The sequence below is a fragment of the Pseudomonas sp. fls2-241-TYG-175 genome (assembly GCF_030209155.1).
Lineage (GTDB): Bacteria > Pseudomonadota > Gammaproteobacteria > Pseudomonadales > Pseudomonadaceae > Aquipseudomonas > Aquipseudomonas viridiflava.
This window is the reverse complement of sequence record NZ_JARVSO010000011.1, coordinates 1-57468: the sequence shown is the minus strand read 5'-3', so window position 1 is coordinate 57468 and position 57468 is coordinate 1. Positions and strand designations below refer to the sequence as shown.

General features: G+C 58.3%; 54 protein-coding genes and 2 pseudogenes (1 of these 56 only partly in view). 26 read left to right on the top strand and 30 right to left on the bottom strand.

Going from position 1 to position 57468, the window contains the following annotated elements:
- Window positions 1-588: the 5' portion of an alpha/beta hydrolase gene (locus QRN20_RS09490; protein WP_032650795.1), read on the bottom strand. The gene continues 42 nt to the left of window position 1, outside the view; only the first 588 of its 630 coding nucleotides appear in the window; the start codon lies at window positions 586-588; its stop codon lies off the left edge, out of view.
- 144 nt (window positions 589-732) lie between these two features.
- On the opposite strand from QRN20_RS09490, the gene QRN20_RS09485 reads away from it, so the two are divergent.
- Entirely contained in the window at window positions 733-1167 is a 435-nt protein-coding gene (locus QRN20_RS09485; protein WP_004881530.1) for a Z-ring associated ZapG family protein, read from the top strand.
- 670 nt (window positions 1168-1837) lie between these two features.
- On the opposite strand, the gene cysN is transcribed toward QRN20_RS09485, so the two are convergent.
- The 3 genes from cysN to QRN20_RS09470 form a co-directional block, all read right to left on the bottom strand.
- Window positions 1838-3736: a sulfate adenylyltransferase subunit CysN gene (gene cysN / locus QRN20_RS09480; RefSeq protein WP_029243310.1), complete on the bottom strand. Its 1899-nt coding sequence runs from the start codon at window positions 3734-3736 to the stop codon at window positions 1838-1840.
- Between the two features lie 11 nt (window positions 3737-3747).
- The gene (gene cysD / locus QRN20_RS09475) at window positions 3748-4665 is read right to left on the bottom strand and encodes a sulfate adenylyltransferase subunit CysD (protein WP_024687156.1); all 918 of its coding nucleotides are present in this window, start codon (window positions 4663-4665) and stop codon (window positions 3748-3750) included.
- A gap of 144 nt (window positions 4666-4809) precedes the next feature.
- Window positions 4810-5568: a Nif3-like dinuclear metal center hexameric protein gene (locus tag QRN20_RS09470; RefSeq protein WP_004881533.1), complete on the bottom strand. Its 759-nt coding sequence runs from the start codon at window positions 5566-5568 to the stop codon at window positions 4810-4812.
- Window positions 5569-5678: 110 nt separating this feature from the next.
- Here QRN20_RS09470 and algW point away from each other — a divergent pair, with 110 nt between their 5' ends.
- A complete protein-coding gene (gene algW, locus QRN20_RS09465; protein WP_004881534.1) occupies window positions 5679-6839 on the top strand; it encodes a Do family serine endopeptidase AlgW in 1161 nt (386 codons plus the stop codon).
- Window positions 6840-7032: 193 nt separating this feature from the next.
- Here algW and hisC read toward each other — a convergent pair whose 3' ends face one another.
- The 10 genes from hisC to QRN20_RS09415 form a co-directional block, all read right to left on the bottom strand.
- Complete coding sequence (gene hisC / locus QRN20_RS09460; protein WP_122413630.1) at window positions 7033-8085, bottom strand: histidinol-phosphate transaminase; 1053 nt, start codon at window positions 8083-8085, stop codon at window positions 7033-7035.
- Window positions 8085-9431, bottom strand: coding sequence for a histidinol dehydrogenase (gene hisD / locus QRN20_RS09455; RefSeq protein WP_029243312.1), 1347 nt, complete (start codon window positions 9429-9431; stop codon window positions 8085-8087). Before hisD ends, hisC begins: the two co-directional genes overlap by 1 nt.
- Before the next feature lie 124 nt (window positions 9432-9555).
- Window positions 9556-10191, bottom strand: a complete 636-nt coding sequence (gene hisG / locus QRN20_RS09450) for an ATP phosphoribosyltransferase (protein ID WP_004881537.1) — start codon at window positions 10189-10191, stop codon at window positions 9556-9558.
- 155 nt (window positions 10192-10346) lie between these two features.
- Window positions 10347-11612 (bottom strand): UDP-N-acetylglucosamine 1-carboxyvinyltransferase, encoded by a 1266-nt coding sequence (murA, locus tag QRN20_RS09445; protein ID WP_029243313.1) that lies wholly within the window; start codon window positions 11610-11612, stop codon window positions 10347-10349.
- A 22-nt stretch (window positions 11613-11634) separates the two neighbouring features.
- Window positions 11635-11874 carry a BolA family protein gene (locus QRN20_RS09440; protein ID WP_004881539.1) on the bottom strand — a complete coding sequence of 80 codons (240 nt, stop codon included), beginning with the start codon at window positions 11872-11874 and terminating at the stop codon, window positions 11635-11637.
- Window positions 11875-11987: 113 nt separating this feature from the next.
- Window positions 11988-12293, bottom strand: a complete 306-nt coding sequence (locus tag QRN20_RS09435; RefSeq protein ID WP_004881540.1) for an STAS domain-containing protein — start codon at window positions 12291-12293, stop codon at window positions 11988-11990.
- Window positions 12290-12943, bottom strand: coding sequence for an MlaC/ttg2D family ABC transporter substrate-binding protein (locus QRN20_RS09430; RefSeq protein WP_004881541.1), 654 nt, complete (start codon window positions 12941-12943; stop codon window positions 12290-12292). Before QRN20_RS09430 ends, QRN20_RS09435 begins: the two co-directional genes overlap by 4 nt.
- Window positions 12944-12953: 10 nt before the next feature.
- Complete coding sequence (gene mlaD, locus QRN20_RS09425; protein ID WP_004881542.1) at window positions 12954-13421, bottom strand: outer membrane lipid asymmetry maintenance protein MlaD; 468 nt, start codon at window positions 13419-13421, stop codon at window positions 12954-12956.
- Complete coding sequence (gene mlaE / locus QRN20_RS09420) at window positions 13421-14218, bottom strand: lipid asymmetry maintenance ABC transporter permease subunit MlaE (RefSeq protein WP_004881543.1); 798 nt, start codon at window positions 14216-14218, stop codon at window positions 13421-13423. Before mlaE ends, mlaD begins: the two co-directional genes overlap by 1 nt.
- A complete protein-coding gene (locus QRN20_RS09415; RefSeq protein ID WP_004881544.1) occupies window positions 14218-15027 on the bottom strand; it encodes an ATP-binding cassette domain-containing protein in 810 nt (269 codons plus the stop codon). The genes mlaE and QRN20_RS09415 overlap by 1 nt, the downstream gene beginning before the upstream one ends.
- A gap of 325 nt (window positions 15028-15352) precedes the next feature.
- On the opposite strand from QRN20_RS09415, the gene QRN20_RS09410 reads away from it, so the two are divergent.
- The 10 genes from QRN20_RS09410 (at window position 15353) to QRN20_RS09365 (ending at window position 22407) form a co-directional block, all read left to right on the top strand.
- Entirely contained in the window at window positions 15353-16327 is a 975-nt protein-coding gene (locus QRN20_RS09410; RefSeq protein WP_043304872.1) for a KpsF/GutQ family sugar-phosphate isomerase, read from the top strand.
- Window positions 16328-16867, top strand: coding sequence for a KdsC family phosphatase (locus tag QRN20_RS09405; protein ID WP_004881546.1), 540 nt, complete (start codon window positions 16328-16330; stop codon window positions 16865-16867).
- A gap of 9 nt (window positions 16868-16876) precedes the next feature.
- Entirely contained in the window at window positions 16877-17449 is a 573-nt protein-coding gene (gene lptC / locus QRN20_RS09400) for an LPS export ABC transporter periplasmic protein LptC (protein WP_004881547.1), read from the top strand.
- A complete protein-coding gene (gene lptA / locus QRN20_RS09395; RefSeq protein WP_004881548.1) occupies window positions 17436-17984 on the top strand; it encodes a lipopolysaccharide transport periplasmic protein LptA in 549 nt (182 codons plus the stop codon). The genes lptC and lptA overlap by 14 nt, the downstream gene beginning before the upstream one ends.
- A complete protein-coding gene (gene lptB / locus QRN20_RS09390) occupies window positions 17984-18709 on the top strand; it encodes an LPS export ABC transporter ATP-binding protein (RefSeq protein WP_004881549.1) in 726 nt (241 codons plus the stop codon). The genes lptA and lptB overlap by 1 nt, the downstream gene beginning before the upstream one ends.
- 195 nt (window positions 18710-18904) lie before the next feature.
- Window positions 18905-20398 carry an RNA polymerase factor sigma-54 gene (locus QRN20_RS09385; RefSeq protein ID WP_004881550.1) on the top strand — a complete coding sequence of 498 codons (1494 nt, stop codon included), beginning with the start codon at window positions 18905-18907 and terminating at the stop codon, window positions 20396-20398.
- A gap of 74 nt (window positions 20399-20472) precedes the next feature.
- Window positions 20473-20781 carry a ribosome hibernation-promoting factor, HPF/YfiA family gene (gene hpf / locus QRN20_RS09380; protein WP_004881551.1) on the top strand — a complete coding sequence of 103 codons (309 nt, stop codon included), beginning with the start codon at window positions 20473-20475 and terminating at the stop codon, window positions 20779-20781.
- Window positions 20782-20793: 12 nt separating this feature from the next.
- The gene (gene ptsN, locus QRN20_RS09375) at window positions 20794-21258 is read left to right on the top strand and encodes a PTS IIA-like nitrogen regulatory protein PtsN (RefSeq protein WP_004881552.1); all 465 of its coding nucleotides are present in this window, start codon (window positions 20794-20796) and stop codon (window positions 21256-21258) included.
- Window positions 21259-21260: 2 nt separating this feature from the next.
- The gene (gene rapZ, locus QRN20_RS09370; protein WP_004881553.1) at window positions 21261-22118 is read left to right on the top strand and encodes an RNase adapter RapZ; all 858 of its coding nucleotides are present in this window, start codon (window positions 21261-21263) and stop codon (window positions 22116-22118) included.
- A 16-nt stretch (window positions 22119-22134) separates the two neighbouring features.
- On the top strand, window positions 22135-22407 hold the full coding sequence (locus QRN20_RS09365; protein WP_122413628.1) for an HPr family phosphocarrier protein: 273 nt from the start codon (window positions 22135-22137) through the stop codon (window positions 22405-22407).
- A 469-nt stretch (window positions 22408-22876) separates the two neighbouring features.
- Here the strand turns inward: QRN20_RS09365 and QRN20_RS09360 are convergent, their stop codons facing one another.
- The 6 genes from QRN20_RS09360 to pmbA form a co-directional block, all read right to left on the bottom strand.
- The gene (locus QRN20_RS09360; RefSeq protein WP_122490871.1) at window positions 22877-23764 is read right to left on the bottom strand and encodes a ZIP family metal transporter; all 888 of its coding nucleotides are present in this window, start codon (window positions 23762-23764) and stop codon (window positions 22877-22879) included.
- A 28-nt stretch (window positions 23765-23792) separates the two neighbouring features.
- Entirely contained in the window at window positions 23793-24404 is a 612-nt protein-coding gene (locus tag QRN20_RS09355; protein ID WP_004881556.1) for a superoxide dismutase, read from the bottom strand.
- Between the two features lies 1 nt (window position 24405).
- Complete coding sequence (locus tag QRN20_RS09350; protein WP_004881557.1) at window positions 24406-24867, bottom strand: DUF2753 family protein; 462 nt, start codon at window positions 24865-24867, stop codon at window positions 24406-24408.
- Window positions 24868-24899: 32 nt separating this feature from the next.
- Entirely contained in the window at window positions 24900-26276 is a 1377-nt protein-coding gene (locus QRN20_RS09345; protein WP_122544943.1) for a class II fumarate hydratase, read from the bottom strand.
- Window positions 26269-26664, bottom strand: coding sequence for a hypothetical protein (locus QRN20_RS09340; RefSeq protein WP_025995378.1), 396 nt, complete (start codon window positions 26662-26664; stop codon window positions 26269-26271). The genes QRN20_RS09345 and QRN20_RS09340 overlap by 8 nt, the downstream gene beginning before the upstream one ends.
- Window positions 26665-26972: 308 nt before the next feature.
- The gene (gene pmbA, locus QRN20_RS09335) at window positions 26973-28319 is read right to left on the bottom strand and encodes a metalloprotease PmbA (RefSeq protein WP_025995379.1); all 1347 of its coding nucleotides are present in this window, start codon (window positions 28317-28319) and stop codon (window positions 26973-26975) included.
- Window positions 28320-28426: 107 nt separating this feature from the next.
- Here pmbA and yjgA point away from each other — a divergent pair, with 107 nt between their 5' ends.
- Window positions 28427-28948 carry a ribosome biogenesis factor YjgA gene (gene yjgA, locus QRN20_RS09330; protein WP_024687484.1) on the top strand — a complete coding sequence of 174 codons (522 nt, stop codon included), beginning with the start codon at window positions 28427-28429 and terminating at the stop codon, window positions 28946-28948.
- Window positions 28949-28993: 45 nt separating this feature from the next.
- Here the strand turns inward: yjgA and tldD are convergent, their stop codons facing one another.
- From tldD to mreB, 8 genes are all read right to left on the bottom strand, one after another.
- On the bottom strand, window positions 28994-30433 hold the full coding sequence (tldD, locus tag QRN20_RS09325; RefSeq protein ID WP_025995380.1) for a metalloprotease TldD: 1440 nt from the start codon (window positions 30431-30433) through the stop codon (window positions 28994-28996).
- 2 nt (window positions 30434-30435) lie between these two features.
- Window positions 30436-31281 (bottom strand): carbon-nitrogen hydrolase family protein, encoded by an 846-nt coding sequence (locus QRN20_RS09320; RefSeq protein WP_043304940.1) that lies wholly within the window; start codon window positions 31279-31281, stop codon window positions 30436-30438.
- A 48-nt stretch (window positions 31282-31329) separates the two neighbouring features.
- Window positions 31330-35145 (bottom strand): YhdP family protein, encoded by a 3816-nt coding sequence (locus QRN20_RS09315; RefSeq protein ID WP_285360228.1) that lies wholly within the window; start codon window positions 35143-35145, stop codon window positions 31330-31332.
- 180 nt (window positions 35146-35325) lie between these two features.
- Window positions 35326-36783 (bottom strand): ribonuclease G, encoded by a 1458-nt coding sequence (gene rng, locus QRN20_RS09310; RefSeq protein ID WP_004881565.1) that lies wholly within the window; start codon window positions 36781-36783, stop codon window positions 35326-35328.
- Window positions 36780-37382, bottom strand: a complete 603-nt coding sequence (locus tag QRN20_RS09305; RefSeq protein ID WP_122467061.1) for a Maf family protein — start codon at window positions 37380-37382, stop codon at window positions 36780-36782. Before QRN20_RS09305 ends, rng begins: the two co-directional genes overlap by 4 nt.
- Before the next feature lie 63 nt (window positions 37383-37445).
- On the bottom strand, window positions 37446-37937 hold the full coding sequence (gene mreD, locus QRN20_RS09300) for a rod shape-determining protein MreD (RefSeq protein ID WP_004881567.1): 492 nt from the start codon (window positions 37935-37937) through the stop codon (window positions 37446-37448).
- Window positions 37930-39048 (bottom strand): rod shape-determining protein MreC, encoded by a 1119-nt coding sequence (gene mreC, locus QRN20_RS09295; RefSeq protein ID WP_080663415.1) that lies wholly within the window; start codon window positions 39046-39048, stop codon window positions 37930-37932. Before mreC ends, mreD begins: the two co-directional genes overlap by 8 nt.
- Before the next feature lie 178 nt (window positions 39049-39226).
- On the bottom strand, window positions 39227-40264 hold the full coding sequence (gene mreB, locus QRN20_RS09290; RefSeq protein WP_002555108.1) for a rod shape-determining protein MreB: 1038 nt from the start codon (window positions 40262-40264) through the stop codon (window positions 39227-39229).
- A gap of 205 nt (window positions 40265-40469) precedes the next feature.
- Between mreB and gatC the strand changes: the two genes are divergently transcribed.
- From gatC to QRN20_RS09260, 6 genes are all read left to right on the top strand, one after another.
- The gene (gene gatC / locus QRN20_RS09285; protein ID WP_004881569.1) at window positions 40470-40757 is read left to right on the top strand and encodes an Asp-tRNA(Asn)/Glu-tRNA(Gln) amidotransferase subunit GatC; all 288 of its coding nucleotides are present in this window, start codon (window positions 40470-40472) and stop codon (window positions 40755-40757) included.
- Window positions 40758-40771: 14 nt separating this feature from the next.
- On the top strand, window positions 40772-42223 hold the full coding sequence (gatA, locus tag QRN20_RS09280; RefSeq protein WP_069144590.1) for an Asp-tRNA(Asn)/Glu-tRNA(Gln) amidotransferase subunit GatA: 1452 nt from the start codon (window positions 40772-40774) through the stop codon (window positions 42221-42223).
- A 10-nt stretch (window positions 42224-42233) separates the two neighbouring features.
- Window positions 42234-43679, top strand: coding sequence for an Asp-tRNA(Asn)/Glu-tRNA(Gln) amidotransferase subunit GatB (gene gatB, locus QRN20_RS09275; RefSeq protein ID WP_058432058.1), 1446 nt, complete (start codon window positions 42234-42236; stop codon window positions 43677-43679).
- A gap of 181 nt (window positions 43680-43860) precedes the next feature.
- On the top strand, window positions 43861-44232 hold the full coding sequence (locus QRN20_RS09270) for a septal ring lytic transglycosylase RlpA family protein (RefSeq protein WP_004881572.1): 372 nt from the start codon (window positions 43861-43863) through the stop codon (window positions 44230-44232).
- Between the two features lie 53 nt (window positions 44233-44285).
- A complete protein-coding gene (locus QRN20_RS09265; protein ID WP_122575051.1) occupies window positions 44286-45317 on the top strand; it encodes a calcium/sodium antiporter in 1032 nt (343 codons plus the stop codon).
- 39 nt (window positions 45318-45356) lie between these two features.
- Window positions 45357-45740, top strand: a complete 384-nt coding sequence (locus tag QRN20_RS09260; protein ID WP_029243325.1) for a carboxymuconolactone decarboxylase family protein — start codon at window positions 45357-45359, stop codon at window positions 45738-45740.
- Window positions 45741-45862: 122 nt separating this feature from the next.
- On the opposite strand, the pseudogene QRN20_RS09255 reads toward QRN20_RS09260, so the two are convergent.
- Window positions 45863-47425 (bottom strand): annotated as a pseudogene (locus tag QRN20_RS09255) (LTA synthase family protein); the annotation flags it as partial.
- 227 nt (window positions 47426-47652) lie between these two features.
- Here QRN20_RS09255 and QRN20_RS09250 point away from each other — a divergent pair.
- From QRN20_RS09250 to QRN20_RS26845, 3 genes and pseudogenes are all read left to right on the top strand, one after another.
- Window positions 47653-48411, top strand: coding sequence for a COG4705 family protein (locus QRN20_RS09250; RefSeq protein WP_058432056.1), 759 nt, complete (start codon window positions 47653-47655; stop codon window positions 48409-48411).
- A gap of 764 nt (window positions 48412-49175) precedes the next feature.
- A pseudogene (locus tag QRN20_RS26850) lies at window positions 49176-49943 on the top strand (MCP four helix bundle domain-containing protein); the annotation flags it as partial.
- Window positions 49920-50801: a methyl-accepting chemotaxis protein gene (locus QRN20_RS26845; protein WP_371306683.1), complete on the top strand. Its 882-nt coding sequence runs from the start codon at window positions 49920-49922 to the stop codon at window positions 50799-50801. The pseudogene QRN20_RS26850 and the gene QRN20_RS26845, both read left to right, overlap by 24 nt.
- 372 nt (window positions 50802-51173) lie before the next feature.
- Here QRN20_RS26845 and QRN20_RS09240 read toward each other — a convergent pair whose 3' ends face one another.
- Entirely contained in the window at window positions 51174-53135 is a 1962-nt protein-coding gene (locus tag QRN20_RS09240) for an LTA synthase family protein (RefSeq protein ID WP_088234593.1), read from the bottom strand.
- Window positions 53136-53709: 574 nt separating this feature from the next.
- Between QRN20_RS09240 and QRN20_RS09235 the strand changes: the two genes are divergently transcribed.
- From QRN20_RS09235 to QRN20_RS09220, 4 genes are all read left to right on the top strand, one after another.
- Window positions 53710-54996 carry a sensor histidine kinase gene (locus tag QRN20_RS09235; RefSeq protein WP_058432051.1) on the top strand — a complete coding sequence of 429 codons (1287 nt, stop codon included), beginning with the start codon at window positions 53710-53712 and terminating at the stop codon, window positions 54994-54996.
- On the top strand, window positions 54996-55670 hold the full coding sequence (locus tag QRN20_RS09230) for a response regulator transcription factor (RefSeq protein WP_046463710.1): 675 nt from the start codon (window positions 54996-54998) through the stop codon (window positions 55668-55670). Before QRN20_RS09235 ends, QRN20_RS09230 begins: the two co-directional genes overlap by 1 nt.
- 92 nt (window positions 55671-55762) lie before the next feature.
- Entirely contained in the window at window positions 55763-56443 is a 681-nt protein-coding gene (locus tag QRN20_RS09225) for a class I SAM-dependent methyltransferase (RefSeq protein WP_058432049.1), read from the top strand.
- 210 nt (window positions 56444-56653) lie between these two features.
- Entirely contained in the window at window positions 56654-56827 is a 174-nt protein-coding gene (locus QRN20_RS09220; RefSeq protein WP_231991828.1) for a hypothetical protein, read from the top strand.
- Window positions 56828-57468 lie beyond the last annotated feature (641 nt).

Below are 57468 nucleotides of genomic sequence, written 5' to 3'. Positions count from 1 at the left end.
CAGCTTGCCGTGAAAAAAGTGTCCGCATTCTGCCACTTTCAGCAGCTCATGGGGACGCTGCAGCGCAGCCGACCAGGCGTAGACGGTTTCCGGTTCGATGACTTCGTCGGTTTCGGGCTGAATCACCGTCAGCGGGCAATTCTGCGGCAGCACACTGTGGTCCTGCAGGCGAGAAGCGGCGGCGGCGACCAGAAACAGGTGCTTGAGTTTTTCGCCCTGTGCTTCAAGCCGGCCACCCAGATTCGCCGCGACGTAACCGCCGAAGGAAAAGCCGAACAGGGTCATTGGAAGATCCGGGTGTTTTTCACGTAGCCATTTGGCGGCAGCCTGTGCGTCATCGATCTCGCCAGGCCCTGCCACTGACGTTCCGGCACTGGCGCCGACGCCACGATAATTGAAGCGCAGGGTGATCAGGCCTTCGTCCCGCGCAGTGCGCTGTAACGTGGAGACGACTTTATTGAGCATCGTTCCACCCTGGATCGGGTTAGGATGGCAGATCAGTGCGACGCCTCTGGCATCGGGTACGTCCTGATACAGTGCTTCGATCTGGCCCTCGGGGCCATCGATGAATAGTGGGGTTTCGCGCATGAGCAAAAAGAACTCCGTGACCTCGAAATGGGTCAACTCGTCTAGCTGATTGTCTGTGGCTTGCATATCAACGACACGTCGCGGGTATACAGCGCAGGTTCGAGCCGTTAACGTAAAGCAAAGCCGTTTATAGAGGAAGGACTCGTGGAACACTCGCTCTTAGTCTGGTTGCTGCCGACTCTCGCCCTGGTTGCCGGTGTCGTCATTGGTTTCCTGGTCGCACGTCTGCTGCCCAACACCGTTCCGAACAGCACCCAGCGCCAGCTGGATGACATTCAGGAGCGTTTCGATACCTATCAGAACGAGGTGGTCACTCACTTCAACAGTACGGCTAACCTGGTCCAGAAGCTTTCGCAAAGCTACCACGACGTACAGGAGCATCTCGCCGAGGGCGCCAACCGTCTGGCCCTTGACGAACTGACCCGCCAACGTTTGCTGGCCGCTCTGCACCCGGAGGCCAACCAGGCTCCTCGCGACCGCCTGACACCGCCACGCAACACCGAAGCCCCAAAGGATTACGCGCCAAAATCGCCTGACACCCCGGGCATGCTGGACGAGCATTACGGTTTGAAGAAGTAACGAAACCGCCAGTCCTACCGAAAGCCGCCATTCGAAATGAACGGCGGCTTTTTTATGTCTGCCATAGCTACTACGTAAGATTTCAAAGACTCTCAGACAACGCAGAAAATTCCTACGACCGTCAGGGACTACACGCTCTACCTGCCATCGCCCCGCCTCCGTATCTTCCTGCCTACTCAAGGAGGAATCGATGAATAGAATTTTCTTGGGGATGCGTGCTCACAGCCAGCTGCGTTCTTGGCGATTGCGTAAAGGACTGCTACATCTTTCAGCTCAAGCCAGAGACCCGACTGACACTCAAATGCGAGACAGCCCCATTTCATCGTCATCGCGAAAATGCATGAATGGCGATTGAAAGTGGTTTGTTACCTTCGTATCCAGAGAATAAAAGCGCCGAGAGGGAGACTCCATGCGAAAAATCATCTGTTTGCTTATGCTCGCCATGCTGTCTGGCTGCGTGTCAGGAGACTGCGAGAAAGACTGCTATCTGATCAAACACAGCATCCCGGACCTTGAACATGCATGCACAATGGATCCGCACCGGGGAGGTTGTCCGATCAATCCTTGATTGCCCGCACGGGCTTTTCAAGGTCATGCGACTCAATCCCTGGCGCCACGATCAAACAAAAAACCCGCCATCATCGGCGGGTTTTCTGTAACAGGCTGAGACTCAGATCGCGCCGCGGCTGCGCAATACGTCCAGCACCCGCTTCACGCCTTCATCCACTGTCAGCGTCTGGGTGTCGATCACCAGATCGGCATCCAGCGGCACGTCGTACGGGAAGGACTCGCCCGGGATGTTGTCGCCGTCGGCAGCGTACAGGCCCTGAGGATCACGCTCACGGCAGATGGCAGGCGATGCCTGGACGTAGACCGTCACGAGGCGATCCTTGCCGATCAGCGCTTTCACGCGTTCACGGCCTTCGGCATCCGGTGCCACGAACGCGGCCAGGGTCAACAGACCGGCTTCGTTGAACTGACGCGCCACGTGAGCGGCACGGCTCCAGTTCTCGGTACGACCGGCACGGTTCTGCGGCAGGCCTTTGTTCAGGTCGTGACGCAGGTTCTGGCCATCCAGCACGTATACGGCGCGGCCCATGTCGAACAGCTTGCGCTCGACCGCGTAGGCCAGTGTGCTTTTACCCGCGCCCGACAGGCCACTGAACAGCACGGTGGCTGGCTGCTGACCGAAGCGCTGAGCGCGCTCCTGAGTGGTCACGTGCGCCGACTCACCATGATGCGTCGAGCCACCGGCACTGACCGGCTTGGCGATGATCATGCCCGCCGCTACCGTGCCGTTGGTCAAACGGTCGATGACGATGAACGCACCGGTGGTGCGGTTGCTGTCGTAGCCGTCCAGCGCGATAGGCGCGTCAAGGCTGATCTTGACGCGGCCGATCTCGTTCAACTGCAGCGAACTGGCAGGGCCTTCGACCAGCGTGTTCACGTCCACCCTGTGGGTAATACTGGCAATCGAACCCGGCACGTAGCTGGTGGCGCGTTTGATGTCGTATTTCTTGCCCGGCAGCATCGGCTCCTCAGCCATCCAGACCAGCATGGCGTCGAACGCGTCGCTGACCTGCGGGACGTTGTCGGCATGCACCAACAGGTCGCCACGGGAGATGTCGATCTCGTCTTCCATGGTCAGCGTCACGGCCTGACCGGGACCGGCCTGCTCCAGCTCGCCTTCGAAGGTGACGATGGATTTCACGCGGCTGCTCTTGCCCGACGGCAGCACGACGATTTCATCGCCCTTGTGCACGATGCCGCTCGCCAGCGTACCGGCAAAGCCACGGAAGTTTAGGTTCGGACGGTTGACGTACTGCACCGGGAAACGCAGGTCGGTGTAGTTGCGGTCACTGGCGATTTCGACAGTTTCCAGAATTTCCATCAGCGACTGGCCGGTGTACCACGGCGAACGCTCGCTGCGGTTGACCACGTTGTCGCCCTTGAGCGCCGACATCGGCACGAAAGCCATGGTGGTCGGCTTGAAGGCAATGCCTTCGGCAAACTTCAGGTAATCGGCCTTGATCGACTCGAACACGCCCTCATCGAAGCCGTTGAGGTCCATCTTGTTGATGGCGACCACGATGTGTTTGATGCCCAGCAGGGATGCGATGTAGCTGTGGCGACGGGTCTGGGTCTGCACGCCGTAACGCGCATCCACCAGAATGATCGCCAAATCGCAGGTCGATGCACCGGTGGCCATGTTGCGGGTGTACTGCTCGTGGCCCGGGGTATCGGCAATGATGAATTTGCGCTTGGCCGTGGAGAAGTAGCGGTAGGCGACATCGATGGTGATGCCCTGCTCGCGCTCGGCCTGCAGACCGTCCACCAGCAACGCCAGATCGACGTCGTCGCCTGTGGTGCCGGACTTCTTGGAGTCACGGGTAATGGCTTCCAGATGATCTTCGTAGATCATCTTGGAATCGTGCAGCAGGCGTCCGATCAACGTGCTCTTGCCGTCGTCGACGTTGCCACAGGTAAGAAAGCGCAGCATTTCCTTGCGTTCGTGCTGGCCCAGATAAGCGAGGATGTCCTCACTGATCAAATCAGATTGATGCGACATGTGACACCCCCTTAGAAATAACCCTGACGTTTCTTTTCTTCCATCGAGCCTGCGCCATCGTGGTCGATGACCCGGCCCTGACGTTCGGAAGTTCGCGTCAGCAGCATTTCCTGAATGATGTCAGTCAGGCTGGTGGCTTCGGATTCGACGGCACCGGTCAACGGGTAGCAGCCGAGCGTGCGGAAACGCACCTTCTTCTTGACGATGCGCGCCTTTTCCTCGTCCGTCAGGTGTTCGAGGATACGATCGTCGTCGATCATGATCAGCGTGCCGTTCTTCTCGATCACGTCACGCTCGGCCGCGAAGTACAGCGGCACAATCGGGATGCCTTCAAGGTAGATGTACTGCCAGATGTCCAGCTCGGTCCAGTTCGACAGCGGGAACACGCGGATCGACTCGCCCTTGTTGACGTTGCCGTTGTACACGTTCCACAGCTCGGGACGCTGGTTCTTCGGGTCCCAGCGGTGCTTGCTGTCGCGGAAGGAATACACGCGCTCCTTGGCGCGGGACTTCTCTTCGTCGCGACGTGCGCCACCGAAAGCTGCGTCGAAACCATGCTTGTCCAGTGCCTGCTTGAGGCCCTCGGTTTTCATGATATCGGTGTGCTTGGCACTGCCGTGGGTGAATGGGTTGATGCCCTGCGCCACGCCATCGGGGTTGATGTGGGTGATCAGGTCCAGGCCCATTTCCTCGACCATCTGGTCGCGGAAGCGATACATTTCCTGGAATTTCCAGCGGGTATCGACATGCATGACCGGAAACGGCAGCTTGCCCGGAAAGAAAGCCTTGCGCGCCAGATGCAGCATCACGGCCGAATCCTTGCCGATCGAGTACAGCATCACCGGGTTATCGAACTCGGCGGCGACCTCGCGGATGATGTGGATGCTTTCCGCCTCCAGCTGTTTCAGATGCGTCAGTTTATCAACCATGGTTACTCACGTTCGTTGGACCGGGAAAACCCGGGGCGGCCTGCGGGCCGTATTCGAGCCGTGCACTTTATCATGCACGATATCGCTAATCAGCGCGGCGGCTAGATCGAAACGATCTATGCATATGCTCCGCCGTTTGATGGATCAGATCGGGTTTGGGCAGTCGATAAAAATGTGCTCGACGGCAAAGCGCCGCGCCAGATAATCACCCAGCGCCTGAACACCATAACGTTCGGTGGCGTGGTGCCCGGCGGCAATGAAGCTGATGTCGTTTTCTCGCGCACTGTGAAAGGTCTGCTCTGACGCTTCGCCGCTCAGGAACAGATCGACGCCTTCAAGCACCGCCTGATCGATGTAACCCTGACCACCTCCCGTGCACCAGCCGACGCGACGAATCATCTGGCTGCCCTCGATCAGCAACGGCTCGCGACCCAGCGCCTCCTGGACACGACGGGCGAAATCGCGCGGGGTCACGGCCTCGGACAAGGAACCGATCAGACCGATCACTTTGGGGTTTTCCGGATCGAGAGGACCTTCGACGGTGATATCCAGTTGACGCGCCAACTGCACGTTGTTGCCCACGTCGGGATGCACATCGAGCGGCAGGTGATAGGCCAGCAGGCTGATGTCGTGCTTGAGCAAGGTTTTCAGGCGACGCTGCTTCATGCCGACAACGCAAGGGTTCTCGCCCTTCCAGAAATAGCCGTGGTGCACAAGAATCAGATCAGCCTGCGCCTCGACCGCCGCGTCCAGCAGCGCCTGGCTCGCCGTGACGCCGCTGACGATCCGCATCACCTGCGGACGGCCTTCGACCTGCAGGCCATTGGGGCAGTAATCCTGAATACGGGCGCTATTGAGATAGCGGTCGGCTTCTTCTACCAGGGTGCTCAGGGCAACAGCCATAAAAGACTCCTAAATATGCAGTTCAGAGCTGCTTTGTGCTCGTATAATGCCCGCCATTATGGCGCACCCGTGGCAAAAATTTCTGCGCCGAAACCATCAGGACTTGTTCAATGCTCAAGGCTCTGCGCTTTTTCGGCTGGCCACTGCTGGCCGGTGTGCTTATCGCCATGCTGATCATTCAGCGTTATCCACAATGGGTAGGATTGCCCAGCCTGGATGTCAATCTGCAACAGGCACCGCAGACCACCAATATCATGCAGGGTCCTTCTTCCTACGCCGACGCGGTGAGCGCGGCCGCGCCCGCCGTGGTGAACCTGTATACCACCAAGATGGTGAACAAGGGCGCCAACCCACTGTTCGAAGATCCCCAGTTCCGTCGCTTTTTCGGCGACAACACCCCCAAACAGAAGCGCATGGAATCCAGCCTGGGCTCCGGCGTGATCATGAGCCCGGAAGGCTACCTGCTGACCAACAACCACGTGACCATCGGCGCAGACCAGATTGTCGTGGCGCTCAAGGACGGTCGCGAAACCATCGCTCGCGTGATCGGCAACGACCCTGAAACCGATCTGGCAGTCCTGAAAATCGACCTGAAAAACCTGCCGTCGATCACCATTGCCCGCTCTGACGGCATTCGCATCGGCGATGTGGCACTGGCCATCGGCAACCCGTTTGGAGTCGGCCAGACAGTGACCATGGGCATTATCAGCGCCACGGGCCGCAACCAGCTGGGGCTCAACACCTACGAAGACTTCATTCAGACCGACGCAGCGATCAACCCCGGCAACTCGGGCGGCGCGCTGGTGGATGCCAGCGGCAACCTGACCGGCATCAACACGGCGATCTTTTCCAAGTCCGGTGGCTCGCAAGGCATCGGTTTTGCCATCCCGACCAAACTGGCGATGGACGTCATGAAGTCGATCATCGAACACGGTCAGGTGATTCGTGGCTGGCTGGGTATCGAGGTTCAGCCGCTGACTCAGGAACTGGCCGAGTCGTTCGGCTTGAAAGATCGTCCGGGCATCGTGGTCGCCGGTATCTTCCGCGACGGACCGGCGCAGAAAGCCGGCCTGCAGTTGGGTGACGTCATTCTGAGTATCAACGGCGAACCGGCCGGCGATGGCCGTCGCTCGATGAACCAGGTGGCGCGCACCAAACCCAAGGACAAGATTGCCATCGACGTGATGCGTAACGGCAAGGAACTGCGCCTTAGCGCCGAAGTGGGCCTGCGCCCACCTCCCGCGCCGACGCCTGCTGCGAATCCTGAGTGATTTGAAACGGACGGGATGACTGATCCCGTTGCGTGATCAGACCCGATGGGACACGGAGCGTCCCGGGAGGCATGCCCACGCTGAGCGATGGGCACGATCATCGCTGTTCTTGATGATCGCGCCACTCTGCGTAGTAACGCAGCCCAGGACGCTCCGCGTCCGCTGTCGAATGTGACGCCGGGCGTCACATCCCTCAGATGTCGCTCAACCCTTCCAGCAGCGCCTGATGCTGCTCCGGCGTACCAATACTGATGCGCAGGAACTGTGCGATGCGCTGCTGCTTGAAGTGGCGCACGATCACCCCTTGCTCGCGCAGTTTCGCAGCCAGTCCGGCAGCATCGTGCTGTGGGTGGCGAGCGAAGATGAAGTTGGCGGCTGAAGGCAGGACCTCGAAACCCTTGGCCTGCAGCTGTCCAACCAGCACTTCACGGCTTTCAATGACCTTGTTGCGCGTCATTTCGAAGTGCTCGATATCATCGAATGCCGCAGCAGCGCCCACGTTGGCCATTCGGTCCAGCGGGTAGGAGTTGAAGCTGTTCTTGACCCGCTCCAGCGCTTCGATCAGATCAGGATGACCCACCGCAAGACCGACGCGCAGGCCTGCCAGCGAGCGCGACTTGGACAGGGTCTGGGTCACCAGCAGGTTCGGATAACGATTGACCAGCGAAATCGCGGTCTCGCCGCCGAAGTCGATGTACGCCTCGTCCACGACCACGACCGAATCCGGGCTGGATTTGATGATCTGCTCGACTGTATCCAGCGCCATCAGGCAGCCGGTAGGCGCATTCGGGTTGGGGAAGATGATCCCGGCATTCGGGCGCGCATAATCCTCGACACGGATCTGGAACTGCTCGTCCAGCGCCACGGCTTCATAATCAATGCCATACAGGCCGCAATAGACCGGGTAGAAGCTGTAACTGATGTCCGGGAACAGCAGCGGTGCATCGTGTTTGAACAACCCGTAGAAAATATGGGCCAGCACTTCATCGGAGCCGTTGCCCAGAAACACCTGGTTCGGCTGGACGCTGTAATAACGGGCCACCGCCTGCTTGAGCAGATCGCTGTTGGGATCAGGGTAAAGACGCAGGTCGTCGGTCAGCGCAGCGCGCATGGCGTCAAGCGCCTTGGGCGACGGGCCGTAGGGATTTTCATTGGTATTGAGTTTGACCAGCTTGCTCAGCTTCGGCTGCTCGCCCGGCACATAAGGCACCAGATCGCGAACGAAGAGACTCCAGAACTTGCTCATCAGTTGCCTTCCTCTGTGCTGCCGGCTTTCCAGCTCGGGTCGGTAATTCGGTATTCGGCGCTGCGGGCATGGCCGCTCAGCGATTCGCCACGGGCCAGTACGGATGCCGTCTTGCCCAGTTCCGATGCGCCCTCCGGCGAGCAATAAATGATCGAGGAGCGCTTCTGGAAATCGTAGACACCCAGCGGCGACGAGAAACGCGCCGTGCCGGAGGTCGGCAACACGTGGTTGGGGCCCGCGCAGTAATCGCCCAGCGCCTCGGAGGTGTGACGGCCCATGAAGATCGCTCCTGCGTGACGAATATGCGGCAGCCAGGCTTCAGGGTCGGCCACCGACAACTCCAGGTGCTCGGGGGCAATGCGGTTGGCCACTTCAATGGCCTGCGCCATGTCAGCCACCTTGATCAGCGCGCCGCGACCATTGATGGATGTCTCGACGATGGCCGCACGCTCCATCGTTGGCAGCAGACGAGTGATGCTGGCCGCGACCTTGTCCAGGAACTCAGCGTCCGGACTGACCAGAATCGCCTGCGCGTCTTCGTCATGCTCGGCCTGGGAGAACAGGTCCATCGCGATCCAGTCAGGATCGGTCTGACCGTCACACACCACTAGAATCTCGGAAGGACCTGCGATCATGTCGATGCCCACCTGGCCAAACACGTGGCGCTTGGCCGTGGCGACATAAATGTTGCCCGGGCCGACCACCTTGTCGACCTTCGGCACGCTCTCGGTGCCGTAGGCCAGTGCGGCAACAGCCTGCGCGCCACCAATGGTGAATACACGGTCAACGCCAGCAATGCAGGCCGCAGCCAACACCAGTTCGTTGATCTCGCCACGCGGCGTCGGCACGACCATGACCACCTCGGTCACACCCGCCACCTTGGCGGGAATGGCGTTCATCAACACTGACGAAGGGTAGGACGCCTTGCCGCCCGGTACGTACAGACCGGCACGATCCAGCGGCGTCACCTTCTGGCCAAGCACGGTGCCGTCGGCCTCGGTGTAGCTCCAGGAATCCTGCTTTTGCTTTTCGTGGTAGCTGCGAACCCGCTCGGCGGCTTTCTCGAGCGCCTGACGCTGGACTGGCGTGATGCGTGTCAGCGCGAGTTCCAGACGTTCGCGGGGCAGGATCAGATCGGCCATCGAGGCGACCTGCAGACCATCGAAGCGCTGGGTGAACTCGACCAGTGCAGCGTCGCCTCGCTCACGCACGGCCTTGATGATGTCGAGCACGCGCTGATTGACCGAGTCGTCAGACACACTTTCCCAGCTCAGCAGATGATCCAGATGTCGGGCGAAATCCGGGTCGGCAGCATCGAGTCGGCGAATAGCGGTGGAAGTGGTCATGGCGAGGGCCTCAATAATTGGCGGATGCTCAGGAGCCTAAAGCTACCAAGCTATCCGCGCAGGCACCTGAGAAATTTGGCTATGACACGGATAGCTGGACGCAACTCAACGTTGCGTGATCGGGTCAGCCGCGGTGTCGCGACTCCACTGCCTTGCGCAGGGTGTCGATGAGCGCCTGAATGCGCGCGTGCTGCATTTTCATGGAAGCCTTGTTGACCACCAGACGCGAGCTGATGGTCGCGATCAGTTCCTGCGGTTCAAGACCATTGGCACGCAGGGTGTTGCCGGTGTCGACCACATCGATGATCTTGTCGGCCAGACCGATCAGCGGAGCCAGTTCCATCGAGCCGTACAGCTTGATGATGTCGACCTGACGACCCTGCTCGGCGTAATAACGCTTGGCGACGTTGACGAATTTGGTAGCGACGCGCAGACGGCCCTTGGGCTCTACAGCGCCGATGGCACCGGCGGTCATCAGCTTGCACTTGGCAATCTGCAGATCCAGAGGCTCGTAAAGGCCCTGACCGGTGTATTCCATCAGCACATCCTTGCCCGCCACACCCAGATCGGCGGCGCCATGCTCGACATACGTAGGTACGTCAGTGGCACGCACAATCAGCAGACGCACGTCAGGCTGGGTCGTGGGAATGATGAGCTTGCGGCTCTTGTCCGGATTCTCGGTCGGCACGATGCCTGCTTCAGCGAGAAGCGGCAGGGTGTCGTCAAGAATGCGGCCCTTGGACAGTGCGATGGTCAACATGGGAAACGTAAGTCCTTATCAGGAAACTTTTGGCATGACGCAAACGGCGCATGACAACCCTCCGGCACAGGATGCCCGAGGTGAAACGAATCAGAAATCACACCTGCTATCGAACGACGCCCCCGGCGCACGTGAAGCGCCGGGGACGTTCACCACTAGCCCGGAACGCGACGGATCTTGGCGCCCAGCATCTGCAGCTTCTCTTCGATGCACTCGTAACCACGGTCTATGTGGTAGATGCGGTCGATCAGGGTATCGCCTTCAGCGACCAGAGCCGAAATCACCAGACTGGCCGAAGCACGCAGGTCGGTCGCCATCACTGGCGCGCCCTTGAGGCTTGGCATGCCGGTCACAATGGCCGTGTTGCCTTCCACCTGAATGTGCGCGCCCATGCGGTGCATTTCGTACACGTGCATGAAACGGTTTTCGAAGATGGTTTCGATCACGGCGCCAGTGCCTTCAGCGATGGCGTTAAGCGAAATGAACTGCGCCTGCATGTCGGTCGGGAACGCCGGGTAAGGGGCGGTCCGCACGTTCACAGCCTTGGGCCGCTTGCCGTGCATGTTCAGTTCGATCCAGTCGTTGCCGGTGGTGATCTCGGCGCCGGCTTCCTGGAGCTTGAGCAGCACAGCTTCCAGGATGGTCGGATCGGTGTCCTTGACCTTGACGCGACCGCCAGTGACGGCAGCGGCAACCAGATAGGTACCGGTTTCGATACGGTCAGGCATGACCTTGTAGGTCGCCGAACCCAGACGCTTCACGCCATCGATGGTGATGGTGTCGGTGCCTGCGCCGTGGATTTTTGCACCCATGGCGATCAGGAAGTTGGCCAGATCGACCACTTCAGGCTCACGCGCAGCGTTCTGCAGCACGCTGCGACCGTTCGCCAGGCTCGCGGCCATCATGATGTTCTCGGTACCGGTCACGCTCACGGTATCGAAGAAGAAATTGGCACCACGCAGGCCGCCTTCCGGCGCCTTTGCCTTGATGTAGCCGCCTTCGACGTCGATGACCGCGCCCATGGCTTCAAGACCACGGATGTGCAGGTCGACCGGACGCGAACCGATGGCGCAACCGCCAGGCAATGCGACTTCCGCTTCGCCGAAGCGGGCGACCATCGGTCCGAGTACCAGGATCGACGCACGCATGGTCTTGACCAGTTCGTACGGTGCAATGAGGGTCTTGATGGTGCGAGGATCGATTTCCACGCTCAGCTTTTCGTCGATCACAGGCTCGATGCCCATGCGGCCGAACAGCTCGATCATGGTGGTGATGTCGTGCAGGTGCGGCAGGTTCTGAACGGTAACCGGCCCATCGGCCAGCAGGGTCGCAGCCAGGATCGGCAGCGCAGCGTTCTTTGCCCCGGAGATGCGAATTTCGCCATCAAGGCGAGCGCCACCGGTAATAATCAATTTATCCATTAGAATCTCGACACCAATTGGCTCAGGTGCGCTCGGCCCAGGCAGCGCGGCTGAAAAATTTCATAGTCACCGCGTGGATACTGCCATCGGCAATCCAAGGGTTCAGATGGGCATAAATCTGTTGCTGACGCTTGACGGGGCTCAATGTGGCCATCTCGTCACTGATCACGTTCAGCTGGAAGTTGCAGCCTTCGCCTTCGACTTCCACGTTGATTTCGGGCAGCTTTCCTTCAAGGAAGGCTTTCACTTCTAGGGCCTGCATGCTTAACCTCGATCGGCGCTGAACGCGCGCGGGTCGGCCATGATACAAAAAAGCCCATGCTATGCGAACCCCGATGACAGGGTGCCGGACAGAGGGCTTTTCCGATTGACCTGTTAATGGATGTCCAGAAGCTCGTTCAGTCCGGAAACCTGGGCAATTTTACGCATGTCTTCGGGCAGCGACTGCACCTTGATCGACTTGCCGGCTTCGCTGGCATCCCGCATGAACGCCAGCAGCAGGGCAAGGCCCACGCTGCTGGATTTCTCGACGCCCGAGCAGTCCAGCGTCAGGGTGTCGAGGTCGCCGGACCTGATCAGCGCCGCGCCCTGCTTGCGCAGTTGCGGCCCGCTGCGGTAATCCAGAACCCCGACCAGCTTCAGCTCGCCAGGCCCGACCAGACGGACAGCTGTCTCACTCATTGCGCAGGCTTCTGTGCAGCTTCGTCGGTGGTTTCCTTGGCCTTGGCGACTTCGCCAGCCCAGCCATTGATTGTCTTGTCCAGATCGTTGCCGTTGCGCTGCATGGCGTCGGCGAACTGATCGCGGAACAATTTACCAATGTTGATACCGTTAATGATGACGTTACGCACCTTCCACTCACCATTGACCATCTCAAGGGTGTAGGAAACCGGGTAAACCGCACCGTTATTGCCTTTGACCTGCATGTCTACGCTGGTCCGGTCGGCACCTTCCTGCTTGGCAGGCGAAACGGTAATGCCCTGATTGTTGTACTCCAGCAAGGCGTTACCGTAGAACTGCATCAGGCTGCGCTTGAAGTTTTCCTGAAAGCGCTGCATCTGCTCAGGCGTGGCCTTGCGCGAATACTTGACCGTCATGATGCTGCGGGAAATGCCATCGGCATCCACCACAGGGCCGACGATGCGGTTCAGGGCATCATAGAAGGCGCCTGGATTGGCTTTGTACTGCTCTCTGTTGGTCGCCAGATCGCTCAGCAATTCCTTGGTGGTGCGATCCACAAGGTCGTGGGCCGACGTTGCTGGTGCGGCATTGGCCAGCATCGGCAGTGCGGCCAGCAATACCAAAAGGCCACGGCGCAGAATCGAGATCATTTATAGCTCCTCATTTGGCGTCTTTGCTTACAGTATTGAGCAGGAACTTCCCGATCAGGTCCTCAAGAACGAGGGATGACTGCGTGTCATGGATGGTCGAGCCATCCTTGAGCAGCGCTTGATCGCCACCTACGCTCAAACCAATGTATTTCTCACCCAGCAGACCCGCCGTCAGGATCGACGCCGTGGAGTCTGCCGGAAGGTTGTCTACCTTCTTCTGGATCTCCAGCGTGACACGACCGGTATAGGTGTCGCGATCCAGATCGATCGCGGTGACCCGGCCGATCGTGACGCCGGCCATGCTTACCTTGGCTCTGACAGTCAAACCGGCAATATTGTCGAAGTAGGCATAAAGTTTATAACTGTCGTTGGTCGCACTGGTGCTCAGACCACTGACTCGCAGGGCCAGCAAGAGCAGAGCCAGTATCCCGGCCAGCAGGAACAGGCCGACACCGGTTTCGATGGCGCGGTTTTGCATCAGAAATCTCCAAACATCAAGGCGGTCAAAATAAAGTCCAGGCCCAACACTGCAAGCGAGGCATACACCACGGTCTTGGTCGTCGCACGGCTGATCCCCTCGGAAGTGGGATCGCAGTCATAACCCTGGAAAACGGCAATCCATGTCACCACAAAAGCAAATACGACGCTTTTGATGACCCCATTGAGCACATCGTTCGTGAAGGAAACGCTGTTCTGCATGTTCGACCAGAAGGAGCCCTGATAGACGCCCAGCCAGTCGATCGCTACCCAGGATCCACCCCAGATGCCGACCACGCTGAAAATCATCGCCAGAATCGGCAACGAAATGAAACCTGCCCACAGACGCGGCGCAACGATGTACTTGAGCGGATCGACACCGATCATCTCCAGGCTCGACAACTGCTCCGTAGACTTCATGTTGCCGATCTCGGCGGTCAGTGCGGAACCCGCACGGCCAGCGAACAGTAGAGCGGTCACGACCGGCCCCAGTTCACGCAACAGCGTCAGCGCAACCATCTGCCCGACCGCTTGCTCGGAACCGTATTTGGTCAGGATGCTGAAACCCTGCAGCGCCAGCACCATGCCGATGAATGCACCGGAGACGACAATAATGACCAGCGACATGACGCCGACCGAGTACAGCTGCTTGACCAGCAATTGAAAACTGCTGCCGGTCCCGCCGCGCCCCAGCAGGGCATTGCCGAGAAATATTCCCGAACGGCCCAGCACGGTAACGATATCTATGGCCGCACGCCCAAGCAGGCGGATACGGTCCATCAATGACTTCTTGCGCATCAGCGCTTCCCCAACAGGTCTTCGCGGAAATCCGGCGCAGGATAATGAAATGGCACAGGGCCGTCTGGTTCGCCGGTCATGAATTGACGAATGCGCGGATTGTCCGAGGACATCAGTTCCTGCGGCGTGCCCTGCCCCAGCACCTGTCCGTCACCGACGACGTACAGGTAATCGGCAATGCTCGCGGTTTCGCTCAGGTCATGGGACACCACGATGCTGGTAATGCCCAGTGCATCGTTGAGCAGCCTGATCAGACGCACCAGAACGCCCATTGCAATGGGGTCCTGCCCGACAAAGGGTTCGTCGTACATGAGAATCTGTGGATCAAGGGCAATGGCACGCGCCAGCGCAACACGGCGCTTCATGCCACCTGACAGTTCGTCAGGCATCAGTTCGACCGCCCCGCGCAGCCCGACGGCCTGCAGCTTGAGCAGCACGATATCGCGGATCATCTCTTCCGGCAGTTCGGTGTGAACACGCAGCGGGAATGCCACGTTTTCGAACACGTCCAGATCGGTGAACAGCGCGCCGCTCTGAAACAGCACGCCCATCTGCTTGCGGGCGTCGAACAGGTCACTGCGCGACAGATCCGGCAGGTTCTGGCCGTTGACCCACACCTGACCTTCGCTCGGACGCAGCTGTGCGCCCATCAGGCGCAGCAGCGTAGTCTTGCCGCAGCCGGAAGGCCCCATGATCCCGGTGACTTTGCCCCGAGGAATACGAATATCGACATTATTGAAAATGCTGCGCGTGCCGCGTTTGAAGGAAACCCCTTTCAACTCGACCGCGTAAGCGTTATCAGGACTCATCTAAACTCCTTGCGATACAGCCTCCCTCCTCAGCCGCCAACCCCCAAAGGGAGACAAGCCGTCCAGGCGGGCCGAACGAGCGGCGGACTATACCATCGCAGCGACACGCCACCCAAGAAGAGAACCAGTAGGTTCAGATATTCACCGGATAACCATTAAGCGCCCCATCAGCAGCGCCGTTTGCAGTGCAACCTGCACCGCCCAGCTACAGACCCTCCAAAGCGTAGGAAATTCGTTTATAAAAAACACAACGACGATCAGACGTGAGGGAATCGTACATTACCGCTATAATCGCCGCCTTTCAGCAGGCCGACCATTTCAAGTTATGAACCAATCCAGTGACCTGATTCAATCCGCGCAACGCACCATCCGCCTCGAGATCGAAGCCGTAGAAGGCTTGCTGGGCCGTCTTGATGCCGATTTCGTGCGTGCGTGCGAGATGATCCTGGCCAGCAAGGGACGTGTCGTCGTGGTCGGAATGGGCAAGTCCGGACATATCGGCAACAAGATCGCCGCGACGCTGGCGAGCACCGGCACCACGTCCTTTTTCGTTCACCCGGCCGAAGCGAGCCATGGCGACATGGGCATGATCACCCGTGACGACATCATTCTTGCGCTGTCCAACTCGGGCACCACCAACGAAATCGTCACCCTGCTGCCTTTGATCAAACGACTGGGCATCAGGATGATCAGCCTGACCGGCAACCCCGAGTCGACCCTGGCCAAGGCCGCAGACGTCAATCTGAACGTACAGGTCGAGCATGAAGCCTGCCCGTTGAATCTGGCGCCAACCTCATCGACTACCGCTACGCTGGTGATGGGTGATGCGCTGGCCGTTGCGCTGCTTGAAGCCCGGGGCTTCACAGCCGAAGACTTTGCCTTCTCCCATCCGGGAGGTGCGCTGGGACGACGCCTGCTGCTCAAGGTCGAACACGTCATGCATTCCGGCGATGCCCTGCCCGTGGTTCAACGCGGCACGCTGTTGCGTGATGCGCTGTTGGAGATGACGCGCAAGGGCCTGGGCATGACGGCAATTCTGGAAGCCGATGGCACGCTGGCCGGAATATTCACCGACGGCGATCTACGTCGCACACTGGATCGCCCGGTCGACATCCGTGAAACGACCATCGATGAGGTCATGACAGTTCATGGCAAGACGGCCCATGCAGACATGCTGGCCGCCGAAGCCCTGAAAATCATGGAAGACTACAAGATCGGCGCGCTGATCGTGGTTGATGCGAACGACCGACCGACGGGTGCGTTCAACCTGCAGGATCTACTGCGCGCGGGAGTGATGTAAATGCAGACTCAGGCAGCGAACAGCGAACTGATGCAACGCGGCAAAGCCATCAAACTGGCGATTTTCGACGTCGATGGCGTACTGACCGATGGCCGGCTGTACTTCCTGGAAGACGGCAGCGAATTCAAGACATTCAACACACTCGACGGCCAAGGCATCAAAATGCTGATAGCCTCCGGAGTGACCACTGCCATTATCAGCGGCAGAAAGACACCTGTGGTCGAGCGTCGGGCAAAAAACCTCGGCATCGAGCACCTTTATCAGGGTCGCGAAGACAAGCTGGTGGTGCTGGACCAACTGCTGGCCGAATTGAACCTGAGTTACGAACAGGTCGCCTATCTGGGCGATGATCTGCCAGACTTGCCGGTCATACGACGCGTCGGTCTGGGCATGGCGGTTGCCAATGCGGCCGGTTTTGTCCGCCAACACGCTCACGGCGTTACACAGGCGCGCGGCGGCGAAGGTGCTGCACGCGAATTCTGCGAACTGATCCTGAGCGCGCAAGGCAACCTTGAAGCGGCCCACTCCGCCTATCTATAGAAGCCATTTATGTTCAGCAAGAAAATTCGAAAGCTGGTGTTTTTCGGGGTGCTGGTACTGTTGTTCGGTGCCGTAGGCTACTGGAACATCAACCCGGAAAGCTTCATGGACCAGCCGGTGAGCTCGGTCGACGAGAACGTCATTGACTACTATGCGGTCAATACGCACACCCATCAGTACCTGCCCGACGGTGGCCTTCAGTACGAAATGACGGCTGACAAGGTCGAGCACATCAAGGCCACTGACGTGACACTGTTGACCACACCCGACCTGCAGATGTATCGCGGCACCGAGTTCCCCTGGCATGTGCAGAGCAAGCAGGGCGAGGTCTCCCCGGGAGGCGAACAGGTAGAATTGATCGACTCGGTTCGCGTTGCGCGCACTGACGAAAAACAACGTACGACTATCATCACCAGTAGTCGCATGACCGTATTCCCACAGAAGCAATATGCGCAGACCGACCAAGACGTTAGAATCGACGCCGCGGGCGGTGTCACTACGGCCAAGGGAATGAAAGCATATTTGAAAGACAGCAGGATGGACCTGCTGTCCAACGTCAGAGGACAGTATGAGGCTCGTTAAAACTCTTCCTTTTTTGCTCGGCCTGGGCGCAGCACTGGGAAGCGCGAGCGCCTGGTCCCTGCCAACCGACCGTGATCAGCCAATCCACATCCAGTCCGACGATGCGCAGCTTGATGACAAGAAAGGCGTGGCCACCTACAAGGGCAACGTCATCATCACGCAGGGTTCGATGAAGATCACAGGCAACACCGTGACCATCACACGCAACGCTCAGGGCGAAGTGGATATCTTCACGTCTGTCGGCAACCTGGCCTACTACGAGCAGAAGCCGTCGGTAGACAAGCCGATCGTGCAGGCATATGCCGTCACCATTCAGTATTACGCCGCTCAGGACCGTATCGTCCTGATCGACAAGGCCAAGGTCGTCAACGACGGCAACACGTCCGAAGGCGAGAAGATCGTCTATGACACGGTCAGGCAGGTCGTCAGTGCGGGCCGTGCCAATGGTGGCGCGAAAGTGACCACGCCACGTCCGCGGATCGACATGGTCATTCAGCCTAAAAAGAAAACCGATCAACCGCAGAAGGCCCAGTAATGGCGACGCTTAAAGCCCAGCATCTGGCTAAAAGCTACAAAAGCCGTCAGGTCGTGCGCGATGTGAGCATTTCCATCGACAGCGGCCAGATTGTCGGTCTGCTGGGCCCCAACGGCGCCGGCAAGACCACCTGCTTCTACATGATTGTCGGGCTGGTACAGGCCGATCAGGGCCGCGTGCTGATCGATGATCTGGACGTCAGCCATCAGCCCATGCACGGCCGCGCCCGTGCAGGTATCGGCTACCTGCCGCAGGAAGCCTCGATCTTCCGCAAGCTGTCGGTCTCCGACAACATCATGGCGATCCTCGAGACCCGCAAGGAACTCGATGCCGCTGCGCGACGCAAGGAACTGGAAAGCCTCCTGCAGGAGTTCCACATCACGCACATTCGCGACAACCTCGGGATGAGCCTCTCGGGTGGCGAACGTCGCCGTGTCGAGATCGCACGCGCTCTGGCGACAGCCCCAAAGTTCATCCTTCTGGACGAACCCTTCGCGGGCGTAGACCCTATTTCAGTCGGCGACATCAAGCAGATCATTCACCACCTCAAGGCCAAGGGCATTGGCGTGCTGATCACGGACCACAACGTTCGCGAGACGCTGGATATCTGTGAAACAGCCTATATCGTCAACGACGGGCAATTGATCGCAGAAGGCGACTCGCAAACCATTCTGGCCAACCAGCTGGTTAAAGAAGTCTATCTGGGTCACGAATTCCGCCTGTAAAAGCCGCATTCGAAAAAGCCGCATCCGGCCTGTCAAGGCCTCCAATATCGGTGCGGCTTGTTGACAACGTATTATTTCTAGTAACGCTCTAGGCAAACGCTCTGCTTTCAGGCATATAATTTGCTTAAGTTGGCGTTTCGGCGCCTGTAGTGGATGGCGCGAGAGCGCCGGCGAATAAGGTGTTTAGCCCCTGCCATGAAACCATCGCTAGTCTTGAGAATGGGCCAGCAGCTGACGATGACACCGCAGCTGCAACAGGCAATCCGCTTACTTCAGCTATCCACACTGGACCTCCAGCAGGAGATCCAGGAGGCGCTGGAATCAAACCCTATGCTGGAACGCCAGGAGGAAGGCGACGACTTCGACAACTCCGACCCGATGGCGGACAACATCGAACAAAAGCCCAACCCCGATGTTCAGGAACCGACCTATCAGGAATCTGCACCTACCGTAGACAACCTTGAAGAAGGTGAATGGAACGAACGCATTCCCAATGAGCTGCCCGTCGACACGGCCTGGGAAGACATCTACCAGACCAGCGCCAGCAGCCTGCCCAGCAATGACGATGATGAATGGGATTTCACCACCCGCACATCCGTTGGCGAAAGCCTGCAAAGCCATCTGCTCTGGCAGCTCAACGTCGCCCCGATGTCCGACAAGGACCGCCTGGTCGCCGTCACGCTGATCGACTGCATCAACAATCAGGGTTATCTCGACGAGACCCTTGAAGAGATTCTCGAATCCTTCGATCCCGAGCTGGATATCGAACTCGATGAGATCGAAGCCGTTCTGCACCGCATACAGCAATTCGAACCGGCCGGTATCGGCGCTCGCACCCTGAGCGAATGCCTGCTGCTGCAACTGCGTCAGCTGCCGGCAAAAACGCCCTGGCTGAGCGAAGCGCAGCGTCTGGTCACCGATTACATCGACCTGCTGGGCAGCCGTGACTACGCCCAGCTCATGCGCCGCATGAAGATCAAGGAAGACGAACTTCGTCAGGTCATCGAACTGGTGCAGAGTCTGAATCCGCGCCCAGGTTCGCAGATCGAGTCCACCGAAGCCGAGTACGTCATTCCCGATGTCATCGTGCGCAAGGACAACGAACGCTGGCTGGTGGAGCTGAACCAGGAATCGGTGCCGCGCCTGCGGGTCAATCCGCAATATGCAGGCTTCGTGCGCCGCGCAGACACCAGCGCCGACAACACCTTCATGCGCAATCAGTTGCAGGAAGCCCGCTGGTTCATCAAGAGCCTGCAGAGCCGCAACGAGACGCTGATGAAGGTCGCCACCCAGATCGTCGAGCATCAGCGCGGCTTTTTGGAGTACGGCGATGAGGCCATGAAGCCGCTGGTACTGCACGACATCGCCGAAGCGGTGGGCATGCATGAATCAACGATTTCCCGCGTGACCACGCAGAAGTTCATGCACACGCCACGCGGCATTTACGAGCTGAAATACTTCTTCTCCAGCCATGTCAGCACCTCGGAAGGCGGCGAGTGCTCGTCCACGGCAATTCGCGCGATCATCAAAAAACTGGTCGCGGCGGAAAATCAGAAAAAGCCGTTGAGTGATAGCAAGATCGCTGGTTTACTGGAGGCACAAGGCATTCAAGTAGCCCGTCGCACAGTTGCCAAATACCGCGAATCTCTTGGGATTGCACCCTCCAGCGAGCGCAAGCGACTGATGTGATGCAGGCCGAGCCACAGCGTTCCAGTGGCAGGCACCACGCCTGCCTCTTTATGCACTGGCAAAGGAGAAGCTGTATGCAAGTCAACATCAGTGGACACCAACTGGAAGTGACCAAGCCACTTCGTGAATACGTTGAGCTCAAGCTCAAGAAACTCGAAGGGCATTTTGACAAGATTACAAACGTGCAGGTCACGATGGCGGTCGAGAAGCTGAAACAGAAGATCGAAGCCACGCTGCATATCCACGGTGGAGAGGTAGTTGCCAATGCTGAACATGACGACATGTACGCGGCCATCGACCTGCTCACTGACAAGCTCGACAGACAATTGCTCAAGCATAAGGAAAAGCAGCAAAGTATCCTCAAGGGTGCAAACGCTCGCTGACGCTCATCACACATGATCCGACTTGAAGAAATCCTGACCCCCGGCCGTTCCGAAGTGAACGTGCCGGGCGGCAGCAAGAAAAGCGTACTCGAACATATTGCCCGACTGATCGGCCGCGAAGTACCGGGGCTTGATTGGGAAACAGTATTCAAAGCGCTCGTTGCCCGTGAAAAACTGGGATCTACCGGTTTCGGCAATGGCATTGCCATTCCTCACTGCCGTCTTGCCACCTGTGGCGAGCCTGTCAGTGCCGTCATTCATCTCAACGACTCCGTGGACTTCGATGCCATCGACGGCGCGCCTGTCGACCTGCTGTTCGTGCTGCTGGTCCCGGAAGCCGCCACAGACAAGCACCTGGAGTTGCTGCGCCAGATCGCCAGCATGCTCGACTCCAAGGATGTCCGGACACGCCTGCGCAGCGCCAAGACCAATGAAGCGCTCTATCAAGTGGTGCTAGACGTGCAGAACGGCAACTGAACATGCGCATGATCATCGTGAGTGGCCGCTCCGGCTCGGGCAAAAGCACGGCGCTCGATGTACTGGAAGACAGCGGCTTCTACTGCGTCGACAACCTGCCTGCCGGATTGCTTCCGGAGCTCGCCGAACGCGCCTTGATCAATACCGAACTGGCCGAACCGCTGTTGGCCGTTTCCATCGATGCCCGCAACCTGCCCAGTCACCTGACCCGCTTCCCGGCCATGCTCGACGAGGTCCGTGGGCGCAATATCCAGTGCGATGTGCTGTATCTGGATGCCGATGAAGCCACCCTGCTCAAGCGCTTTTCCGAGACCCGCCGCCGCCATCCGCTGAGCACATCGGACCGTTCACTGGCCGAGGCGATACGTGACGAGAGTACGCTGCTCGGGCCGATCATCGATCTGGCCGATCTCAAGATCAACACGACCCACCTTAATCTCTACCAACTGCGCGATACGCTCAAGCTGCGCCTGCTGAACAAGCCGGAGCCAGGCACTGCCTTTCTGATCGAGTCGTTCGGCTTCAAGCGCGGCATGCCGGTCGATGCGGACCTGGTCTTTGATGTGCGCTGCCTGCCCAATCCGTACTGGAAACCCGAGCTGCGTGATCATTCGGGACTTGAGCAACCTGTCATCGATTATCTGGCGGTACAACCCGACGTCGAAGAAATGTTTCAGGACATCTCTTCCTATCTCGCCAAATGGCTGCCCCGCTTCGCCGCAAGCAATCGTTCCTATGTGACCATTGCCATTGGCTGCACGGGCGGGCATCACCGGTCTGTCTATCTGACGGAGCGACTGGGTCAGGTCCTGCAACCATTACTCAAGAACGTTCAGGTTCGCCACCGCGACCTCAGCTGAAAGGAACACCTCTGCGATGCCCGCTCGTCAAATCACCATCATCAACAAACTGGGCCTGCATGCCCGCGCAGCCGCCAAGTTCGTAGGCGTCGCCGGCAAACACCCTTGCCAGATACGGGTTGGCCGCTCGCCTGAGAGCATGGTCGACGGCAAAAGCATCATGGCCGTGATGATGCTGGCGGCTGGCAAAGGCACCGAGATCTATCTGTCGACTGAAGGCGAAGGCGAGCAGGAAGCACTGGATGGCCTGGTCGAGCTGATCAACAACAAGTTTGACGAAGGCGAGTAAACGAACTCCCTGCACGGCGCTGATCGCTCATCGTTATACACAAGTTCGCCTCAACACTGATCGTGCCCATCGCTCCGCGTGGGCATGCCGCCCGTGACGCTCCGCGTCACACATGGCACAGACTGTGGATTCAGTGAGCCGAGCGCACGGCTCAGGTCACCTTTGCGCCCTTACGGCGCGCTACTTTGAGGGACCAAAGTAGCCAAAGTCCTTCGCTCCGGTTCCGGCCCCGGCTTCGCCGGGGTTCCTTCGTCCTGACACTGATTCGGGGGTCGCTGCAAATGGGCCATCCATGGCCCAGTGCAGCTCAATCGGCATCCATGCCGATTGCCCCCCGAATCAGCGCCAAGACTCAGCCTTCACCCAAGTCGCAATCGGCGGTGTCCGCACTATCGCGTAAAAAAGCACGGCAGTGCCGCTGTCTCGCTGGATAGCCAGATGACTTGTGTATAACGATGAGCGCTGATCGTCAGACCAGCGCTGTATCCAGCACCATCATCAGACAGAACCCTGCAATCAAGCCCAAGCTGGCGATTTTGTTGTGTCCGTTCAGACGCGATTCCGGGATGATTTCGTGGGTCACCACCAGCAACATGGCACCCGCTGCCAGTGCCAGACCAAACGGCAACAAGGGTTCGGCAATCGCCACCAGCCAGGCGCCCAGCAGCGCGAACAGCGGTTCGACCAGCCCGGACGCCGCACCAATCAGAAACGCCCTTATCCGAGACATCCCCGCCCCCGCCAGCACCATGGCAATCACCAGCCCCTCGGGTACATCCTGCAAGGCAATGCCGATGGCAAGGCTGTCGGCTTCCGACAACCCGCCGCCTGCCGACACGCCAATTGCCATGCCCTCTGGAATGTTATGCGCCACGATGGCGATCACGAACAGCCAGATGCGCGGTGCAATTGCCGGATGATCCTGAATACCTCCCGACTGCGCGCCCTGGGAAACGCTGTAATCCACCGCGAACAGGCCAAGGGCACCCAGAACGAGTCCAAGGCTGATCAGGCCGCCAGCGCCCCACGGTGTAAACCCAAGGCCTTCGGCAGCGGCAAGGCCCGGCACGATCAGCGAGAATGCCGTTGCGGCCAGCATCACCCCGGCACCGAAACCCAGCAAACCGTCCGACACCATGATCGGCATCTTGCGGATCACCAACACCGGCACGGCGCCCAGTGCCGTGCCCAGAGCGCAGATAGAGCCACCTTCCAGAGCACGCAACAGGCGCGGCTCAAGGTTCAGCCAGGCCAGCCCTTGAGCCACCAGTAACGCCATACCCGCCAAAAGCAGCACGGTGCCTACTGCAAAACGAAACAACCGGACACTGCTGACAGCGAGTATCTCAGAACGCATAAACGGCCCTGGTTCGTGTTGGGAAAAATCAGGCCAGTGCGGCCTGATAACGTCGGGACACTTCGTCCCAGTTGACGACGTTGTAGAACGCATTGATGTATTCGGGACGACGGTTCTGGTAGCGCAGGTAATAGGCGTGTTCCCACACATCGAGACCGAGAATCGGCGTATTGCCGCTCATCAACGGGCTGTCCTGATTACCACTGCTCTCCACCACGAGTTTCTTGTCCGGCGTCACGCTCAGCCAGGCCCAGCCGCTGCCGAAACGGGTCAGCGCCGCTTTGGTGAAGGCTTCCTTGAAGCTGTCGAAGCCGCCCAACTGGGCGTCGATGGCTTGAGCCACCTCTCCTTTTGGCAGACCGCCACCGCCGGGCACCATGACTTCCCAGAACAACGAATGGTTGGCATGACCCCCGCCCTGATTGATCACCGCTGGACGCAGGTTTTCAGGCAGCTGCTTGACGCTGGCGACCAGCTTTTCGATGGGCCACTCGGCGTATTCGGTTCCCTCGACCGCAGCATTGAGGTTGTTGATGTAAGTCTGATGGTGCTTGGTGTAATGGATCTCCATGGTTTGCGCATCAATGTGCGGCTCCAGGGCGTCGTAGGCGTAAGGCAGTTCGGGAAGGGTGTAAGGCATTTCAATGTGCTCCGTAGAAAAGACCGGGGTTGGCCGCTGAATCGCGCTGCAACGACGAGCGAGTGTGTTCACTGCTGCTGTTGAGAAGTCGATGCGTGCGCGGGTATTCGCCGTGTTCACTGATGAAACCCAACAGTTCGACGTAGGTTTTACTGCTGTGCCGCAACGCAGCCTGGCGCAGTGCAGGCTGCAGGCGCTGGTCCTGCATGGTTCGCAGCAGATGCTGGTGGATCGCGCAGAGGTATTCGGCGCTCTCCTCCGGCTGGCCCAGACTCAAATGCAGATCGGCCAGGTTGTGATGGGAAATGACACAGGCCGCGACGGCTTCGTCGGCATCCGGCCAGCGCTCGAACAGAACCTGTGCCAGCGCCAGCGCCTGGAGGTACAGCTCGCGGGCCTCGACCCATTCGCCGAGATTGAAACAGCGATTGGCCAGTTCAATGGTGCGTTTCCAATGCTGCATGACCTACCTCCAGGTGCGTTGGCCGGACCGAATCAGATGCCGCCGGCGGTGAGTTTCTCGGGGTTGAGCAACACTTCCAGCTGGTCGCGTTGCAGATCGGTGTGTTCCAGCGCAACGTCGATCACCGGACGGCCTTCCTGATAGGCCTTTTTGGCGATTTCAGCGGCCTTCTGGTATCCGATGATCGGATTGAGCGCCGTGACCAGAATCGGATTGCGCGACAGCGCTTCCTTGAGCTTGGCCTCGTTGACCTTGAAGCTGGCAATCGCCTTGTCAGCCAGCAACCGGCTGGAATTGGCCAGCAATTCAATGCTGCTGAGCAGGTTCTGGGCGATGATCGGCAGCATCACATTGAGCTCGAAGTTGCCGGACTGGCCCGCCACAGTGATGGTGGCGTCGTTGCCGATGACCTGCGCGGCCACCATCGCAGTGGCCTCCGGGATCACCGGATTGACCTTGCCCGGCATGATCGAAGAACCCGGCTGCAGCGCCTCAAGCTCGATCTCACCGAGACCCGCCAAGGGGCCGGAATTCATCCAGCGCAGATCGTTGGCGATCTTCATCAGCGAAACGGCCGTTGCCTTGAGCTGGCCCGAGACGGCAACAGCGGTGTCCTGTGAGCCGATCAAGGCGAACAGATCCTTGCCCTGCGTGAACGTGACGCCGCTCAGTGTGCTGAGGTGCGCGCTGAAACGGGCCGCAAACTCGGGATGCGCATTGATCCCGGTGCCGACTGCCGTACCGCCCTGCGCCAGAGACTGCAGGCTGGGTTGCAGACCTTGAAGATGTTCGATGTTGGCGCGGATCTGCTGCGACCAGCCGTTGAGCACCTGACTCATGCGCACCGGCATGGCGTCCATCAGGTGCGTGCGGCCGGTCTTGACGAAGGCATGAACCTGCACGGCCTTGTGCTCGGTGACCTGCACCAGATGATTCAGGGCAGGCAGCAATTGCTCATGCAGCGCCAGCGCGGCGCTGACGTGAATCGTCGTCGGGATGATGTCGTTACTGCTTTGTCCGCAGTTGACGTGATCGTTGGGATTGACCGGCTCACCCAGAATGCGGGTAGCCAGCGTGGCGATCACCTCGTTGGCGTTCATGTTGGTGCTGGTACCCGACCCGGTCTGGAAGATGTCCACCGGGAAATGGGTCATGAAGTCGCCGCTCAACAATTGCTCGACCGCGCCGACAATCGCCTTGCTCTGCCCTTCGCTGATCTGCTGCAGCTCAAGATTGGCGTGAGCCGCCGCTGCCTTGGCTAGCAACAGTGCACGGACGAACTGCCGGGGCATGCGCTGATGGCTGATCGGGAAGTTATCCACCGCACGCTGAGTCTGTGCGCCATACAGAGCCTCGGCCGGCACCTGCAACGGGCCCATGCTGTCGCGTTCGATACGGGTATTACTCATCGCAATGTCCTTGCACCAGTTCAGAGGGAGAAATCGAGGGTTGCAGCACGCAGGACGCCAGTTGATGAACACAGGCTTCCCAGCGCTGACGGCGGGCAGGCGTGGAGGCAAGCGCCTCGACATCGCGCAACGGTCGCCAGGCCTGATCCAGACACAGGCAGCGCCAATGCCAGGGCAGCATCGTGTCGCGGGCGGTGTCCATCAGCAGACGAAAGGAGGTTTCGGCGATCAGGGCGTGAGGCGTGGCGGTGAAACGCGCCAGATACCGCCCTTCGGCCAGGTAATGCTCGATAAGTCGCGGCTCGTCAGGCTCAAGGGCGCAGCGAATCCGAAGACTCAAACCACGCCAGTTTTCCAGATAAGGCAGCTCGTGAAGAACAGATCCCATGACCGCAACTCATTGTGAAATGAGATTCATTATTGAATGAGATCAAGAATCAAAACAAGAGCTGAGTTGGATCGGAGTGACAGGAGGGGCAAGGAACCCCGGCAAAGCCGGGGCTGCAACCGGAACGAAGGAGTTGCTTACTTCGCTCCGTCAAATTGAGCCGCCGAGGGGCGAAAGGGTAACGTGAGTCCTGCGCCCGGCTGACTGAAACGACCATACGTGCCATTTGTGACGCGGAGCGTCACGGGAGGCATGCCCACGCGGAGCGATGGGACGATCAGTGTCGAGACAGGCGCTTAACCATCGGATCAGCTGCCAGCAACCGTCATGCGCTCGATCAGCACGGAGCCGGTGCGAATGTTGCTGCGCAGCTCGACATCGCTGCCAACGGCGACGATCTGCTTGAACATGTCGCGCATGTTGCCGGCAATGGTCACTTCCTGAACCGGGAACTGAATCTCGCCGTTTTCGACCCAAAAACCTGCTGCACCGCGTGAGTAATCGCCGGTAACCATGTTCAGGCCGCTGCCCATCAGTTCGGTGACCAGCAGGCCACGGCCCATGCGCCGGATCAGCGCGTCCTGGTCTTCCGTGCCATGGGTGACAAACAGGTTGTGCACACCGCCCGCGTTGGCGGTGCTCGGCATGCCCAGTTTGCGGCCCGAATAGGTACTGAGGATGTAGGAAACCAGATCGCCCTTCTCCACGAATGGCTTGGCGTAGGTCGCCAGGCCGTCGCTGTCGAACGCCGAGCTGCCCATGGCGCGCATCAGGTGTGGGCGTTCGTCAATGGTCATCCACTCGGGAAACAGCCGCTGGCCCAGCGAATCCTGCAGAAATGAGGATTTGCGGTACAGCGTGCCGCCGGAAATCGCGCCCAGCAGGCTGCCAAACAGACCGCCCGCCAATTCGGCTGAAAACAGCACCGGCACTTCGCAGGTCGGCACCGGACGTGCGCCCAGACGGCTCGCTGCCCGCTGCGCGGCCTTGCGACCGATGCTCTCGGCATCTGCCAGCAACTGGCCCTGACGATTGACGTCGTACCAATAATCGCGCTGCATCTGGCCTTCGCCTTCGGCAATCATCACGCAACTGAGGCTGTGTCGGGTCGACGCATAGCCACCGATAAAGCCGTTGCTGTTGCCGTACACGCGGCAGCCCTGGTGGGTATTGAGCGTGGTGCCGTCGGCGTTCTTGATGCGAGGGTCTGCGTCAAACGCCGCAGCCTCACACAGCAGCGCCTTCTCGATCGACTGCTCGGGCGTGATGTCCCAGGCGTGATAGAGATCGAAATCCTGGATGTCCCTGGCCATCAACGCGGCGTCAGCCAGGCCCGAGCTTTCGTCCTCGGACGTATGCTCGGCGATGGCCAGTGCGGCGGCAACGGTTTCACGGATCGCGTCAGCGCCGGTGGCCGACGTACTGGCCGAACCTTTGCGCTGGCCGACGTACAAGGTGATACCAAACCCCTGATCGCGGTTGAATTCGACCGTTTCGACTTCGCGCTGTCGCACCGAAGTCGACAGTCCCTGCTCCAGCGACACCGCGACTTCACAGGCGCTGGCGCCCTGACGCCTGGCTTCGGCAATGATTTGCTCGACCTGCTCCTGCAGTTCAGGCAAGGCCTGTGGGCCGACGCTTTGGGTTGCACTCATGATTTTCTCCATCAAATTCTGCTTTCGGCACAGGCCGAATACCGACCGGGCCGGACAAGCGGCCCCCGACTGGTTATCATGGCGGCGTTTCTTTGCGGACTGCCCCCATGGTTGATTCTTACGACGACTCCCTCGACGGGGAGAAAAGCAAAACCCAGGTCAAACGAGAGCTGCATGCTCTGGTTGATCTCGGCGAGCGGCTGACGACACTCAAAGCCGATGTGCTGGCCAAGCTGCCGTTGACCGATGCGCTGCGCAAGGCTCTGGCCGAAGCGCCGAAGCACACGGCCAACATTGCGCGCAAGCGGCACATCCTGTTCATCGGCAAGCTGATGCGCGATCAGGATCAGGAAGCCATTCTGGTTTTGCTGGACCAACTCGACGCCTCCACTCGCCAGTACAACGAACGTTTCCACGGTCTGGAGCGCTGGCGTGATCGTCTGATTGCGGGTGATGACAGCGACCTGGAAAAATTCGTGGTCGAGTACCCGGATGCCGACCGCCAGCAACTGCGTTCCTTGATCCGTCAGGCTCAACACGAAGTTGCACGCAACAAACCGCCGGCCACCAGCCGCAAAATCTTCAAATACATCCGTGAGCTGGACGAAATCCAACGCGGCTTGCGTTGATCTTGACCTCGGGACTGGCCAGCATCAGCCAGTCCCGGCTCATCTTCAGTTACCCGTACCGCCAACCGTGATTGCGTCGATCTTCAGCGTAGGCTGACCCACGCCGACCGGTACCGATTGCCCGTCCTTGCCGCACGTACCGACACCGCTGTCCAGCGACAGGTCGTTACCCACCATCGAAACCCTGCTCATCGCCTCCGGCCCATTGCCGATCAAGGTCGCACCTTTGACAGGCGCGGTGATCTTGCCGTCTTCGATCAGGTAAGCCTCACTGGTAGAGAACACGAACTTGCCGCTGGTGATATCCACCTGACCGCCGCCCAGATTGGCGCAGTAGATACCGCGCTTCACCGACGCGATGATTTCCTGTGGATCGCTCTGACCGCCCAGCATGTACGTGTTGGTCATGCGTGGCATCGGCAGATGCGCGTAGGATTCGCGACGGCCGTTGCCGGTCCGCGCCACGCCCATCAGCCGTGCATTCAATTTGTCCTGCATGTAGCCCTTGAGCACGCCGTTCTCGATCAGGGTCGTGCATTCGGTCGGGGTGCCCTCGTCATCGACGCTCAACGAGCCGCGACGCCCGGCCAGCGTGCCGTCATCGACGATGGTGCACAGCTTGGAGGCCACCATCTCGCCCATCCGGCCGCTGTAGGCCGAGCTGCCCTTGCGGTTGAAGTCGCCTTCCAGACCATGGCCTACCGCTTCATGCAGCAGAACGCCTGACCAGCCGGAACCCAGTACGACCGGCAAGGTGCCTGCCGGTGCAGGAATGGCTTCCAGATTGACCAGCGCCTGACGCAGCGCTTCGCGGGCATAGCCCATGGCGCGGTCGTCGGTCAGGAAATAACGGTAGTCGGTACGCCCACCGCCACCATGCCCGCCCCGCTCGCGACGGCCGTTCTGCTCGACGATCACGCTGACGTTGAAACGCACCAGCGGCCGCACATCAGCGGCCAGGCTTCCGTCCGCCGCTGCCACCAGAATCCGCTCCCAGACGCCAGCCATGTTGACCGAAACCTGCTGAATGCGCGGATCCAGCGCACGAGTTGCCACGTCGATACGCTTGAGCAACTCGACCTTTTCGGCACGGGTCAGCACTTCCAGCGGGTTATCCGGCGCATAAAGCTGAGCCACGTCCTGCGACGTGAATGCCTGCACGCGACCGTTCTGGCCTGCGCGGGAGATGGAACGGGCGGCACGCGCGGCGGTGAGCAGCGCTTCCTCGGTGATCGCGTTGCTGTAGGCGAAACCGGTTTTCTCACCGGACTGGGCACGCACGCCCACACCCTGGTCGAGGTTGAAGCTGCCTTCCTTGACGATCCCGTCTTCGAGCGCCCAGGACTCGGAAATCATGCCTTGAAAATACAGATCAGCCGCGTCGATACCCGGACCGGCCAGCTCGCCCAGCACCGATTGCAGGCTGTCGAGGCTCAGGCCGCCCGGGGCCAGAAGGTGTTCACTGACTGAGGACACGTCACTCATATTCACTCCGAAGCAGGCCGCAAGGCGTCCTGCGAAAAAAAGCGCCGGTGACTGGACACCGGCATCCGCGCCCGTATGGACGCCTGTTCTTCACTGTCTCGTGTGGCCAGCAGCACGGTTTCACCCTGCGCCTGCTGAGCCAGGACCCGCCCCCATGGGTCGATGATGGCCGCGTGTCCGTATGTTTCCCGTGGTCCTGGATGCACCCCGCCTTGTGCGGCTGCCAGCAGATAGCACTGGGTTTCGATGGCCCGCGCCCGGATCAGAATGTCCCAGTGCGCAGCGCCTGTGACAGCCGTGAACGCCGATGGCGCAGTGATCAGCTCGGCACCGGCCTCACGCAGCGCGGTGTACAGCTCTGGGAAGCGCAGGTCATAACAGACGCTCAGCCCGAGCCGTCCAACCGGCGTGTCGACCACCACCACGTTGTTTCCATGAGCATAGTCATCCGATTCCCGGTAGCGACCTCGATTGTCTGCAACGTCCACATCGAACAGGTGCAACTTGTCGTAACGCGCAACCTGCTGGCCATGCTCATCGATCAGCAACGAGCAGGCCGTGACCTTGCCATCAGGCTGATCATCGGGCGGGAGGGGAATCGTTCCGGCAACTATCCATAACTTGAGGTCGCGAGCGGCCTGTTTCAACCACGGCAGGATCAATCCCTGACCTGCGGCTTCGGCACGACCGATAGCGGCAGCGTCGCGACGGCCCATGGCGGCGAAATTCTCGGGCAGCACCGCAAGCCGGGCGCCGCCCTTGGCGGCCTGCTCAAGCAATGCGCGTGCACGGGCAAGGTTACCGGCCACGTCGCTCTGGCTGACCATCTGAATCACTGCAAAAGACATGGCGACCCTTTTTTGAATGACATGGGCACCACTGTACTCCATGCCGCGCTATTGAGGCTTTTCAAAAGGCTTGTCGAAGGTAATCTTCGGTTCTTTCCACGGGCCTTCGACTTTGTACTGCACGCTGGCGAACCGGGCCACCTTGTCACCCAGCAGCTTGTCCACCAGGAACAAAGCGCCACCGATGGCTGGCGCGCCAACGATCAGCGCTGCAATCGGCAGATTGTTGGTGACCGGCAATGTCACCAGCAACTTGGCATCGACCCGGTCCTTGACCATGTCCAGCGTACCGTTGAGCTCAAGGTTGCTGGACGGCCCCGTCAACGTGATCGGGTTGCGGGTGACATACACACCCTCACTTGCTACCAACAGGCCCTTGACTCGGTCGTAGCTGAGCCCCTTGCCCAGCAGGTCAGAGAAGTCCAGACGCAGACGGCGGCCGATGGAGTTGAAGTTCAGCAACCCGAACACCCGAAGCGCCTGTGCACCGCCTTCGACCTCGACGAACTGACCGCTGCGCAAAGTGGCATCAAGGCTGCCGGAATAGCGCTTGAGCCCTACCCACGCCGGGGAGCCAGGCCAGCGTCCGTCGAAATTCATCTCGAACGTCTCACTGGTGACGGTAGGCGCGAAATTCCAGGCTTTCAGCACATCGGCGAGGTTCTTGCCGCCCAGCCGCCCTTTGAACCAACTGCTGCTCGATCCGGGGGCGCCCTCCCAGACACCCTCGCCTTCCAGCAGAATGCCTTTGAGCCCCAGGCTCAGATCAGTCATGCGAATGCCGGTCGCCGTAGGCCGGATTTTCAATGCCCACGCCCCCAACAATTGATCGCCTTGAAATAGTTGGGAAATCTTCACATCCAACGCAGGGATCTTGCTGGGATCTACATCTGCCAGCGGATCTGGCGCATTCTCGACCACCACCGCCTTGGGGTCGGCAGCGGGCAGCTTTACGTAAAGCAGATTGATGCCGATTGGCGCGGACTTGGCGTCAGGCAGCGAAGCGCTGCCCTTGACCAGCGCACTGTCCAACGACAACTGCCATGCCGCAGCGCTGCGTTGCAGTTGAACGCGCACATCGTCCAGCGTCGTGCCCATTGCCGTGAGTTTGCCGATCTGCAGATCCACGCTGCTGAGCAACTGTCGGGCGTTACCGCCCGGGTCACCGCCGGAATAACGATCGGCAATCGCCTGCCAGGGCGCAACATCCAGCTCGTTCAGACTACCGCTGAGGCGCAGCCCTTTGGCGTCCGGCACGATTGCACCGCCCTGTCCCAGGAACAGTTCACCACGTCCATCCGCAAACTTTCCGGCGGGCGCAGCGAATGCCAGGTTGGCGATGTCACCGTAAGCTGCGCCAAAACGGCGTTCCGCACCCTGCAAGGTCATGCGGAATTCGCTGTCGCGCTCCTGCTCGGCAGTCTTGCCGAACGGCGCGGGCAGGTCGATTGCAACACCTTTCAGGGGAGAAGTGATCAACAGCGGGCTGTCCTTGCCGTCCAGTGTCAGTTGCAGCTGGAACGGAAGGTCGCCAGAGACGGGCAACGCCTGTTTCACGTCAAGCCAGTCGGTCAGTTTCTTGATCGTGATCTGCCCGTTGGCCATGATCCGGGTCACGTTGGCTCCCGGCTTGCCTTCGGCAGCGATCTCCGCCGTGACCGGTCGGTCGAATGCCTGGGCGCGAATGCCTTTGCCGCTGAGCCCCTTGTCACTGTCGAAGCGGAAGTCGCCCCTGAGTTTTGTCAGGTCCAGTACCGGATCGGCCAGTTTCAGACGCGCATCACGGGTGCTGAAGTCCACCACCACCTTCGGCTCGACGCCCTTGGCCAGCGGAATATCCAGTTTCAGCTTGCCCTCCAGCGGCCCCTCGCCCTGCCACCCGGCAAAGGTACTGCCGGTGCCGATCGGTGCTTCCTGAAGAATCTTCATGCCATCGGCCACGGTGCCGGAAACGTTGCCGTCCACCAGCAGGTGGCTGTCCTTGCCGGACTCGACATGAGGAATATTGACCAGCACGTTACTGACCTGAGTGTTCAGAATCTGCCCTTTGCTGGCCTTGACGCGCACACCGCTGTTCTCGACATACACCTTGCCATCAACGCCAGTCAGCGAAGGCCAGCCCGGCTGGAAAGCCAGCGTCGCGTTGCTCACATCGAAGAACAGGCTGATGACTCGCGCTGTGTCGGGAGAGCTTTTGTTCAACGAACCCTGATACTGGAAGAAGCCCTGATTGACGGCACCACTGACAATGGCGGTGCGCAGCCAGCGGTCCAGTTCCGGGCTCAGGACGGCAGGCAGGTATTTGCTGGTGTAACGACCATCGCCATCGACCATACCGACCCGCAGGTCCATGTAGTCTTCCTGGTCATGCTTGAGGTGGATGCGGATCAGGAAGTCCGCTGCGATCTTGCCTTCATCGCCCTGAACCTTGATGTAGGGCGCAATCAGGGTGAATGCCTGATCGTCCAGCTTCCAGGTCAGGCGTGCGTTGGCTTTCTGATAGCGCCAGGGTTTGGCGAAGATCGGGTCCAGATGCAGCATGAAGTCGCTGGTGTCCAGACGCAGCTCGCCCTGCCCGAGGTCGCCACTGATCGCACCGCTGACATTCGCGGCAGCCGGCGCGTCGTGGTAGGCATTGAAACTCACCTTGTCGAGGTTGGCGGCAAAACCCAGACGCTTGTCGCCTGTGGCCTGCGGGCGGTAATCGAGCAATACGTTGCGCAACCCGCCCTTCACCTTCAGACCGTCGACAACGGCCATCACCTTGTCCGGCAGCGGTGCCAGCGAGTCGATCAGCGGGGTCAGCGGCGTCAGGTCCAGACGGTCGGCCTGCACCTGCCACAGTTCTTCATTGTCGGGCGTTGCGGCTGTCTGCGTGGCCTGCAAACGGCTTTCCCAGCGGTTGCTACCCAGGCTCATGGCCAGCGAATCCAGTTTCAGGTCCATGCCCTTGTCGGTGCGCTCGAACCAGGCATTCAGCGCAAGGTCGTCGATGGTCGACGGCTTGCGTCCCGCGTAGACACCCTTGAGTTGTGGCGCATGCAGCCGGGCAACCGCGCTCTTAACGCCGCCCTGGCTCCAGCTCAGCCAGAATTCGCCACCCGCCTTCAATGTGGTAACCGTCCAATCTCGGGTCAGGCTCCTGGGCAGCCACTTGGCCCAATCGCTCTGGGGCAGGCTGGCATAGAGATCAGCTTCGCCTTCTTTCCAGCGACTGGCCTCGATACGCGTATTCAGGTTCAACGCCAGCGGCTTACCGTCAGGCAGCGTCAGCCGCGCATCCAGCCGCTGGTGATAACTGCCCGTGGCCAGACTCAGATTGACGTACGTCAGGGTCAGTGGGGACTCGCCAAACGGGTGAACAGTGACCTGACTGTTGAGCAACGACAGGCGCGAGACCATCTGCAGTTGAGTGAGGATCTTCTGTGGATCGACAGGGGTGTCATCCTTGACCGGCAAGCCTTGCACCGACCACTTGCCGTCCTGATCCTGCCGGACGATGACCTGCAAGCCATCGACTTCAAGGTGGGCAAGCCGCACATCACGCGCCAGCAGACTCTCCCACAGGTCGGGAACCACCCTGACACTGTCCAGACGCAACGCACTGCTGCCTTCACCGACCATGACGTCGTTGGCCTGCACCACCGGCGCGAACCCGCTCCAGTTGCCTTCCAGGCTGCCAATGCTGACGGGCATGCCCAAGGCCGTGCTGACGCGGGTTTCGACATCGACACGGTATTCGGCAACCATTGGCGTCAACTGACGACCCAGGCTCACATAGAGCGCAGCCAGCACCAGCAACAGTGCGCAGAGACCCAGGCTCCAGCGGGTGATGCCTGCAACGACACGTGGAAGACGCTGCATATCAGCACGCCCTCCGCAGCACGCATGGCCAGCGACGATGCACGACACAAACCCGACTCAAACAGCCTGGGAGGATCAGGTACAGGTTTTGCTCATTCGCCACGCATCATTCTCGATATAAGGGTAGGCCTGCCAGAACCCCGCCGGGCGCTTGTTGCAAACGGTTGAACGGTGACAATCTCAGAGCAGTACGACGTCGTATTGTTCCTGTGAGTACATGGTTTCTACCTGAAAACGGATCGTGCGACCGATAAAACTCTCAAGTTCGGCCACATTGCCGGATTCTTCATCAAGCAGACGGTCAACCACGCGCTGATTGGCCAGCACTCGATAGCCAACAGCCTGATAGGCGCGGGCCTCGCGCAGAATCTCACGGAATATCTCGTAGCACACGGTTTCAGGCGTCTTCAGCTTGCCGCGCCCTTGGCAACAGTGGCAAGGCTCGCACAGCACTTGCTCCAGGCTTTCGCGGGTGCGCTTGCGCGTCATCTGCACCAGACCCAGTTCGGTGATACCGATGATGTTGGTCTTGGCGTGGTCGCGCTCCAGCTGTTTTTCCAGCGTCCGCAGCACTTGGCGCTGATGTTCGGCGTCTTCCATGTCGATGAAATCGATGATGATGATGCCGCCCAGGTTACGCAGGCGCAGCTGCCTGGCGATGGCTGTCGCCGCCTCCAGGTTGGTCTTGAAAATGGTTTCTTCCAGATTGCGATGGCCGACGAACGCGCCGGTGTTGACGTCAATGGTGCTCATCGCCTCGGCAGGATCGACCACCAGATAACCGCCCGACTTGAGCGGCACCTTGCGCTCCAGTGCTTTCTGGATTTCGTCCTCGACGCCATAGAGGTCGAAGATCGGTCGCTCGCCCGGATAGTGCTCGAGTCGGTCGGCGATTTCCGGCATCAGCTCGGCCACGAATTGCGTGGTCTTCTGGAAGGTTTCCCGAGAGTCGATGCGGATCTTCTCGATGCGTGGGCTGACCAGATCGCGCAAGGTACGCAGGGCCAGCCCCAGGTCTTCGTAGATGACCGTGGGCGGACTGACCGTCTTGATCTGCTCGCCGATCTGATCCCACAGCCTGCGCAGGTAGCGAATGTCCATCAGGATTTCGTCAGCGCCGGCGCCTTCGGCAGCCGTACGCAAAATGAAACCGCCCGCCTCCTTGATGCCTTCCAGCGCCACGCAATCACTGACGACCTTCTTCAGACGCTCGCGCTCGGCCTCGTCTTCGATCTTCAGGGAAATGCCCACATGCGCCGTACGCGGCATGTAGACCAGATAGCGGGACGGGATCGACAACTGCGTAGTCAGCCGTGCGCCCTTGCTGCCGATGGGGTCTTTGGTGACTTGCACCACCAGACTCTGACCGTCGTGCACCAGCGAAGCGATGCTTTCGACGGCAGGCCCTTCACGCATGGAAATTTCCGAAGCATGAATGAACGCTGCGCGGTCCAGACCGATGTCAATGAACGCGGCCTGCATGCCGGGCAATACCCGTACGACCTTGCCCTTGTAGATGTTGCCCACAATGCCACGGCGCTGGGTCCGCTCGACGTGGACCTCCTGCAGCACACCGTTCTCCACTACCGCCACCCGTGATTCCATCGGGGTGATGTTGATCAGAATCTCTTCACTCATGGCTCGTTACCTTCCAGGTATTGCCAACAGGGTATGCCGAAACCAGCGAGCAATTCTGCGGTTTCGCACAGAGGCAGACCAACCACTCCAGAATAGCTGCCTTGCAGATCGGCAACGAAGACGGCCGCCAGGCCCTGAATGGCGTAGCCGCCAGCCTTGTCCTGTGGCTCGCCGCTGGCCCAATAGGCCTGGGCTTTGTGTGGCTGAATGGGGCGAAAACGCACGCGACTGGTGACCACACGGGTTTCGCTGCGCTGATGATCGACCAGCGCGATGGCGGTCAGTACTTCATGTTCGGTGCCCGACAGCGCTGCCAGCATGCCCAGCGCGTCGGCTTCGTCCACCGGCTTGCCAAGAATCCGGCCGCCTTGCACCACAGCGGTATCGGCGCCCATCACGCACACCGACTGACCGGACGACAGCAGCGCAAGGCCGGCCCGTGCCTTGCCCAGTGCGAGGCGTTCGACGTAGGCGGCAGGCGATTCGGAATCGAAGGGGGTTTCGTCGATCTGCGCACTCAGTACCGTGAAAGGAACACCGATCTGAGTGAGCAGTTCGCGACGGCGCGGCGAGCCAGAGGCCAGATAGAGCGAGGGCATAAGGACATCTCCGTGTCGGTGGCGGTGAACGCGTACGCTTCAGGCGCCGCCCTCACGCTGCGCTTAATTGATTTTCAAACGTATGCGCAATCCACGCAGGCCATAACTGACCCAAGGCCACAACAGGGCACTGACCAGCGCGGGCAGAACCAGCGCCAGCGTTGGCTGACGGTTGCCGGTCAGGGCGCTGAGCCACAGCTGTGCAAGCTGCGCCAGACCGAACACCACCAGCAACACCAGGCATTGCTGCCACATCGGGAACATGCGCAAACGCTGCTGCAAAGACATGACGAGGAACGTAATCAGGGTCAGGATCAGCGCGTTCTGGCCCAGAAGAGTGCCATACAGCACATCCTCCATGAGGCCCAGAATCCACGCCGTGGCCATGCCATATTTATGAGGCAGCGCCAGTACCCAGAACGTCAGCAGCAAGGCGAGCCAGAGTGGACGGAAGATTTCCATGAACTGCGGCAGCGGCGAAATGCTCAACAACAAGCCGATGGCAAAGGTCAGCCAGACGACCCAGCCGTTGCGTCCGGAAACATGACTAACCATCGATACGCTCCCGAGTGCTGGAAGGTGAAGAAGCCGGGGGCTGTGAAGATGCAGGACGCGAGGCAGGTCGTGCAGCAGGCGTTGCCGGTGCGGCGGCAGGCGTTGGCGTGGCGCTCTGGGCAGCCGGTTTGTGCGTCGTCGTGCTGCCCGGGAATACCGGCGCAACAGGCTGCGGCCACATCGGAAACGCTGGCGTGGGCGGCGGCAGGGTCGGGATCGCGGCAGGCTCGAGGCCCTTGTCGAACGATTCCTGCGCCTGTGCAGCATCGGCGGCACGCTCTTCCGGCGTACGGCTGTCGGAGAACACCAGCAGCAGGTTGCGGCTGCGATTCAGCGCAGCGGTCGGCACGGCACGCACGATCGCGAACGGCTGGCCGGAGTCATGAATGACTTCCTTGACCGTTGCCACCGGATAACCCGCAGGGAAACGCTGCCCTAGACCGGAACTGACCAGCAGGTCGCCTTCCTTGATGTCTGCAGTATCGGCGACATGCCGCAACTCCAGACGCTCCGGGTTGCCGGTGCCGCTGGCAATGGCGCGCAGCCCGTTGCGGTTGACCTGAACAGGGATGCTGTGGGTGGTGTCGGTGAGCAGCAGGACACGCGAGGTGTAAGGCATCAGTTCGACCACCTGCCCCATCAGGCCCCGTGCATCGAGCACTGGCTGACCCAGCACGACACCGTCACGCTCACCCTTGTTGATGATGATGCGATGGGTGAACGGATTCGGGTCCATACCGATCAGCTCGGCGACTTCGACCTTTTCGTTCACCAGCGCAGAAGAATTCAGCAACTCGCGCAGACGCACATTCTGCTCGGTCAATGCCGCCAGCTTTTGCAGGCGACCTTGCAGGAGCAGGGCTTCGGTCTTGAGTTTTTCGTTTTCGGCGATCAGTTCGGTGCGGCTGCCGAACTGGCTTGCGACACCCTGATAGAGACGCTGTGGCAGATCGACGATCCAGTAGGACTGCATCAACACCAGCGACATCTGACTGCGCACGGGCTTGAGGACCGTGAAGCGAGCGTCAACCACCATCAACGCCACAGACAACACAGCCAGCACCAACAGACGTACGCCCAGCGACGGGCCTTTTGCGAAAAGCGGTTTAATAGGCCGCTCCTCCCGGGCATGCAATCGACGGATCTAGCTTCAATTGGCTGTTATTCATGCGGTATGGAACCGGCCTGGACAGATGAAAGAAATAGGCACCATGTTACTCAGCCTGATGCATACAGGTAGCACAAGTGCTACCCGTATACAAAAAGCCAGTGAGCGGCACCCCGGCGAATTACTCGCTGGAGAGCAGATCCATGGTGTGCTTATCCATCATTTCCAGCGCACGGCCACCGCCACGCGCCACACAGGTCAGCGGGTCTTCGGCAACGATCACCGGCAGACCGGTTTCCTGAGCCAGCAGCTTGTCCAGATCGCGCAGCAACGCGCCACCACCGGTCAGTACCAGACCACGCTCGGCGATATCCGAAGCCAGTTCCGGCGGCGATTGTTCCAGGGCGCTTTTCACGGCCTGAACGATGGTCGCCAGCGACTCCTGCAGCGCTTCAAGCACTTCGTTGGAGTTCAGCGTGAAGGCACGCGGAACGCCTTCAGCCAGGTTACGGCCGCGTACGTCGACTTCACGCACTTCACCGCCTGGGTAGGCAGTACCGATTTCCTGCTTGATGCGCTCGGCAGTGGATTCGCCGATCAGGCTGCCGTAGTTGCGACGTACATAGGTGATGATCGCTTCGTCGAAACGGTCGCCGCCCACACGTACGGATTCGGCATAGACCACGCCGTTCAGGGAGATCAGGGCGATTTCAGTGGTGCCGCCGCCGATGTCGACAACCATCGAACCGCGTGCCTCTTCAACCGGCAGACCGGCACCGATGGCAGCGGCCATGGGCTCTTCGATCAGGAATACTTCACGTGCGCCTGCACCCAGGGCCGACTCGCGAATGGCGCGGCGCTCAACCTGGGTGGATTTGCACGGAACGCAGATCAGCACACGAGGGCTGGGCTGCAGAAAGCTGTTTTCGTGGACCTTGTTGATGAAGTACTGAAGCATCTTCTCGCAGACGCTGAAGTCGGCGATGACGCCGTCCTTCATGGGGCGGATGGCTGCAATGTTGCCTGGAGTACGGCCCAGCATGCGCTTGGCTTCCGTACCGACGGCCACGACACTCTTCTGGTTGCCGTGAGTACGGATGGCAACGACAGAGGGCTCATTCAGAACAATACCGCGCTCACGCACGTAAATAAGGGTGTTGGCAGTGCCCAGGTCGATGGATAGATCACTGGAAAACATGCCACGCAGTTTCTTGAACATGGGAAAGGGACCCTAGGGAACGCGTGGGTAAAAAAGTGCGGCAAACTCTAACAACGACAGGGATTTTGGGCAAGGAGCCAATATGTTAAATTGGCGCTTTTATAAACAAGACCCTCGACGTTAGCGGCTTGAGACCGCAGAAACACGATAGTGTTCCGCAACTGGTCACAAAGCAAATTCGCTCGTATTCCACTGGAGATCCCCCATGGCGCTTGAACGCTCCGACGTGGAAAAGATCGCTCATCTGGCCCGACTAGGCCTCAATGACGCCGATATCCCACGTACCACCGAAGCCCTCAACAGTATTCTCGGGCTGGTCGATCAGATGCAGGCGGTTGATACCACCGGCATCGAACCCCTGGCCCACCCGCTGGAAGCCTCTCAGCGCCTGCGCGATGACGCCGTTACCGAACGAAATCGTCGCGACACTTACCAAGCCATCGCACCAGCCGTCCAGGACGGGCTTTATCTGGTTCCGAAAGTCATCGAGTAAGGGAAAGAGCCTGCATGCACCAAATGACTCTGGCCGAGATCGCCCGCGGACTCGCCGAAAAGAAGTTTTCCTCTGAAGAACTGACCCGTGTCCTGCTGTCGCGCATCGCGCAGCTCGACCCTCAGCTCAACAGTTTCATCAGCCTGACCGAAGACCTGGCCATCACCCAGGCCCAGGCTGCGGACGCACGCCGTGCCGCCGGTGAGAATGGCGCCCTGCTCGGCGCCCCGCTGGCGCACAAGGACCTGTTCTGCACCCAGGGCATCCGCACCAGCTGCGGCTCGCTGATGCTCGACAATTTCAAGGCTCCGTACGACGCCACCGTGGTTTCCCGACTGGCCTCGGCCGGTACGGTGACGCTGGGCAAGACCAACATGGACGAATTCGCCATGGGTTCTGCCAACGAGTCGAGCCACTACGGCGCGGTAAAGAACCCCTGGAACCTTGAATGCGTTCCAGGCGGCTCGTCCGGTGGTTCCGCTGCGGCCGTTGCGGCGCGCCTGCTGCCTGCCGCGACCGGCACCGACACGGGCGGCTCGATTCGCCAGCCTGCCGCACTGACCAACCTGACCGGTCTGAAGCCGACTTATGGCCGCGTGTCGCGCTGGGGCATGATCGCCTACGCGTCAAGCCTCGATCAGGCGGGCCCCATGGCCCGCACAGCAGAAGACTGCGCGCTGCTGCTGCAAGGAATGGCCGGTTTCGATCCGCAGGATTCCACCAGCATCGACGAGCCTGTCCCGGATTACTCGGCAACCCTCAATACCTCGCTCAAGGGCCTGCGTATCGGTTTGCCCAAAGAGTATTTCAGCGCAGGTCTGGACCCGCGCATCGCGCAACTGGTCCACGAAAGCGTCAAGGAGCTGGAAAAGCTCGGCGCCACCGTCAAGGAAATCAGTCTGCCTAACCTGCAGCACGGCATCCCGGCCTATTACGTCATCGCACCGGCAGAGGCATCGTCCAACCTGTCGCGCTTCGACGGCGTGCGTTTCGGCTATCGCTGCGAAAACCCGAAGGACCTGACCGACCTGTACAAGCGTTCGCGCGCCGAAGGTTTCGGCCCGGAAGTGCAACGCCGCATCATGGTCGGCGCCTACGCCCTGTCGGCAGGCTATTACGATGCCTACTACCTGCAGGCCCAGAAGATCCGTCGCCTGATCAAGAACGATTTCATGAACGCCTTCGCCGAAGTCGACGTGATCCTCGGCCCGACCACGCCGAACCCGGCCTGGAAAATCGGCGCCAAGACCAACGATCCGATTGCCGAATACCTGGAAGACTTCTACACCATCACCGCCAACCTCGCGGGCCTGCCGGGCCTGTCGATGCCTGCGGGCTTCGTCGAAGGTCTGCCGGTGGGCGTGCAACTGCTCGCCCCGTATTTCCAGGAAGGCCGTCTGCTCAACGTCGCGCACCAGTATCAGCAGGTCACCGACTGGCACACTCGCGCACCTGAAGGCTTCTGAGGAGAAACACATGCAATGGGAAGTCGTCATCGGGCTGGAGATTCACACCCAGCTTTCGACCCAATCGAAGATTTTTTCCGGCAGCTCCACGACGTTCGGTTCCGAGCCTAATACCCAGGCCAGCCTCGTCGATCTGGGCATGCCGGGCGTATTGCCGGTCCTGAACAAGGAAGCCGTGCGCATGGCCGTCAAGTTCGGCCTGGCAGTGGATGCAGAGATCGGCCAGCACAACGTGTTCGCCCGCAAGAACTACTTCTACCCTGACCTGCCCAAGGGCTACCAGATCAGCCAGATGGAACTGCCGATTGTCGGCAAGGGCCACCTGGACATCACGCTGGAAGACGGCACGGTCAAGCGCATCGGCATCACGCGCGCGCACCTTGAAGAAGACGCGGGCAAAAGCCTGCACGAAGACTTCCAGGGCATGACCGGTATCGACCTTAACCGCGCAGGCACGCCGCTGCTGGAAATCGTTTCCGAGCCGGACATGCGCAGCGCCAAGGAAGCCGTCGCTTACGTCAAGGCGATCCACGCGATGGTTCGTTACCTGGGCATCTGCGATGGCAACATGGCTGAAGGCTCGCTGCGCTGCGACTGCAACGTGTCGATCCGTCCAAAAGGTCAGGTCGAGTTCGGTACCCGCTGCGAGATCAAGAACGTCAACTCGTTCCGCTTCATCGAGAAGGCGATCAACAGCGAGATCCAGCGCCAGATCGACCTGATCGAAGACGGTGGCAAGGTCATCCAGCAGACTCGCCTGTATGACCCGAACACCAACGAAACCCGCGCCATGCGCAGCAAGGAAGAAGCCAACGACTACCGTTACTTCCCCGACCCTGACCTGCTGCCGGTGATCATCGAGGATTCGTTCCTGGAAGAAACCCGCGCCACGCTGCCGGAATTGCCGCCGCAGAAACGCGAACGCTTCCAGAGCCAGTTCGGTCTCTCGACCTACGATGCCAGCGTGCTGGCCTCCAGTCGCGAGCAGGCGGACTATTTCGAGCAGGTAGTCAGCATCAGCGGCGACGCCAAGCTGGCCGCCAACTGGGTCATGGTCGAACTGGGCAGCCTGCTGAACAAGCAAGGTGTCGAGATTGAACATTCGCCAGTCAGCGCCGAACAGCTGGGCGGCATGCTCAAGCGCATCACCGACAACACCATCTCCGGCAAGATTGCCAAGATGGTGTTCGAGGCGATGGCCAATGGTGAAGGCAGTGCCGATGAAGTCATCGAGAAGCGCGGTCTGAAGCAGGTGACTGACAGCGGTGCCATCGAGTCGATGCTCGACGAGATGCTCGCGGCCAACGCCGAACAGGTCGAACAGTACCGCGCCGCAGACGAAGCGAAACGCGGCAAGATGTTCGGTTTCTTCGTCGGCCAGGCGATGAAAGCGTCCAAAGGCAAGGCCAACCCGCAGCAGGTAAACGAACTGCTCAAGGCCAAGCTGGAAGGTTGATACCTGAAAGAGATTGATCGTGCCAATGCTCCGCGTTGGCACGATCCCGGGACGCTCTGCGTCCCATTGGTACGAAACAGGTCCATGCGCCCGGACGCGGAGCGTCCCCAGAGGCATTCCCACGCTGAGCGTGAGGAATGATATGAGCGTATGACTTCCACAGGCACTCAGGACCCGACCCATGCGCCGACTTCTTTCTGCCTGCAGCCTGCTGACGTTCCTGGCCGGCTGTTCCAGCAACAGCCTCATCGATCCCCATGGTTACGATGAGACCGGACGCGCCTCGTATTACGGCTCGCAGCATCACGGCAACCGCACCGCCAGTGGTGAACCTTTCAACCAGAACGCCTTGACCGCCGCTCACCGGCGATTGCCCTTCGGCACGCGCGTCAAAGTGACCAATCTGAACAATGACGAATCCGTCATCGTGCGCATCAATGATCGCGGCCCTCACACCCGAGGCCGACTGATTGATGTCTCTCGCAAGGCAGCCGAACAACTGGGTATGCTGCGCAGCGGCACCGCCCCCGTGCGCATTCAGGCCCTCGACTAAGGACGCCCGCAATTCTCCAGCTATCGACACTGCCCGCCCCTGCCCTGATCCAGATGGTCGTCGGCCTTCTTTTACTGCTGATCGGCGCCGAACTGTCGGTTCGATCGGCCGTCCACCTTGCAGCGCTGTTCAAGATAAGACCTCTGATCATCGGCCTGACGGTCGTGGCGATGGGCACCAGCGCACCGCAAATGGCTGTCAGCCTCCAGGCCGCGTTCTCGGACAACACCGACATCGCCGTAGGCAGCGTGATCGGCGGCAATATCTTTAGCGTGCTGGTGATTCTGGGCCTGTGCGCCCTGGTCACCCCGCTGCGAGTTGCGCGCCAGGTGCTGCGGGTCGACATCCCCCTCATGATCGGCGCCTGCCTGCTGGTGATCGCCCTGTCATTGACCGGTGAGTTCAGCAAGTTCGACGGTGTTTTGTTGCTGGCGGCTCTGCTGCTCTGCCTGTTCATCGTGGTCCGTCAGGGCGGCCATGCGCCTCGCCACGGCCATGCAGACACGACAGAAAAGCCTCGCGCCCTGACGCGTATCGCCATGCTCGCAGGTGGCTTGCTGCTGTTGACGTCGGGCGGGCATCTGCTGGTTGATGCGTCAGTCGTGATCGCGATCAACCTGGGGCTGTCCGAGCGCATCATCGGCCTCACCGTAATCGCCATCGGCACTTCGCTCCCCGCCCTGATGACCTCACTGATCGCAGCAATGCGCGGCGAGCGTGACATTGCCGTGGGTAACGTGATCGGCAGCAATCTGTTCAACCTGCTGGGTGTGCTGGGGCTGACTGCACTGGTCGCGCCGGTGCCACTGACCATCTCGCCCAACGCGCTGGTTTTCGACCTGCCGATCATGCTCGGCGTCGCGGTGCTGTGTGTGCCGCTGTTCTATTCCGGTTACCGGATAGACCGCGTCGAAGGACTGTTTCTGCTGTCGCTGTATCTGACCTATGGGCTGCACCTCGTATCGATCAGCACCGGCATGCTGCTGGCCGAACGGCTGGAAGGCATGGTGCTCAGGTTCATTGTGCCGCTACTCGGGATTATCGTTGCCTTTGGCACCGTCCGCGCCTGGCGACGGCAGCACTGATTCACAGACGTCCGCCTCTAATGCCACAGGAGAAATGCCATGACAGACAAAATGATCAGCGATGGCGAGCAGATTCGTCGCCAGGTGATGGGCGATGCCTACGTCGACCGAGCGCTGGGCAACGCTACTGACTTCAGCCAGCCGCTGCAGGATTTCGTCAACGAGCACGCGTGGGGCAGTGTCTGGAGCCGTGAAGGCCTGCCGCTGAAAACCCGAAGCCTGATCACCCTGGCAACCCTGACCGCACTCAAATGCTCGCAGGAACTGAAGGGCCATGTACGCGGCGCGCTGAACAACGGCTGCACGGTTGAAGAGATTCGCGAAGCGCTGCTGCATTGCGCCGTGTATGCAGGCGTACCGGCTGCCATCGAAGCGTTTCGCGCCGCGCAGGAAGTGATCGACAGCTACGTGAAAGCCGACTAGTCCCGACGAATACGTCACCCGAACCCGGAACAATACGCTTCAGGGCGCAAATTGAAGTCTATGTCCGGGTTGAAACGGGAACAGCCCGACTGTCCAGTCGGGCCGAGCACGTGTCTGCGTTGCTACTTCGCACTTGCAGAGGCGTTCGACCATCCTAAAAGCTGATGCTTGAAGCCGTGGCTCGCAGCTTGATAATAGGTAATGGCACGAGCAACCAACGGATCGGTTTCCTGCGCCGCTGTTTCAAGACTTACGCCTAACGCATCATCATGACGCCTCAGCCCGTTGCGCGGGCTGAGAATGGCAAGACTCTGTCCGTCGAAGAGCCCCAGATGCTGGTAATTACCCAGCACCACACGGGGTGGCAGCGTAGGCGCAAGTTGCAGATCCCGGCCAAAAAAAGTCGATTCATAGCTCATATCAAGCAGTCCCAGCACGGTTGGCGCCAAGTCAATCTGACTGGCCAACTGATTATCATCCTTTGGCTGCACGACTTTCGGCGCGTAGATGAAAAGCGGGATCTGATAATTCACCACAGGCAAGTCCTCCTTGCCTGCACTCCCAGCAGTGTGGTCCGCGACGAAGATAAAAATCGTATCGTCAAACCAGCGCTTCTGTCTGGCAGCAAGCAGGAATTGCCCGATGGCATAATCCGTATACTTCACGGCCCCCTCGCGACCTTTACCGGATTTGATGTCTATCCGGTTGTCAGGGTACGTGTAAGGACGGTGGTTTGAGGTGGTCATCAGCTGAAGCAGAAAGGGCTTGCCCGCCGCAAAGTCTGCATCTGCCAGCTTGATTGCCTGCGTGTAGAGGTCCTCGTCAGCCATACCCCAGGCGTTCTTGAAGTGAATGTCCGACTCGGCAACGCTGCTCTGATCGACCACTCGATAGCCGTTGCCACTAAAGAATGCATTCATGTTGTCGAAGTAACCGCGGCCGCCATACACAAATACGCTGTCATATCCCACTGCAGAAAGCTGCTGTCCGAGGCTCGCAAAGCCACCCTCGCGACCTATTCGTTTTACGATCGAACGACCGGGTGTAGGCGGCATGGAAAGCGTGATGGCTTCGAGACCTCGATCTGTCCGAGTCCCGGTTGCATAGAAATTGCTGAAGTAGAGGCTGTGCTTGCGCAACTCATCGAGATTGGGCGTCAGGTTGCGAACATCTCCATTGCTGCCCATATATTTCGCGCTGAAGCTCTCAATCGTGACCAGCACGACATTGAGTTTTTTTGCCGTGCCCTGGCGCGTGATTCTGCGACGGATGTCCATAGGGTCGGTGCCCGTGAATACGGCTCCGGGCTCATTCAATTCAGCGCGAACATGGGCTCCAACCTGATCAGGCGGGAGGCTGGCGAAAAACTGTCCGTAATCCAGTTCGTTATTACGAAAAGCGGCAAAGAACTGGTAAGGCCCGTTGCTTGCCAACTCATTGTGGTAAGTGTTTCCACCACGCCCCCTTGGGGTGTCCTGATCGATCAGCATCAGGCTTGCTGACATCAACACACAGAGCGAAGCAAGTGCAACGACGCGGGTACGCCAGTCAGGCAAGGGCGCATCGAGAATTCGCCAAAGTGTTTTATGCAGCGCCCAACTGAGCGTCAGTGCCGAGACACCCAGTGCCGTCAGCAACGTGCCCATGGGGTATGACTCCAACAGGTTGTTCAATACCTCATCCGAACTACCGCGCAACACCGCTTGGTGGCCTGCAATCCCGACTTGGGCCTAGGCGATCCACAAACACAGCGTTTGTTGATTGAAGCATTGCGGCGAATGACTTCACGCTGAGATCAGCTACCTTTTTTTCATCTTCACTATACAAATATTCAACATGCATATCCTGATCATGAGCTTCAGTAGGCACCTACCTTCAGCCTGCACCATCGGTTAATCGGCCAGGTTTTAACATGAATAAACTACCTAAAATTACGCTCGCGTTTTGGATAATGAAAATTTGCGCGACCACGCTTGGTGAGACTGCAGGCGACTTGTTGTCCATGACCTTGGACGTCGGTTATGCTATCAGCTCGCTAATTCTTGTAAGTGTTTTTGTCGTAACTCTTCTCATGCAGCTTGCCAGCAAACGCTACAACCCGGCCCTTTACTGGGTTGTAATCCTGTCCACCAGCACTGCTGGCACCACTATCTCCGACTTTATGGATCGTACATTGGGCCTTGGTTATGCAACTGGCTCGGCGATTTTGATCGCAGTGTTATTGGCAGTTTTTTCAGTGTGGTACTGGAGCGAAAAATCACTATCGGTTAACCGTATAACCTCGCTCAAAGCGGAGCTTTTCTACTGGATTGCAATTCTGTTTTCTAACACGCTTGGCACCGCTCTAGGCGATTTCCTCGCTGATGACTCAGGTCTAGGTTTCATGGGGGGCGCGCTTCTTGTAGGCAGCGGCATCGCCATAGTCGCGGCGCTACATTACACAACAAAACTATCTTCTGTGGCTTTGTTCTGGATAGCCTTTGTGCTGACACGTCCCTTTGGTGCAACACTCGGAGACGTGCTTACCAAGCCCTATTCAAAAGGAGGCCTGGACTTCGGCACCGTGGGTTCCTCAGCGGTACTACTGGGGATTCTCCTGACTATGATTGTAGCTGCGACTATGTATAACCGCAGAAGAACACATAGGTATGATCAGATTTCTGATCGCTGATGAGAAGATTAGGCTGAACGGCGGCTTCTCCGACAGAGGGATGGCTCACATCGACAGTATGAAGATGACTTTCGCCGTCCACTGGAAGCGTTCCAAAGCTTATCCTACCGGAGCCATCTTGGGCCGTGGACAAGGCAACCGGGGCTCTAGTAGGACTCTCTGATCATTCTTGCCTGACGTGCGCTACCGTCCTGCTCCAGTTTGTCCGCATGCAAACCCGCATAGTTGGACGCCATGCCGCCAATGGCCTTGAGCGCACCGTCAAGAATTTTTAAAATTTCTGAGAGATGGCCCACTCAGATGAACCGTGATTTCCGCATGCTGTTTCAGAATTTGGCTGGAATGTAGCGAAAAAATCAATTTCCGGATCGATTACCGTGATTTTGTCTCATTCTCAGCTCAGGCGAAATGTAGCGATTCAGACGCCAGCCCTTTTTTGAGGCCCCCTGCAGCTTCGCTGCTCGATAGATTTCCATCCAGGGCATCTGGCTTCTTGAATACCATCAATTTGATACCTGAATTCGTGATGACCTCGAAAGCCTTCGCGCGCCATGTCGCCGATATGCATCCGAAGCGCCACAAGCCAAGAGGCCTCATCATGCTATATCTCATCCTGTTGCTACGCTTGACCTATACCGCCGTTTTCAAAAAAACCACACACTGGTCACAAAATTTTCATCGGCTTTGTCGAAAGCTGTCATGACTGGCATAGCGCCATCTTTTGATAAATTGTTACCTGCTGTCCTGCCTCGCTGGAGCCATCCATGAATCTCAGATCTCTGAAAATCGCACATAGAGCTTTCCTATGCTTCGGCGTCATTACTCTGCTTTTGATCGGCTTGGGTGGTTTCTCCTACGTTCAAATTGGTCATTTGCGCGCAGCGGAACAAAACATCGAGCAAAACTCGCTACCCAGCATTCAGGTCATTGATGACATTCAGATCGCGCTTCTTCATGCACGTCTTGAAAGTATAAGAATGCTAGCAAGTACAGATCCTGACGTTAAAAAGGCATCGGAGGCCAAGGTGCGACAAGCAATGGACACCCTTCAATCACGCAGCGATTTCTATCAAAAAAATCTCATATCAGGTGAACAAGATCGCTCTCAATTTGACGATGCCCGTAACAAAATGAGCAATTACCTTGGCGGCTTGAAGCAGGTGATTGCAATGGATGTTGCCGACCATGAACAAGCCGTATCTTTTGCCAATTCGGAACAGGCCGACAGGGCGAGCGCTTATCAGGAAACCTTGACGACAATCCGCGATGAGAATGCAAAGGAAGCACAGCAGTCGGGGGCAGATGCAACATCGGTTTACAACCATAGCGTCAACGTTCTGATAGCTGTTGTCGTACTCGCCTCCATTCTGACCGTCATTCTCGCAATCACCATGACACGCAGCATTGTAGGGCCTATGAGCGTATCTCTGAAACTTGCTGAAGATATTGCCGAAGGTGACTTGACCCGACATCTTGAGGTTACCGGCAGGGATGAGGCCTCAAGGTTGATGCAGGCGCTTAACCAGATGTCTGGGAAATTGAGGAGCACCATTCAAGATATCTCCGGTGCCTCTACGCAACTGAGCACCGCTGCCGTAGAAATGACATCCATCACCGAAAGCGCAGACCGTACGCTGCAGCAACAAAATAGCGAAATTGAACAGGCTGCGACCGCCGTCAACGAGATGAGCGCTGCCGTAGAGGAGGTTGCACGTAATGCTACGTCGACATCTCAAGCAGCCCAGCAATCCAGTGCATCAGCAGATCTGGGCAATAGCCGTGTCGCTGAGACCCTAACCGCCATGCAAGCGTTGACGGGCTTGGTCGAAGGTTCATCAGCACAAGTATTAGCACTCGCAGGCCAGGCCCAAGACATCAGTAAGGTACTGAGTGTAATTAGAGGAATCGCTGAGCAGACCAATCTATTGGCACTGAACGCCGCAATCGAAGCTGCCCGAGCAGGTGAGCAAGGCAGAGGCTTTGCAGTTGTTGCAGACGAGGTGCGCGCCTTGGCGCATCGCACACAGACTTCTACTCAGGAAATCGAGCAGATGATCTCGGCCATACAGGCAGGCTCGTCTGCTACTGTGGAGTCGATGCAAAAAAGCACTCAGGAAGTGCATAGCACTCGCAAAACCGCAGAAGACGCAGGACAGTCTTTGCGACAGATCGCAAATTCTGTGCTGGAGATAAACGAACGCAACCTGCAGATCGCAACGGCGTCCGAACAACAAGCGCACGTAGCGCGCGATGTCGATCGCAGCCTGGTCAGTATTCGCGATCTCGCAATGCAAAGCAGTGAGGGAACTCGCCAGACGCTCATCGCCAGTAACGAGCTATCGCAGCTGGCAGTCAACCTGAATGATCTGGTACTTCGATTCCGGACTTGATTATGCTCTGCAGCAAGGCGGTGCAATTAGGGGACGGCCCGGCACTAAATTCAGGTCTGTTGCTTACAAAGGTTTTGGCTTGGGCGTAGAAGCTGCTCGCAGCGACGCCAGGGCATTCCTCGGACTGGCATGCATCGTGAGGTCGCCATGCGCGTTTTCCTGACGGATTGAGACCTTGGAAGCCGTGATCACTGATGGTCACTTGCGAATGGAAGATATCTTCTCTAACCCACCCCAATTTCAGCCTCAAGACGGGCAAAAAATTCAATGAGCGCCAGCGCTGTTTCGGCCTCACAACTGCCCAGAGGGCTATCTCAAAGTTGCCACCGATTAAGTGGCAACCGCTTTCATCAGATACCCGAAACGTGCCAATCAAAGCTCCGTTATTTTACCGGCATCGCTGCGTGGTGCTTGCAAACTGCCTGCCCACATCAAAAGCTGATGCTTGAAGCCATGACTCGCCGACTGGTAATAAGCTATAGCGCGAGCAATCAGCGGATCGGAACTCTGTGAAGACTCTTCAACACTTGCACCTAACGCATCGTTATGACGACGTAGCCCATTGCGCGGGCTGAGGATGGCAAGATTCTGTCCGTCAAAGAGTCCCAAATGCTGGTAGTTACCCAATACCACGCGAGGGGGCAGCGTCGGCGCAAGTCGCAGATCTCGGCCGAAAAACGTTGATTCATAGCTCATATTGAGTAGCCCGAGCAGAGTCGGTGCCAAATCGATCTGGCTCGCCAACTGACCATCGTCCTTTGGCGGCACGATCTTGGGCGCATAAATGAAAAGCGGGATCTGATAGTTCACCACGGGCAAGTCTTCCTTGCCTGCACTCCCAGCGGTGTGATCCGCGACGAAGACAAAAATCGTTTCGTCAAACCACGGCTTTTGCCTAGCGGCGAGCAAGAATTGACCGATGGCATAATCTGTATATTTCACGGCCCCGTCACGGCCCTTGCCAGATTTGATGTCAATTCTGTTGTCAGGATAGGTGTACGGACGGTGGTTTGACGTTGTCATCAACTGCAGCAGAAAGGGCTTACCCGCAGCGAAGTTTGCGTCCGCTAACTTGAGTGTTTGGGTGTAAAGATCTTCGTCAGCCATGCCCCAGGCATTTTTGAAATGAATATCCGATTCGGCAACGCTGCTTTGGTCGACCACTCGATAACCGTTTCCACTGAAAAAAGCATTCATGTTGTCAAAGTAACCACGACCTCCATAGACAAATACACTGTCGTACCCCACGGCAGAGAGCTGCTGCCCCAGGCTCGCAAAACCGCCCTCGCGACCTACGCGCTTTACGATGGAACGGCCGGGAGTCGGCGGTATAGAGAGCGTAATGGCTTCCAGACCTCGATCTGTCCGGGTGCCCGTCGCATAAAAATTACTGAAGTACAGGCTGTGTCTTCGCAGCTCATCAAGGTTGGGCGTCAGGTTGCGACCATCCCCATTGCTACCCATGTATTTGGCGCTAAAGCTCTCGATCGTGACTAGCACGACATTCAGTTTTTTAACCTTGCCTTGGCGTGTGATCTTGCGACGGATGTCCATAGGATCGGTGCCCGTAAATACGGCTCCAGGCTCACCCAACTCAGCCCGAACAAGCGCTCCAGCCTGATCAGGCGGAAGGCTGGCAAAAAACTGTCCGTAATCCAGTTCATTATTACGAAAAGCCGCAAAGAATTGGTAAGGTCCATTGCTTGCCAACTCGTTGTGGTAGGTATTTCCACCGCGCCCCTTTGGCGTGTCCTGGTCGACAAACATCAGGCTTGCCACCATCAACACACAGAGCGAAGCCAGTACAGCGGCGCGGGTACGCCAGCTAGGCAACGGTGCATCGAGAATACGCCATAACGTTTTATGCAACGCCCAACTGAGCGTTACTGCCGAAACACCAAGTGCCGTCAGCAAGGTGCCCATGGGATACGATTCGAACAGGTTGTTCAATACCTCATCCGAATAAACGAGGTAGTCGACCGCAATGAAATTGAAGCGAACCCCAAACTCATCCCAGAACAACAATTCGGCCACAGCGGTGAACAACATCACGAAAAAGCTAACGGATACGAGTCCTTGCAGCCACCACCTATGCCACCTAGAACGCCATAACACGGGTGGACACAGCAGTACATAAAGCCCAAAGGGAAGCATGGCATAGGCAAGGAAGCTCAGATCGTACAGTAGCCCTTTTCCAAAGACGGACGCATATCCATCAACAGACTCGTCGGGGTGGCTAATGACCAACGCAAAACGAGTGACAAGAAAGATCACGAACCAGGTGCCGCATATCATGGCTAATAAACGCAGGGGGGAGTAACGCAGTTGAAGCATAAGAGAATCCTTTCTTTGTTTTTATCCCGGCGCCCAATGGCGCTGGAGTTCTACAAGACTGCGGATCGAGAGGGTGTTACCGAGGTGGACTTGAAACCGCCGTTGGCAAATCTCGTGAACGAATCGTTCAAAAATGAGCATGAGTCAGACGGTGGCTTGGCCACACCACCCCTTTCAGGCAAGGCAGCGTTGCGAAGCAACGACATGAGGACAGGAAAAACTGAGGGTGCTCTCATAAGGTTTGACGCAGCCATCCGTGCTGACAGCCCGATCATACTGAACTCATCAACAAAAGCCTAAACCTGGTACTTCTTAGAAATTCGCTGGACAGGTGTGCTGGCCCTACCGAGTGCTCTCCACAAAAGCGTGACGACTTTCCGGGTCAATGAATTTTTTACCGAACGGACAGAGGAGAAGGCAAAAGCTTTACCGACTTGAGGTCGCGACCAACACGATTGCAGGTTTCGTCCTTCTGATGCGCTATATTTATCAGGAACCGCTCTGACACCATCGGAAGGTGTCGCGAGCTGGGTCCGCGCCATAGTGGCGGCCTTGAGCAACGATACGGAGCGATATGGACTTCACACACAGCATCAAGAAAAGAATCATCATTGTGTTTGCGTTGATGATTGCTTTTGTAGCCATTGTTTTTGCTGCAGGGATCGTTGCGACCTTCCACGTGGTCGAGCGCAGACTCACCGACACAAGCCTGGCGGGTAGCCTGCACCGCATACTTGCCATGGATACAGTCGACGACTGGCGTCATGAGCCTGAAAAAGATGAGTTCTTTTATGTCCAGGACGGACCTGGCGACCTGCTGATGCCCAGAAATTTGCTCTCGTTGCCTTCAGGCTTTCAAGAGATCGAGCTCCAAGGTGCTCCATTTTACGCGATGGTGCGAGAGGTGGACGGCAAGAAATATGTTTTGCTACGCAACCATAAGGCCCTACAGCGACGTGAAAACCTGCTGTTCATGACTGTAGGCGGAGGCGTTTTGTTAAGCGTTCTCCTGGCACTGGGCTTAGGTTGGCTGCTCGCCCGCCGCGTCATGTCACCTGTCATTCGTCTTGCGCGACAAGTTCGACATCGCGACCAATTGCTGTCTTTCGCTCCCCCCCTTGGGCCCGATTACGCTGCTGACGAAGTAGGTGACCTTGCCCGCTCATTCGACGATACGTTGCTGAAGCTTCGCCCAGCCCTGGCGCGCGAGCAATTATTTACGAGTGACGTGAGCAACGAACTGCGCTCGCCACTGATAGTACTTGCAAGCGCTTCAGAAACACTGCTCCAGACTGCTTCGCTGGATATTCGCTGCCAAAAACAGGTGACTCGTATCGCTAGAGCAACCGACACCATGCTTCATTTGGTCGACACATTCCTGTTGTTGGCCCGCGATGAAGACCGTCATCCGACTGAAGCAAATCCCGTCTCGCTGAGGCAAGTAGCGGACGAACAGGCAGATATTTGGGGAAAGCAGATCCGCTCAAAAGGTCTCGAGTTTATCTATAACCCTACAGAACATTCTCAAGCTCGCTACAGCGATACATTGCTGTCTTCAGTCATGGGCAATCTGCTGCGCAACGCTTGGCATTACACCGACAAAGGACGCATCACTCTGGCCCTGACCGAATATGGTTTTGTGGTCGAAGACACAGGGATTGGCATACCTGAAGAGAAACAGCGGGCCATGTTTGAACCCTTCGTAAGGGGTGATGAAAAACGAGGTGAGGGTCTAGGCTTGGGGCTTTCTCTGGTTCAAAGGATCTGCACAAACCAGAAATGGGAGGTCCAGCTTTACAGTCAGGAGCCCAATGGATGCCGATTCTCAGTAAATTTGATGGACAATAATAAGGCGCAGTGATGGAAATTCTGATTATTGAGGATCATCAAGACATCCACGACAACCTGGTGGAATATTTCGAACTGAGAGGGCACAACGTGCAGAGCGCGCTCGACGGCCTGAGCGGGCTGCACTTGGCGGCCACCCAGAAATTCGATGCCATCATTCTCGACATCATGTTGCCAGGAATCGATGGCAACCAGATCTGTCGAAGCTTACGCCAGTATTCCAAAACGGAAGTTGCGATCGTAATGCTCAGCGCCCGAGACGAGCTTGAAGATCGACTTGTAGGATTCAGTGTGGGCACTGACGACTACATTACGAAACCCTTCGCCATGTCGGAAGTCCTTGCCAGAGTCGAAGCGGTGGTCGCTCGCAGTCAACGACGGAATAACCGAGTCATGGTCGTTGCTGATCTAAAATTTGACCTGGACACATGGGAGGTTTCCAGAAACGGCAAGCTCCTTAAACTGAATCCTACTAGTATGAAATTGCTGGAGTTGTTGATGCGCAAAAGTCCCCACATCGTAAAGCGCGCAGAGCTTGAAGATGTCGTTTGGGGGCGCGACGCACCCAACAGCGACAGTTTGCGCAGCAATATTCACATCCTGAGACGTACATTACACAGCGGCTTTGACGCCCCTCTGCTTCACACCGCACATGGCCTTGGTTACAAGCTCAGTAAGGCGGAATAGCTTGTTACGGAGCAACACAGTTTTCACAATAACTTGACCCAGCAACAACGCGAATCGCTCTATTTTTTGCTCATGAACACCCGGAGAGCATCATGAGCGGCCCAGTCAAACTCAAGTTTTCTGAAAAATACGATCAGGATCATGCAGAGCAGTATTTCCTGAAGCACCATGCCACTCTGGCCCGTCGCCTGTCCCACTTGCGGGATGAGCAAATGGTGCGTAAAGCGCTCAAGCTAGCTGGAGACCCAGGCCTGGTATTGGATTTACCCTGTGGCGCAGGCAGGTTCTGGCCTCTCCTGTCAGAAAAGAAAAGTCGAATAATCATAGGTGCAGACAACTCAGCAGACATGCTAAGCACTGCCTGTACGCTACAGGATCCGGACATCGTCAAACGGGTAAAACCATTACAGACGTCAGCATTCAATATTTCGCTGCCCAACAATTCGGTTGATACCATTTTCAGCATGCGCTTGCTCCACCACATTGGTGAGGCAGAAAACCGTATGACGATGCTCAGAGAGTTTCACCGCGTTACCCGTGAGACTGTCATCCTTTCGCTGTGGGTGGATGGCAACTACAAATCCTGGAGGCGCACACGCCAGGAGGCTGCTCGCAGGGCATCGGGTAGGCAAGGTGATTATCAAAATCGGTTTGTCCTGCATCGCGCAACCGCAGAGGCGGAATTTCTTTCGGCTGGGTTCGCTATCGAAGAACGTATTGACTTCATACCGCTCTACGCCATGTGGCGGGTCTATCTTTTGAGAAAGCTGTAGCGTCTTCCATGGCATACGCTTCCAAGCAACCCTAAAGACAACCGTCAGCATTGCCATCAGATATTACGCTGGCAGGCTGTACCCCTTGAAGCTCGGCTACGGACAAGTCGAGCCGAAAGCCGTAGTTTTGAATCCGTTCGTCCACCAGCATCGTGAGTTTTCCGGAATAGCTCGTACACTTTTCCTGTCAGCAATGGAGGAGCACGGTGAATGGACGACGTAGATAGAAAAATCATCTGCCTGAAGGAACGACTTAGAACCCGCGAGATCGCTATGAAGCGCAAACAGACCCTTACGGAAAGAAAACTCAGACAAGCCCACTCGGTGGCGTTGATGTGTCTGGAAACCCAAGATCTTCCCCTGAAGCAGTCGCAGAGGCGCTGAAGATTTCTGACCGGTACGTGGAGACGTTGAGAGGGTGTATCCAGATTCGTGGAGGCATTAATCTGGAAACCACCGTAACCTTTCCCGAGGGGAAGGTGGCAATGGACAAGCTCTCCCAGTGCCCCATTAAACATCAGAAACCTCTCAAGAACCCCACGTAAGTGGGGCTTCTTGTATTAGGGGCGGAAGAACTATTTCAGTGGTCACCGTATATTAGATTTCAGTTAGAAGAATCTCTTTGCAGCGCTCAGCACTTCAGCCGCTTGAAGGGACAGGGCTATCAGCAACGCTCTCGTTGAGATAGAGCTGTTACGCAACGCGGAGTGGCAGAGTCGCTTGCCAGGCGCCAATGATCCGTAGCGCGACCTTTAAGCCGGTCATGGATTGCTGCTCAGAAAGAAGTTTGCTGGCCATCATGATTGCATCTCCTCAACTGTGGAGCGGTTTACCTTCAGATGGGGACTATTTTGTTACCTTGGAGGCGTTTCAATTTGTCCCGATCAAGGAGAGCTTGGTTTCCGCCCAGTGTCGGATCCGTCCTCAATGCCTTGACCCCTACGGTGGGACCGTAAGCCCTCCGATCAAACGTAAGCGCTCCATAAACCCCACCTGGCTAAAGACAGGTAAAGCGCTTAGCTGTG

Coding starts and splice junctions, on each gene's coding strand:
- QRN20_RS09355 (WP_004881556.1), bottom strand. CDS start 24,404: ATGCCTTACACCCTTCCCGAACTGCCTTACGCCTACGACGCCCTGGAG.
- lptB (WP_004881549.1), top strand. CDS start 17,984: ATGGCGACGCTTAAAGCCCAGCATCTGGCTAAAAGCTACAAAAGCCGT.
- QRN20_RS09405 (WP_004881546.1), top strand. CDS start 16,328: ATGCAGACTCAGGCAGCGAACAGCGAACTGATGCAACGCGGCAAAGCC.
- QRN20_RS09360 (WP_122490871.1), bottom strand. CDS start 23,764: ATGCGTTCTGAGATACTCGCTGTCAGCAGTGTCCGGTTGTTTCGTTTT.
- gatC (WP_004881569.1), top strand. CDS start 40,470: ATGGCGCTTGAACGCTCCGACGTGGAAAAGATCGCTCATCTGGCCCGA.
- QRN20_RS09240 (WP_088234593.1), bottom strand. CDS start 53,135: ATGCTTCAACTGCGTTACTCCCCCCTGCGTTTATTAGCCATGATATGC.
- QRN20_RS09230 (WP_046463710.1), top strand. CDS start 54,996: ATGGAAATTCTGATTATTGAGGATCATCAAGACATCCACGACAACCTG.
- mreD (WP_004881567.1), bottom strand. CDS start 37,937: ATGGTTAGTCATGTTTCCGGACGCAACGGCTGGGTCGTCTGGCTGACC.
- gatA (WP_069144590.1), top strand. CDS start 40,772: ATGCACCAAATGACTCTGGCCGAGATCGCCCGCGGACTCGCCGAAAAG.
- QRN20_RS09260 (WP_029243325.1), top strand. CDS start 45,357: ATGACAGACAAAATGATCAGCGATGGCGAGCAGATTCGTCGCCAGGTG.
- QRN20_RS09225 (WP_058432049.1), top strand. CDS start 55,763: ATGAGCGGCCCAGTCAAACTCAAGTTTTCTGAAAAATACGATCAGGAT.
- pmbA (WP_025995379.1), bottom strand. CDS start 28,319: ATGAGTGCAACCCAAAGCGTCGGCCCACAGGCCTTGCCTGAACTGCAG.
- cysD (WP_024687156.1), bottom strand. CDS start 4,665: ATGGTTGATAAACTGACGCATCTGAAACAGCTGGAGGCGGAAAGCATC.
- QRN20_RS09470 (WP_004881533.1), bottom strand. CDS start 5,568: ATGGCTGTTGCCCTGAGCACCCTGGTAGAAGAAGCCGACCGCTATCTC.
- cysN (WP_029243310.1), bottom strand. CDS start 3,736: ATGTCGCATCAATCTGATTTGATCAGTGAGGACATCCTCGCTTATCTG.
- QRN20_RS09440 (WP_004881539.1), bottom strand. CDS start 11,874: ATGCAGGCCCTAGAAGTGAAAGCCTTCCTTGAAGGAAAGCTGCCCGAA.
- gatB (WP_058432058.1), top strand. CDS start 42,234: ATGCAATGGGAAGTCGTCATCGGGCTGGAGATTCACACCCAGCTTTCG.
- mlaE (WP_004881543.1), bottom strand. CDS start 14,218: ATGCGCAAGAAGTCATTGATGGACCGTATCCGCCTGCTTGGGCGTGCG.
- hpf (WP_004881551.1), top strand. CDS start 20,473: ATGCAAGTCAACATCAGTGGACACCAACTGGAAGTGACCAAGCCACTT.
- QRN20_RS09415 (WP_004881544.1), bottom strand. CDS start 15,027: ATGAGTCCTGATAACGCTTACGCGGTCGAGTTGAAAGGGGTTTCCTTC.
- QRN20_RS09410 (WP_043304872.1), top strand. CDS start 15,353: ATGAACCAATCCAGTGACCTGATTCAATCCGCGCAACGCACCATCCGC.
- hisD (WP_029243312.1), bottom strand. CDS start 9,431: ATGACCACTTCCACCGCTATTCGCCGACTCGATGCTGCCGACCCGGAT.
- mlaD (WP_004881542.1), bottom strand. CDS start 13,421: ATGCAAAACCGCGCCATCGAAACCGGTGTCGGCCTGTTCCTGCTGGCC.
- QRN20_RS09435 (WP_004881540.1), bottom strand. CDS start 12,293: ATGAGTGAGACAGCTGTCCGTCTGGTCGGGCCTGGCGAGCTGAAGCTG.
- algW (WP_004881534.1), top strand. CDS start 5,679: ATGCTCAAGGCTCTGCGCTTTTTCGGCTGGCCACTGCTGGCCGGTGTG.
- rapZ (WP_004881553.1), top strand. CDS start 21,261: ATGCGCATGATCATCGTGAGTGGCCGCTCCGGCTCGGGCAAAAGCACG.
- QRN20_RS09235 (WP_058432051.1), top strand. CDS start 53,710: ATGGACTTCACACACAGCATCAAGAAAAGAATCATCATTGTGTTTGCG.
- tldD (WP_025995380.1), bottom strand. CDS start 30,433: ATGAGTGACGTGTCCTCAGTCAGTGAACACCTTCTGGCCCCGGGCGGC.
- QRN20_RS26845 (WP_371306683.1), top strand. CDS start 49,920: ATGCAGGCGCTTAACCAGATGTCTGGGAAATTGAGGAGCACCATTCAA.
- QRN20_RS09430 (WP_004881541.1), bottom strand. CDS start 12,943: ATGATCTCGATTCTGCGCCGTGGCCTTTTGGTATTGCTGGCCGCACTG.
- yjgA (WP_024687484.1), top strand. CDS start 28,427: ATGGTTGATTCTTACGACGACTCCCTCGACGGGGAGAAAAGCAAAACC.
- QRN20_RS09365 (WP_122413628.1), top strand. CDS start 22,135: ATGCCCGCTCGTCAAATCACCATCATCAACAAACTGGGCCTGCATGCC.
- QRN20_RS09345 (WP_122544943.1), bottom strand. CDS start 26,276: ATGAGTAATACCCGTATCGAACGCGACAGCATGGGCCCGTTGCAGGTG.
- QRN20_RS09220 (WP_231991828.1), top strand. CDS start 56,654: ATGGACGACGTAGATAGAAAAATCATCTGCCTGAAGGAACGACTTAGA.
- QRN20_RS09350 (WP_004881557.1), bottom strand. CDS start 24,867: ATGCAGCATTGGAAACGCACCATTGAACTGGCCAATCGCTGTTTCAAT.
- lptA (WP_004881548.1), top strand. CDS start 17,436: ATGAGGCTCGTTAAAACTCTTCCTTTTTTGCTCGGCCTGGGCGCAGCA.
- hisG (WP_004881537.1), bottom strand. CDS start 10,191: ATGTTGACCATCGCACTGTCCAAGGGCCGCATTCTTGACGACACCCTG.
- QRN20_RS09320 (WP_043304940.1), bottom strand. CDS start 31,281: ATGTCTTTTGCAGTGATTCAGATGGTCAGCCAGAGCGACGTGGCCGGT.
- QRN20_RS09250 (WP_058432056.1), top strand. CDS start 47,653: ATGAATAAACTACCTAAAATTACGCTCGCGTTTTGGATAATGAAAATT.
- QRN20_RS09270 (WP_004881572.1), top strand. CDS start 43,861: ATGCGCCGACTTCTTTCTGCCTGCAGCCTGCTGACGTTCCTGGCCGGC.
- hisC (WP_122413630.1), bottom strand. CDS start 8,085: ATGAGCAAGTTCTGGAGTCTCTTCGTTCGCGATCTGGTGCCTTATGTG.
- QRN20_RS09340 (WP_025995378.1), bottom strand. CDS start 26,664: ATGGGATCTGTTCTTCACGAGCTGCCTTATCTGGAAAACTGGCGTGGT.
- QRN20_RS09265 (WP_122575051.1), top strand. CDS start 44,286: ATGGTCGTCGGCCTTCTTTTACTGCTGATCGGCGCCGAACTGTCGGTT.
- lptC (WP_004881547.1), top strand. CDS start 16,877: ATGTTCAGCAAGAAAATTCGAAAGCTGGTGTTTTTCGGGGTGCTGGTA.
- murA (WP_029243313.1), bottom strand. CDS start 11,612: ATGGATAAATTGATTATTACCGGTGGCGCTCGCCTTGATGGCGAAATT.
- mreB (WP_002555108.1), bottom strand. CDS start 40,264: ATGTTCAAGAAACTGCGTGGCATGTTTTCCAGTGATCTATCCATCGAC.
- rng (WP_004881565.1), bottom strand. CDS start 36,783: ATGAGTGAAGAGATTCTGATCAACATCACCCCGATGGAATCACGGGTG.
- QRN20_RS09315 (WP_285360228.1), bottom strand. CDS start 35,145: ATGCAGCGTCTTCCACGTGTCGTTGCAGGCATCACCCGCTGGAGCCTG.
- QRN20_RS09305 (WP_122467061.1), bottom strand. CDS start 37,382: ATGCCCTCGCTCTATCTGGCCTCTGGCTCGCCGCGCCGTCGCGAACTG.
- QRN20_RS09385 (WP_004881550.1), top strand. CDS start 18,905: ATGAAACCATCGCTAGTCTTGAGAATGGGCCAGCAGCTGACGATGACA.
- ptsN (WP_004881552.1), top strand. CDS start 20,794: ATGATCCGACTTGAAGAAATCCTGACCCCCGGCCGTTCCGAAGTGAAC.